Here is a 56,703-nt window from a genome sequence, read left to right on the forward strand (position 1 = left end):
TCGAAGCCGTCGGTCCAGGCCGACCCGGATCCGGCGATCTGCTCGTAGAGGCCTTCGATGGTCTGGGCCGTCGAGATCGCCTGGTCGGGGTTCTGCGTGCCGAAGTTGCCGCTCGAGGAGATCCCGACGAGGACATACCGTCCGCCACGGGTCTCCTGGTACCACGGTGAACCCGAATCCCCGCCGAGGACGACGAGTTCGGCGTTGACGAGACGATGCTCGGGCGCGGCGTCCTGATGCAGCAGGGCGGTCACGGTGCCGACGGTCGTCCCGGTGCGTTCGCCGGTCTTGGCGACCGGTTCGCCGACCTCGGGGTCGGCCGCCGTCGCGAAGACGGGGTCCACCTCCCAGTCGTCCTCGATCGCGATGACGGTGTAACCGCGGGGATCGGCGAGCGTGATCGACCCGTCGGGGGTGCCGCCGTCGTCCTGCCAGTCCACGACCTCACCGATCGTCTCGCCGTCGGTGGTGGTGACCTCGTCGCCGACGCCCTCGGCGCAGTGCCCGGCCGTGACGGCGAGGCGATCACCGTCGGCGTTGGTCCCGAAGAAGCCGATGGAACACAGGCCGTCGCCGATCAGGATGCCCTGGCCGGCGGTGAGTGTGTCGGCGTATTCGGGCGTGATGGCGGCTGCGGGGGCGGTCGTGCCCATTGCCACGGCCAGAGCGGCCAGCAGTGTGGTCGCGGCGGCGACGTGAGGCTTGATCATCGGGGGTCCTTTGCTCCGAGAGGGTGTCTGCTCCCTTCGAGCCGAACCCGGGCCTCGCGGTGTGCCGGCCGGACTCCGAATCATTCGACCGGCCGACGGTCTTCGGAGACCCCGGGCCCGCCTAGACTCTGCAGACATGGCCGGTGACGAGAAGCCGCGGCTGACGGTGGCGCGGCGTCGGGACGCCGGCGGGATCTCGGCGGCGAGCGCCGTGGCCGAACTGCTCCGCACCGCACCGGTGATCGGCCGGGCCGACATGACCGTCCGCCAGGCGGCCGCGTTGATGACCGAGCGCGGACAGGACTACGTGGTGATCCCGCTGCCGGACCGGAGCTTCGGCGTGCTGACCGACGGCGACATCCGGGCCGAGGTGGTCGCGGCCGGCCGCAGCGTCGACACCTCGGTCGGGGAGATCGTCACGGAACCGGCGTTCGTCGTCGATGCCGGTGCGGCGTCGATGGACGTGCTGACCGAGCTCGTCGACCGCGATCTGGCGATCGTCCCCGTCCGTGGCGCCGACGGCGAGGTGATCGGTGTCGTCGGGGCGGGGGATTTCGTCGCCGACCCCGTCGGTGCGGGCATCCCGCTGCGCGAACAGATCCGACGTTCGATCGACGTCGAGGAGCTGCAGGGGCACGCGCGCAGGCTGCCGCAGTTCGTGGCCGATCAGGTTCGCCGGGACCGACCGCCGTACGAGATCTCGCGCGCGGCTTCCATGATCGTCGACGCGGTCGTCGGTCGCGCGCTCGATGTCGTCCTGACCGCACACCCCGAACTCGATCCCGCAGCGTTCACCTGGTTGTCGCTGGGCAGCAACGCCCGTCGGGAGCCGGTGCTGAGCTCGGACGTGGATTCGGCTGTCTCCTTCGACGATTCGGCCGGCGGCGAGATCGAACGCTATCGGGCAGCCTTCGGTGAGGTCGACGAGGTGGTGCGGAACGCGGGACTGCGGGTCGACGACAACGGCGCCGTCGCGTCGAAGCCGCTGTTCGCGCGGACCCACACGCAGTGGCAGACGGCGGCGCGTGCGTGGATCGATGATCCGCTCGCCGGCAAGGGCATGATCTTCACATCGCTGATGCTCGACGGCCGGCCCGTCCGTGGGCGCGACGCGGTGTCGGCGACGCCCGCGGTCGCGATGATCGCCGGGTTGCGGCGTGACCCCCGGACGATGAATCTGCTGCTGGCCGAAACCCTTTCGACGCGTGCCCGGTTGCGGTCCCGGCGGGATGTGTTGACCGGTCGGGGCAACATCGTCGACATCAAGGGGCATGCGGTGACACCGCTCGTCAACATCGCGCGGTGGGCCGCGGTCAGTGTGGGTTCGACCGACGTCGACACCCGTGGCCGTCTGCGCGCGGCGTCCGGCAGCGAGATGCTGCCGAGCGATCAGGCGTCGACGCTCATCGAGGTCTTCGATGTGCTGCAGCGCGTTCGGCTGCGATATCAGGTCGCACAGTTCGACAACGGTGATCCGCCCGGCGATCGGTTCGATGTCAGGCAGTTGTCCCCGCTGGACCGCAGCCTGCTCGGGCAGGCGGTGCGCGAGATCGCCGGAGTGCAGCGCCGCATGTCGACCATGAGCCGACTTCTTCCCGGACCCGAGCAGGTGACCTGAAACCCGATGTGCCTGATCCTTTTTGCGTGGAACGCACACCCCACTCAGCGGCTGATCGTGGCCGCCAATCGGGACGAGCAACACCGTCGCCGCACCTTCGCGCTGTCGCACTGGGACGACCTGCCGATCCTCGGCGGGCGCGACGCCGTCGCCGGCGGTACGTGGATGGCTGTCTCGGCCGAGATCCCCGACCGGGTGGCCATGGTCACCAACGTCCGTGTCGGGCCGGCTCGACGGGCCGGAATCCGTTCGCGCGGACAACTTCCCGTGGACTATCTGATCGGCGACGACGACCCGAAGGTGTACGCCCACCGGGTCCTCGACGATGCGGCCGCGTACGATCCGGTGAATCTGCTCATCGCCGATCGGGACGAGCTGTGGTGGATGACCAACTGGCCGGAACCGCGCGCCGAGCGGGTGGCCGACGGCGTGCACGGTCTGTCCAACGGCGCCCTGGCCAACGACTGGCCGAAGGTCGTCGACGGCGCGGCGGCGTTGAGTGGGCTGGTCGAGGCAGACGGTGGCGGGTCGGTTGGGTCTGCGGACGAGTCCTACTTCGCCATGCTGGCCGACCAGAATCGGCCCGACCCGACGCGTCTGCCCGACACCGGCGTCGGGCCACAGGCCGAGGCGGCGTTGTCGCCGATGTTCATCAACATCCCCGGGTACGGCACCCGGGCATCAACCCTGCTGCGCGTCGGGTACGACGGCCACGGATCGATGACCGAGCGCCGCTACGGTTGGCGGGGCCGACGTCGGGGAACCACCACGCTGACGTTCTGATCAGTTGTGCGCGAAGGGGTTCGGCGACACGTCCAGGTCGAGTGCGGCGCCGACCTCGGCGGTGAACAGTTGACCGTGCCGCGTGCTCAGTCCCGAGGCGAGTGCCGGGTCGGCTGCGCACGCCTGCTCCGGTCCCGAATCGGCCAGCCGGAGGACGTAGGGGAGGGTCGCACCGGTGAGCGCCTGTGTCGACGTACGCGCGACGTTGCCGGGCATGTTCGCGACGCAGTAGAAGACGGTGTCGTGGACGGCGAAGGTCGGGTCGTCGTGGGTGGTGGGTCGAGAGTCCTCGAAGCAGCCGCCCTGGTCGATCGCGACGTCGACGAGCACCGCGCCCGGCTTCATCTGGGCGACCGTGCTGTTCGAGACGAGGACCGGTGCCTTAGCACCCGGCACGAGGACGGCCCCGATGACGAGGTCGGCACCGACGACCGCCTCCTCGACTGCCAGGGCCGTGCTGTACCGGGTGTGGACGCGGCCGCCGAAGCGGGCGTCGATCGAGCGGAGTTTGGCGATGTCGATGTCGAAGACGGTGACCTGGGCGCCCATGCCGAGCGCGATCTGCGCCGCGTTCACGCCGCTGACGCCACCGCCGAGAACGACCACGTCGGCGGGCTCGGTTCCCGGCACGCCGCCCATGAGTACGCCCCGACCGCCCGCCGAACGCATCAGGTGATAGGCACCCACCTGCGGTGCGAGGCGTCCGGCGACCTCGCTCATCGGGGCCAGCAACGGGAGCGCGCCGTCGGCGGTCCGGACCATCTCGTAGGCGATGGAGGTGATGCCCGACGCCAGCAACGCGTCGGTGCAGGCCCTGCCGGCGGCCAGGTGCAGGTAGGTGAACAGCGTCTGATCCCGACGCATCAGCGCGAACTCCGAGGCGATCGGTTCCTTGACCTTCAGCACTAGTTCGGCCTGCTCCCAGACCGCGGCGGCGGTTCCCAGGATCTGTGCACCGGCGGCCTTGAAGTCGTTGTCGGCAATGGCGGATCCCTCGCCCGCGCCGGCCTGGACGATCACGTCGTGGCCGCGCTGGTGGAGTTCGGCGACGCCGGCGGGGGTGATGGCCACGCGGTATTCGTGATTCTTGATCTCGGTGGGGATGCCGATGCGCATGATGACTCCGTCGGGTTGTGGTCTCCTGAACGTTCCTCGATGAACCGGTTTTCAGCGTGAAGGAACATCGGCCATGACACAATCGTGCGGAAGAATATTCTCGTGCAGCTCGGTCTGCCGACGATCGTGTGAGGACGGAGGGCGCGATGGCCACCACACCGAAGGATGTTCGGGCCGGTGAACTCGACGCGACGGACCGGGAGCTGCTCCGCCTGCTGCAGTCCGATGCGCGGATGCCGAACAGCGAACTGGCGCAGCGCGTCGGCATCGCCGCGTCGACCTGCCACGGCCGCCTGCGTCGGCTCGTCGACCTCGGCATCATCCGCGGCTTCTTCGCCGACGTCGACCCGGCGGCGCTGGGGCGCCCGCTGCGTGCCATGGTCGCCGTCAGTCTGCAGTCCGACGCGCGCGGTCAGATCCGGCGCTTCGTCGGCGAGATCGCCACCCACGACGAGGTGATCGACGTGTTCTTCCTCGCCGGCACCGACGACTACCTGCTGCATGTCGCCGCCGCCGACACCGAGGCGCTGCGCCAGTTCGTCGAACGACTCAACGGCCGGCCGGAGGTCGCCGGAACCACCACGTCGCTGGTGTTCGAACACCGCCGCGGCGGTGCCCCGATCTTCTGAGGCGGGACGCCACTAGACTGGCCCGGCAGCGACTCGGCCGGCAGGACACGACACGAAGAGGTGGACATGAGCGGTATCAAGGTGGGCGTCCTGGGCAGCCAGGGCAAGGTCGGGCAGGCGATCGTCGCGGCGGTCGAGAATGCCGACGACCTCACCTACACCGTGGGCGTCGACAAAGGTGACTCACTCGAGTTCTTCACCGACACCGAGACCCAGGTCGTCGTCGACTTCACCCATCCCGATGTGGTCATGGACAACCTGAAGTTCCTCATCGCCAACGGAATTCACGCCGTCGTCGGGACCACCGGATTCACCGAGGAACGCCTCGACACCGTCCGCGGCTGGTTGTCGGAGAACCCCGGCGTCGGCGTCCTCATCGCACCCAACTTCGCGATCGGCGCAGTGCTGTCCATGCGTTTCGCCGCCCAGGCCGCCAAGTACTACGACTCGGTCGAGGTCATCGAGTTGCATCACCCGCACAAGGCCGACGCGCCGTCGGGAACCGCCTATCGGACGGCAGAGCTGATCGGGCGCGCGCGGGCCGAGGCCGGTGTCGGACGCAGTCCCGATGCCACGACCGAGGAACTCGACGGCGCCCGCGGCGCGGTCGTCGACGACGTGCGTGTCCACTCAGTGCGGCTCGCAGGGCTTGTTGCGCACCAAGAAGTGCTGCTCGGCACCGCCGGCGAGACGCTGACCATCCGGCACGATTCCCTCGACCGGGCGTCGTTCGCACCCGGCGTGCTCCTGGGCGTGCGGAGTATGGCCTCCCGTCCGGGGCTCACCATCGGGCTCGAAGAACTGATGGACCTCTGACGATGACCTCCTCCGGCCCGCCGAACGAACCAGCCCACGACGACGACACCGAGGGCGGCGCACCCCGACTCGGCCCGCGCAAGAAGGACTCCCGTCCGATCGTCTGGATGATCGCATTCCTCGTCGTGGCGCTCATCGTGTACTTCGTCCTGCTCGGATGGCGTGGCTTCCAGCTGATCGCCTCCGGGTCGGCCGCCGGGATCGGTCTCGGCCTGGGCGTGATCGCGCTGCCGCTGATCGGGGCGTGGCTGGTCTACGCGACGCTGCGGGCGGGCCTCGAGCACCAGAAACTCGCCGCCATCATGGCCGACGAGGGACGTGAACTCGACATCTCGAACCTGCCGCACCGCGCATCGGGCCGGATGGAGCGCGACGCGGCCGACGAACTCTTCGCCCAGGTGAAGGCCGAGTGGGAGGCCGACCCGAGCGACTGGCGCAACACCTACCGCATCGCCCGCGCCTACGACTACGCCGGCGACCGCACCCGTGCCCGCTCGATGATGAAACGGGCTGTCGCCCAGTACCACGGCCGGGAGCAGTAGTCCGATGAGCCGGCTGCTCATCGTCCACCACACCCCGTCACCGGCATGCCAGGAGATGTTCGAGGCAGTCGTGTCCGGTGCGACCGACCCCGAGATCGAAGGCGTCGAGGTGATCCGACGCGCGGCGCTCGCCGTCACCGCCTCCGACTTCCTCGACGCCGACGGTTACCTCCTCGGCACGCCCGCCAACCTCGGATACATCAGCGGCGCACTGAAACACGCGTTCGACGTGAGCTACTACCAGATCCTCGACTCGACTCAGGGTCGGCCGTTCGGGCTGTACATGCACGGCAACCAGGGCACCGAAGGAGCTGTGCGAGCGGTCGATTCGATCACCTCCGGCCTCGGCTGGACCAAGGCCGCCGAGTACGTCATCGTCTCCGGCGCCCCGGGCAAGGACGACCGCGAAGCGTGCTGGGAGTTGGGTGCGACGGTGGCAGCGGGGTTGATGGAGGGGTGAGCGAGTGGGGAGCGGCCGCTGGTGCGCTTATTGTGTCGACTAAGAGCGCCTGGATCTCCCTCGAGCGGCCTGAATGACAACGCATTCTTCGATAGGATTGATTGTGGCGCAGCATCATTCATTCGGTCCGTGTCGATCGACCCCCGGTGCACTGTTCTCGGCGTGCTCGGTGTCGGCGTTGATGACATGCCCAATCTCGTCGGAGTCGATCAACCCTGCGTCGATGAGTGCCTGGTGAATTGATTGCCACTGGGTGGAGTCGAGATCCTGTGACGGGTCGCTGGGCATCGGCGGTGGTTTTCCGTCCTCGCCCGCGGGAGCCGTGTAGACCTTTGCTTCACGGTCCACGCTTGTCTTAGTGACCACCACCTTTTCGGCGAACACTTGCGGATCGACCGCGAGTTTCCCTGTCGATCAAGCTCATGATCATGAGGTGGGTGGTAATAACCAGATGACAGATCCGCGCGATCCCGGGGCGGCTGCGTGGTAGCGGTCGTCGATGCTGAGCTCTTTGATCACTGGGATCGCGGCGTGGTGGCGTGAACCAAGTCGCCGTAGATCCAGGCGTACATGAGCTTGCGGTCGGTGATTTGGCCGCTGGCGGTGCCGACTAGGTACGCCTGTGCCTCGCCGCTGCCGTCGATGATCGTTCTCCAGCTGTCGCGCCACCAGTCTGGGTCGATCTCCTCATCGAGCGCGTCGGTGCCCACCACTTCCTCGAGGGCGTCGAGCACCTTGACGCAATAGATCGGCTCCCTGGCTAGAACCAGCGGACGTACCCGGCTCGCCAGGGATTCCATCGCCTCCTCGGGGGGATACTCGATCTTGATCCGGTGGGATTCGTCCCCCGTCTTCACATTCCGGGTGACCGAAATCTGCACAGTGCCGTCATGAAGTCGGGCCATGAGGTCAGCCTGTTCACGGATCAGCGAGTGGGCCATGATGCGACGCACCCTCAGCAAGAACCCCTCGATGACCGCCTGAGGCGTTGATTGTGGCATGGCTCGAACTCTGGGACCAAGGTCCGACACCCGCCGTAGGTAAGGTTGCCTCGAACCCGCGACCTCCGTGGCTTGATAGTGGACGACTCCGGCGCGCTGCCGGATTGGATGACTGCGAGGGCGTGATGGCGTGAGTCTTGGTCGTCTCGGATGAGCCGAAGAGCGCGGTCTAGGTCGGCGTTGGTTGCCGCTCGTCGATCAGCGCTCTCTCGGCCACCTGTGAAAGTACAGAGATGCGGCGGAGATGGACACGGGATCGACGTCATCGCGACGATTCGTTTGAGCTTCTGGAGTAGCTCGCGAGTGTTCCGCGGAACACTCTGAACCTTGGGTTGAGGCTCGAGGAATTGTCGGTGCCTGGCGATACCTTGTTGCTGTACTTCTCGTTCGGTTCTGGGGGTTGCGGTGCGGGTCAGTGCTTTTCGTTCCGGTGGAGATGTGTCGTCGATGTTCGACGGTGCGGATCCGGAGTCGCTGTCGGATGAGGTGCTCGAGGCTCGGGTGCTGGGTTATGCCGCTCAGATCACGGCTCTGACAGCGAACTTCCTTGACCTGGTGGCGGAATTGGATGAGCGGGAGTCGTGGCGGGGGCCGGGGATTCATTCGCTGGCGCACTGGTTGTCGTGGAAGGCCGGCATTGCACCGCGAACGGCGCATGAGCAGTTGAGGGTCGCCAAGGCGATACGAGAATTGCCGGTGATCCGCACGGCGTTTCGCGAGGGTCGGCTGACGTATTCGAAGGTCCGCGCGTTGACACGGGTGGCTACGCCGGAGCGGGAGGCGGAGTTGGTGAATCTGGCGTTGTCGTGCACGGCGAGTCAGTTGGATCGGGCGGTGCGGGCGATGGCCCAGATCGACCGCAACCGTGGCGTCGAGGAGAACAGCCGGCCACCGGTGGAGTCGACCGGCCGGTGGAAGTGGAACGATGACGGGTCGTTGTCGGTGTCGCTGCGGTTGAGTCCGTTGGATGGGGCGCGGTTCCTTGCTGGGACGGTGCGGGCGGAATATGAACGCACCCGGACGTGTGATGACCCGGATCTGCCGTCGGTCGAGCGTGTTCCGCGGAACACTGAATCCGGTTCAGAATCAGAGGATTCGGAGGTGGTTCCGTCTCGGCGTCGGGATCTGTGGCGGCAGGTGCCGTCGAATGTGGCGCCGGCGGTGGTGGCGATGGCCGACATGGTGCATGACGGGATTTCGATGCCTGATCTTGCTCCGGGTGCGGAGATCCTGATCCATGCGGGTGAGGGGGTGGAGTCGGCTCATCTCGATGATGGACCCGGGTTGTCGGAGGCTGAGGTGGACGAGGCCCGGTGTGGGGCGTCGACGCGGGAGGTGGTGAGCCGCCGGGTTCCCGGTCAGCCGGGGAAGTTGGCGTTGTTGGGGGTGGGTCGTCGGAAGCGGGCGCCGAACAAGGCGTTGGTGCGGGCGTTGTTCGTGCGGGATCGGTGTTGTCAGGTGCCGGGGTGTGGTCGGACGCGTCATCTGCATGCCCATCATGTGGTGTTCTGGTCGGCGGGTGGGCGGACGGATCCGGACAATCTGATCTTGTTGTGTGGGTCGTGTCATCGGTCGTTGCATCGGGGCGAGTTTGCGATCACCGCGCATGGGTTGCAGCGGTTCACGTTTCATCGCCCGGACGGCACTGAGATCGAGGCGGCGCCACCTACGTCGAAACCGGGCGGGTGGCGACCCGATCAACGGATCGGCGTAGATGCGACGGTGCCGGTCGGCGGTGGTCGAATGGACCTGGGATACACCACCGAGGTGCTCTTCGCGGTGTGGGAATGGAAGCAGCGCAACACAACTCACCTAGAGCCCGCCGTGCACAGGGCCGCGTAGGCGCCTAGCTGTTAGACTGACACGCGGTGTGCCGGGAAGTCTGGTCGGCTGCGCGTTGACGGTGAGCCCTGCACGATGGGGCGGCCACGACGCGTACGTAGCCCACCCGACGAAGGACTCCGTACGCACCATGACTGACACCGACTCACGTCGGGCCACCCCGACGCTCTTCTCGCGCGGCTCTTGGCCCGAAGCTTCCCGCATCGCCGACATCTTCCGGCGCGAAACCATCGGCGGCATGCTGCTGCTCGTCGCCGCGGTCGTAGCCCTTGTATGGGCCAACTCGCCGTGGTCGGCCGCCTACTTCGGCCTCGGCGACATCCATGTGGGGTCCGACGCGCTCGGTCTGCACCTCGACCTGTCCCTCGCGACCTGGGCTGCCGACGGTCTCCTTGCCATCTTCTTCTTCGTCGTCGGTCTGGAGCTGAAGCGCGAGTTCGTCGCCGGCGACCTCCGCGACCCCGCGCGGGCCGCGCTGCCCATTGCCGCGGCGGTCGGTGGAATGGCTGTTCCCGCACTCATCTTCGTTGCGGTCACCATGCGGGCGGGGGATCGAGCCGTGCAGGGCTGGGCCATTCCCACCGCCACCGACATCGCGTTCGCGGTCGCGGTGCTGGCCGTGATCTCGACGCATCTGCCCGCCGCACTGCGTACCTTCCTGCTCACCCTGGCCGTCGTGGACGACCTGCTGGCCATCACCGTGATCGCGGTCTTCTACACCGACTCCATCAACGGCGCAGCGCTGGCCCTGGCCCTGATCCCACTCGCGGCGTTCGCCTTTCTCGTGCAGCGGCGGGTCACCTCGTGGTGGCTCCTGCTCCCATTGGCGGCCCTCACGTGGACATTCGTCCACGAGTCCGGGGTCCACGCCACCGTCGCCGGCGTCGTCCTCGGCTTCACGGTCCCAGTGCTCCGTCGGGCCGGGGGCGACGAGACGGACACCCGGCATTGCCTGGCAGAACACTTCGAACACCGAATCCGGCCCATCTCGGCCGGCTTCGCCATCCCGGTGTTCGCCTTCTTTGCCGCCGGCGTCACCATCGGTGGTCTCAGCGGCCTCCGCGAGGCGCTCACGAATCCCGTTGCGCTGGGCATCATCTTCGGTCTGGTGGTCGGCAAGACGGTGGGCATCGTCGGCACCACCGCACTTCTCGCCCGGTTCACGCGCGCCACCCTCGACGCCAGCATCCGATGGATCGACGTGACCGGTGTGGCCATGCTCGCCGGCATCGGCTTCACGGTCTCGCTGCTCATCGGCGACCTCGCGTACGACCCGGAATCCGACCGCGCGGAGTACGTCAAGATCGGTGTCCTGGTCGGTTCGCTGACGGCCGCCTCGGCCGCGGCGGTCATCTTGCGGATGCGCAACCGCCACTATCGCCGGGTCGCCGAAGACGAGTCCCGGGACGACGATCACGACGGCATCCCGGATGTCTATCAGCGGGACAGCTGATCGGTGGGACTCGAGGTCGTCGCCATCGCGGCTGCCGCCAGGCCTGTGACGTAGTCGGCGATGGTCGTCGGCCCGGTGAGCACCGTGGTCCCCGGACGTCGGCCGACGACCCGGCCGTCGTTGATGGCCCGTGTCATGCCCACATGATGGCCTGCGACATCGGGACTGAATGCGGCCTCGTCGACGAGCGTCGCGACCATGTCGTCGTCGGACAAGCGCTCATACCGCAGCTTCGGAAGGCCGAAGGCACGTCCCAACGCGGCCGTCACGGTGGCCTGGTCGACGTTCACCGGACCCAGGATCTCCCGGCTCAGATGTCCACCGCCCCAGCCTGTTCCGGTCAGCGCATCCACCGCTGCCGCGGCGATGTCCCGCGTGGCGACCATCGGAACGGCGACATGCGGATCCAGCGAGTCCGCGACGATGCCCGCATTCTGCATGAGCGGGAGGTAGGAGCGGGCGTTGTCGTAGAACCAGCCGGCACGCAGAGCGAGCACCTCGACGCCGGACAACTCCGCCAGCCGCTGCTCCAGGATGTGCAGACCGGCCAGAAATCCGGTGCCGGAGCTGATCTCGGCGCCGACGCTGCTGAGCGCGACCACACGCGGCACACCGGACTCGCGGATGGCGCGGACGATCGCGTCGGTCATCGTCCGCTGCGAGGTGAGGTGGTCGGCGGCGGTGTGATCCACGGGTTGCATCACGAACACCGCGTCCGAGTCGCGCATGGCGGTGGCGAGCGCGGACGAATCGGTGGTGTCGGCTACCGCGGTGTCGGCACCGAGCCGAGCGAGGGCGTCGAGCCGCTCAGAAGAACGCCCGACCGCCCGAACCCGGTGTCCGGCGTCGAGCAGGCCGGTGGTGACCTGTGCGCCGACGGTGCCTGTTGCCCCGAGAACTGTGTACATGAGGACCTCCTGAATCGTTCGATGTCGTATGTCCAGAGTGGAGCGAGGTTGCCGGACGAAACAGCGCTCACAGTCCGCAATGCATGCTCAATCGTCCGAAACGGCAGACGATCGGATCACGATGACCGATCATGGACGGGTGCGCAGACCCGACGGCAGTCACCCGGACCCGTTCCACAGCCCCGACCCCCTCGGGGAGGCCCTGCACTTCTTCCGGTTGAACGGTGCCTTCTACTGCCGGTCGGAGCTCACCGAGCCCTGGGCGCTGACCATGCCGGTCTGGGAGGACTGTCTGTGCGTGCACCTCGTCGTGTCGGGGTCGCTGCGGTTGTCCGCGCCGGACGGTGAGTCGCTGCGATTCGCGCCGGGAGATCTCGTCGTCGTGCCGCACGGCCGATCGCACGTCGTCCGCGGCGACGGCGAGGCGATGTTCGCCCCGGTCGTCACGGATCTGCCGCACGACTACCTGAGCGATCGGTATGCCATCCTGCGACATGGCGGCGACGGGCCCGAACGCTCGGTCCTGATCTGTGCCGTCGTCCGTTTCGACCATCCCTCGGCACGGTCGCTGACGTCGATGCTGCCGCCGATCCTCGCCATCCGCGCCGCTGATCCCCGTGCGGGTGCAAGCAGCTCGTGGCTGCGCGACCTCATGCGCATCGTGATCGACGAGGCCGGCGAACTCCGACCCGGTGGGGAGGCGGTCATCACCCGGTTGTCCGACATCATCGTCATCCACGCGATCCGATCGTGGTTGCAGGACGCGGAGGGCACCCGCACCGGCTGGCTCGGGGCTCTCGCCGATCCGCAACTCGGGCGTGCGGTCGCCGCGGTCCATCGCGATCCAGCGGCGGAGTGGAGCGTCGAACGACTGGCCCGTGAATGCGCGATGTCGCGGTCGACGTTCGCAGCCCGGTTCACCGCCGTCGTCGGCGAGCCGGCAATGCAGTACGTCACCCGGTGGCGGATGTATGTGGCGGCGGATCGCCTCCGAGACCCGGATGCGTCTGTCGCGTCGGTGGCGGGCGCGCTCGGTTACTCGTCCGAGGCGGCGTTCAGCCGGGCGTTCAAGCGGGTCAACGGGTCCACACCCGGCCGAGTGCGACGCGTGGCGCGGGCCGGCTGATCACTCGTCCTGGCCGGCGGCCGGGTCAACGGCGGCGGCGAGCGCGCGGCTCACCTCGAATTGCCGGACCAGGAACGCCTTCTCATCCAGCTTCTTACGCCGCATCCACGTCGTGACCTCGGAATTGCACTTGCTCGCATTGCACGAACCGCAGCACGGCACGACGTTGGCGACGGTGTACCGGCCGCCGCGGGAGATGGCCAACATGCAGTCACGCTGGAGGGCGACGCCCACCGCGCCGCAGTACGCGCACCCACCCCAGGCCTCCTGCAGCGCGAGCCACTGGGCGTCGGTGAGGTCGTTGTCGCGGGCCGCGACACGCTTGCGACGACGCTTGGCGTACCGATTGGCGCGGGTGGTGCTGCGGGTGGCCACGGGGAGGAGCCTACCGCTCGGATCACACGAGTCACAGCCGTCACAGGCCCCGTCGGGGTCGTGTCGTGCGCCCGGCAGTGCGACTGGTGCTTTGCCTAGACTGGCACCCGTGAGCACGGCCATCCGCGACATGTCATCGACCGGGACCATCCCGACTCCGTACGAGGACCTGCTGAGCCTCGTCATGGAGACCGGGACACCGAAGGCCGACCGCACCGGCACCGGGACGCGCAGCCTCTTCGGCAGGCAGTTGCGCTACGACCTCGCCGAGGGTTTCCCGCTGATCACCACCAAGAAGGTGCATCTGAAGTCGATCGTCTACGAGTTGCTGTGGTTTCTGCGCGGCGACTCGAATGTGCGGTGGCTGCAGGAGCGCGGGGTGAGCATCTGGGACGAGTGGGCCGACGAGAACGGTGAACTCGGACCCGTCTACGGCGTGCAGTGGCGGAGCTGGCCGACCCCGTCCGGCGAGCACATCGACCAGATCGCGGCCGCCCTCGACCTGCTCAGGACCAACCCCGATTCGCGCCGGAACATCGTGTCCGCATGGAACGTGGGGGACATCCCGCAGATGGCACTGCCACCCTGCCACGCGTTCTTCCAGTTCTATGTCGCCGACGGCAAACTGTCGTGCCAGCTGTACCAGCGCAGCGCCGACCTGTTCCTCGGCGTGCCGTTCAACATCGCGTCGTATGCGCTGCTGACGCACATGATGGCCCAGCAGGCGGGCCTCGAGGTCGGCGAGTTCGTGTGGACCGGCGGCGACTGCCACATCTACGACAACCACGTCGAGCAGGTGACGCTGCAACTGTCACGCGACCCGTATCCGTACCCGAAACTCGAACTGCGCAAGCGGGATTCGATCTTCGACTACGAGTACGACGACATCGCCATCGTCGACTACCGGTCCCATCAAGGGATCAAAGCCCCGGTGGCGGTGTGACGTCGGGCCCCGCGGGGGAGGGCTCGCGTGAGGTGCGCCTGGTCTGGGCGCAGGGACGCGGCGGGGCGATCGGCCGGGACAACACGATCCCGTGGCGGGTCCCCGAAGATGTGGCGCGGTTCAAGGAACTGACGGTCGGGCACCCGGTTGTCATGGGCCGCAAGACATGGGATTCGCTGCCGCCGCGATTTCGGCCGCTGCCCGGTCGCGCCAATGTGGTCGTCACCCGCGACGCGAGCTGGTCGGCCGACGGCGCGTCGGTCGCGGGATCGGTCGCCGAGGCGCTCGAGCTGGCCGGTGGCGAACGGGTCGGAATCATCGGCGGCGGCGAGATCTACCGCTTGGCAATGGAATTCGCCACCGAACTGTGTGTCACGGAGATCGACGTCGAGGTCGACGGCGCCGACGCGTTCGCCCCGGAGATCACCGACGAGTGGGCTTTGGCACATCGCGGTGAGTGGCAGACCTCGACGAGCGGCATCGGGTACCGCTTCGTCGACTATCGGCGCGCTCGGCAGGGCTGATGGCGCCGGATCGTCTCTCGATCGCGCAGGCGCGTCGAATCGCGCTCGCCGCACAGGGTTTCACCGACCGCCGGCCCGCCGCCGCGCCCACCATGGCACACCTGAAGCGCGTCGTCGGCCGGACGCGGCTGCTGCAGATGGACTCGGTCAACATCGCCGCGCGTGCGCACTTCATGCCGCTGTTCTCTCGCTTGGGTGCCTACGATCCCGACCTGTTGCACCGCGCCGCGTGGCAGCCCGGGCGCGGTCGGCGGCTACTCGTCGAGTACTGGGCCCACGAAGCGGCGCTGATCCCGGTACCCGACTGGCCCCTCTTCCGATGGCGGATGGACGACTTCGCCGACGGTCGGTATCGGCACACGCGAGACGTGATGCGTCGCAACCGTTCTCTGGTCGGCGACATCCGGGCCGTGATCGAGGCAGTCGGCGCGACCACGCCCCGTGCCATCGAAGCGGAACTGGGCATCGAACGTGAACCCGGTGCAGCCGGGAGCTGGTGGCAGCGCGGTGAGGTCAAGCACCTGTGCGAGGCCATGTTCGCCGCCGGTGACCTGTCGGCGGTCCGCAACGGGAACTTCGTGCGGCACTACGACCTCACCGAACGGATCGTCGGCGCGGACATCGTCGCGCTGCGACCCGACCGTGGGCAGGCGCACCGTGAACTCGTCAGCCGTGCCGCCCAGGCGCTCGGTGTCGCCACCGTGGCCGATCTGGCCGACTACTACCGGCTCCGGCCGGCCGACGCGCGGCCGGCGGTCGCCGAACTCGTCGAGGACGGTGGGCTGCAGGAGATCTCCGTGGACGGCTGGCGCGACCCGGCCTACCTGGCCGCCGGCGCAGTGATTCCGCGGCGCGTCGACGCCTCGGCGATCCTGTCGCCGTTCGACCCGCTCGTGTTCTTCCGCCCCCGCGCCGAACGACTCTTCGACTTCCACTACCGCATCGAGATCTATGTGCCCGAACACAAACGCGTGCACGGCTATTACGTGCTGCCGTATCTGCTGGGCACCGACATCGCCGCGCGCGTGGACCTGAAGGCCGACCGCAAGAACCGCACCCTGCAGGTGCTCGGGGCCTACTGCGAGCCGGGTCGTTCCCGAGGCCTCGTCGCCGAACGGCTGTCCGCGGATCTGCGGAGCTTCGCCGGCTGGCAGGACCTCGACGATGTCGTCGTGTCCGGACGCGGCGACCTGGCGCCCGACCTGCAACGGGTGCTGCACGTCGCGTGACTCACCCCGAGTGATGCGATGCTGAGGATCGAAAGTTCACGACAGCGATGGGAGACGAAGCGATGACCGTGTCGTATGAGGGCAACGACTACCGATTGGTGATGTTCGATCTCGACGACACCCTGGCCCCGTCGAAGAGCCCGCTCGACGACCAGATGGTCGATCTGTTGCGGCGGATGCTCGACGTGAGCCTGGGCTGCATCATCTCCGGCGGCAACTTCACCCAGTTCGAGAAGCAGGTTCTCGCGCGGCTCGGCAACTTCGACAGCGTCGCCAACCTCCACCTCATGCCGACGTGCGGAACGCAGTACGTGCGGTGGTCCGGGAACGACTGGGAGACGGTCTACGCGGAGTTCCTCACCGACGACGAGAAGCAGCGCACGCTCGACGTGCTCGAGACCGGCGCCAAAGAACTGGGTCTGTGGGAGAGCGAGACGTGGGGTGACATCCTCGAGGACCGCGGCAGCCAGATCACCTTCAGCGCGCTGGGGCAGAAGGCGCCCGTCGACGCGAAGGCGGCCTGGGACCCCGACGGAGCTAAGAAGGAGTCCCTGCGGGCCTACGCCGCCGAGCGACTTCCCGACCTCGAGGTGCGCAGCGGCGGTTCGACGTCGGTGGACGTCACCAAGAAGGGCATCGACAAAGCTTACGGCGCACTGAAGTTGATGGACATCCTCGGCCTCAGCACCAGCGACATCCTGTTCTTCGGTGACCGGCTCGACGAGGGCGGCAACGACTACCCGGTCAAGGCTCTGGGCATCACGTCGATCGCCGTCCACGGCTGGCCCGACACCCACGCGAAGCTGTCGGCGCTGCTGGATCAGGTCGAGACGGGCAGCTAGTCGACCGGCCCACCCGCCGGGACGACCCGCTGGGTGCCGTTCGCGACCCGGTAGGACTTCGCGTAATACTGGCCGGAGCGCGGATTCGTCTTGTCGTGCACGAAGTACCAGTCCATCTGCGTCGCCGCCGGCGTCACGGTCAGGACCGAATACCCGTGCGCGTCGAACTCGCTCCAGCGCACGTGGTGGTTCGTGGCAGCGAAGGCCGAGGACACCGCGACCCCGGCGGTGTTGGCGGGCACGTTCAGCATGTCGTCGATGTTGGTCGACGTGATCGAGGTGCCGACCAATTCCGTTGCGACACTCCCGCCGCCGGGATAGTTCGCCGGGTCGGCCGGGATGTCGCACGCCCACGACGAGTGGATGTCACCGGTGATGAAGACGACGTTGTCGACGCGATTGCGGCGCAGCGATTCGAGGAGACGTCGACGATCGGCGGCGTAACCGTCCCACTGGTCGGCGTTGTACGGGATGCCCTCGCGCGGGATGCCGAGCAGTGCGGTGACCGCGCCGGTTGTCTGCGGATCCAGCGGGGGGATCAGCACCGGGGCGATCATCACCGGGTTGCCGACGATCTTCCAGCGGGTCTCCGACGACGTGAGTCCATTGGTCAGCCACGACATCTGTGCCCGGCCGAGGATCGTGCGGGCGGGATCGTCGATGGCCGCCGACCGGGCGCTGACCTGCAGGTCGCGGTAGGAGCGCAGATCCAGCATGGACAACTCGAGCAGACGGCCGAAGCGGAGCCTGCGGAACAGGTGCCGGCCCGCGGTGTCGACGGCGGGGCGGATCGGCATCCACTCGGCGTACGCGCGAAGCGCGGCGGTGCGCCGCGCGGCCCAGGAGCCCTCGCCCGCCTGATGGTTCTCCGCCCCGCCCGACCACGAGTCGTTCGACGACTCGTGGTCGTCCCAGATGCAGATGAACGGCAGGTCCCGGTGCAGCCGGGCGAGGTCGGGGTCGGTCTTGTACTGCGCGTGGCGTGTCCGGTAGTCGCGCAGGGTGACGATCTCGTGGCGGGGGTCGTGCGGCCGGACGGTTCCGGTCTTGCCGGTGTATCGCCCGGTCTCGTACTCGTAGAAATAGTCGCCCAGGTGGACCACCGCGTCGAGTGCCGGCTGCGCGGCCAGATGCCGGTAGGCGGCGAAGTATCCGGCCTCCCAGTTGGCACACGACACGACGCCGAATCGGATCTTCGCGACGTCGGCACCGGTCGCGGGGGCGGTGCACGTGCGACCGACGGGCGACACCGCGCCGGTGGCGGGTCCGGACAGCACCGTGAAGCGGTAGTGGTACCAGGTGCGCGGCGCCAGACCCGACGCGTCGATCTTCACCGTATGGTCGGAGTCGGCGGACGTCCGCACCTCGCCCGCGGCCACGACGGCGCCGAAGCCGGGGTCCCGGGCGATCTCCCAGCGGACGAGGCTCTGCGGCCCCAGGCCGGAACCGGGTGTCGCAGCCGGGGTCGGGGTGATGCGGGTCCAGAGGACGACGGCGTCGGGGAGCGGGTCGCCGGACGCGACGCCGTGGCGGAACACTGCCGCCGACGGGGGCCCGGGCGACCGCGGCGCGCCCTGGGCGACGACGGCGGGGGAGGCGAGCGCCGCACCGGTCACGACCGCACCCGTGCGCAGGAAGTCGCGTCGCGTCGTCATCGCATCCACCCCCGGGTACTCGCCCACGCCTGCAGGGACTCTACCGCGGGCGGAGCCCGACGGTGCGGTACTCACGTGGTGGGGGAGAATCGGATACCGCGCGGCACGCGGACGTGTGGCCGCGACGGACGACAGGAGACATGCGTGTCCGAATTGGTGCCGCTGAAGGTGCAGATGGTGGCGATGACCCAGTTCACCCCGCCGGGAGACGTGCCGTGGAGCACCGACGCCGAGGGCGGTGAGGCGTTGGTCGAGTTCGCCGGCCGGGCGTGCTACCAGAGCTGGGACAAGCCGAACCCGCGTACCGCCACCAATGCCGGCTACCTGCGGCACATCCTCGAGGTCGGGCACCTGTCGCTGCTCGAACACGCATCGGTGACGTTCTACATCAGCGGCATCTCCCGCTCGTGCACCCACGAACTGATCCGGCACCGCCACTTCTCGTACTCGCAACTGTCCCAGCGGTTCGTGCCCGAGCACGACTCCAACGTCGTGGCGCCGCCGGCGATCGTGGGCGACCCGGAGCTCGAGGACCTCTTCACCGCGGCGACCGACGCGAGCCGGGCGGCCTACACCGAGCTCCTCGCGGCGCTGGAGGCGAAGTTCGCCGACGTCCCCAACGCCATCCTGCGTCGGAAACAGGCACGTCAGGCCGCTCGCTCCGTACTGCCGAACGCCACCGAGACAAAGATCGTCGTCACCGGCAACCATCGCGCCTGGCGGCACTTCGTCGGCATGCGCGCCACCGAGCACGCCGACGTCGAGATCCGCCAGCTCGCGGTGGAGTGTCTACGCCAGTTGATGCGGGTGGCGCCCACCGTGTTCGGCGATTTCGAGATCGGCACCCTGGCCGACGGGACCGAGGTCGCCACCTCACCATTCGTGCTGGAAGGGTGAGGATCGTCACCAACAGGGAGGCGGTAGCCTTGAGCACCATGAACGCAGTCCAGGAACCGCTGCACGAGCATCCCTTCGGGACGAACGTGGTTGCGATGGTCACCCCCTTCCGCCCGGACGGAAGCCTCGATCTGGACAAGGCCGCCGTCCTCGCCGACCATCTGGTCGCCAAGGGATGTGACGGGCTGGTCGTGTCCGGCACCACCGGTGAATCGCCGACCACCACCGTGCCGGAGAAGCTCGAGTTGCTGCGGGTGGTCCTCGACGCGGTGGGCGACCGGGCCCGGATCACCCAGGGCGCAGGCAGTTACGACACCGCCGAGAGCGTCCGGTTCGCGATCGAGTCCGAGAAGATCGGTGCGCACGCGCTCCTCGTGGTGACCCCGTACTACTCGAAGCCGCCGCAGGCCGGGCTCCTCGCGCACTTTCGGACCGTCGCCGACGCCACCGCGCTGCCGGTGCTGCTCTACGACATCCCGCCGCGATCGGTGGTCCCGATCATGAACGAGACGATGCTCGCCCTGGCCGAACACCCCAACATCCGCGGGGTGAAGGACGCCAAGGGCGACCTGCACTCGGCGGCCGGCCTGATCGCCAGCACCAGCCTGGAGTACCTGTCCGGCGAGGACGCACTCAACCTGCCGTGGCTGTCGATCGGCGCGACCGGTTATGTCAGCGTTATCGGCCACCTCGTCCCGGATCGCCTGCGCGACATGCAGATCGCTGTCGAGAAGGGCGATCTGCCGACCGCCCGCGCGATCAACACCTCGATGCTGCCGCTGGTCAACGCCATGGGGCGCCTCGGCGGGGTCACGATGGTGAAGGCGGCACTGCGCATCCTCGGGCTGGAGGTCGGCGACCCGCGCCTGCCGCAGGTGCCCGCGAACCCGGCGCAGATCGAGGAACTGATCGTGGATCTGCGCGCGGCGGGTGTGCTGATCTGATGACCGACAACGACACCACCGGCAACGACACCGCCGGCACCGTCCGCCCCCGGACCCGACGCCGGGCTGCCGCCCGCAAGGCCGGCCCGCCGGGTCCGCCCCCCGCCGAGCCGACCCCGCCCGCCGAGCCCACCCCGTCCGCCGAGCCCGTCGAGGTGACCTCGAAGGCACGGGAACCCCGGCGCGCGCGAGCCGAGCGGACCGGATCATCGGAGCCGAAGTCCGACGCGAACTCGCCGAAGCATGCGGCCAAGCGTCCGGCGAGTCCCGCGTCGAACACCCGTCGCCCCCGCCACGAGCGCGGCGACGCCCGCGGCGGCCGCCGGCCCGAACCGGCGACCCCGGCCCCCGTGGACCGACTGGGCACACCCCGCCGACTGCCCAAGGGCGGTCTGCGCGTGGTGGCGCTCGGCGGCATCGGCGAGATCGGCCGCAACATGACCGTCTTCGAGTACAACGGCCGTCTGCTGATCGTCGACTGCGGTGTGCTCTTCCCCGAGGACGCCCAACCGGGCGTCGACCTGATCCTGCCGGACTTCCGCTACATCGAAGACCGCATGGACGACGTCGACGCGGTGATCCTGACCCACGGCCACGAGGACCACATCGGCGCTCTGCCGTTCCTGCTCCGGCTACGCAGCGACATCCCGGTGATCGGCGCGAAGTTCACGCTCGCCCTGGTCGAGGCCAAGTGTCGCGAGCATCGCCTGCGGCCCAAGCTCGTCGAGGTCGTCGAAGGTCAGAAGACCTCGCACGGGCCGTTCGAGTGCGAGTACTTCGCCGTCAACCACTCGATCCCGGACGCCCTGGCCGTCGCGATCCGGACCTCCGCCGGCGTTGTGCTGCACACCGGCGACATCAAGCTCGACCAGCTGCCCCTCGACGGTCGCCTCACCGACCTCGCCGGGTTCAGCCGCCTCGGCGACGAGGGCGTCGACCTGTTCCTGGTGGACTCGACCAACGCCGAGGTGCCCGGTTTCGTGACCCCGGAACGCCAGATCGGCGGGGTGCTCGACCAGGTCATCGGCAAGGCCACACAGCGGGTCATCGTGGCGTCGTTCGCGAGCCACGTCCATCGCATCCAGCAGATCATCGACGTGGCGCACACCCACAATCGGCGGGTCACCTTCGTCGGCCGTTCGATGGTGCGCAACATGCAGATCGCGCAGGATCTCGGCTACCTCTCGGTACCCGACGGCGTCGTCGTCGATCTCGACACCGCGGCAACCCTGCCCGACCACCGCGTCGTGCTGATCTCCACCGGCTCGCAGGGCGAGCCGCTGTCCGCGCTCTCCCGGATGGCGCGCGGGGAGCACCGGCAGATCAACATCCGGGCCGACGACCTCGTCGTGCTGGCGTCCTCGCTCATCCCCGGCAACGAGAACTCGGTGTTCGCCGTCGTCAACGGGCTGGCCAAGCGCGGCGCGACCGTCATCACCCAGCAGAGCGCGAAGGTCCATGTCTCGGGCCACGCCTCGGCCGGTGAGCTGCTCTACCTCTACAACGCGGTGCGCCCCTCGAATGCGATGCCCGTGCACGGCGAATGGCGGCACCTGCGCGCCAACGCCGCGCTCGCGGTCGCGACCGGTGTGCCCGAGGACCGGGTCGTCCTCGCCGAGGACGGCGTGGTGGTCGACCTCGTCGACGGTCGCGCCGACATCGTCGGACGGGTTCCGGTCGGGCACGTCTACGTCGACGGCCTCTCGGTCGGCGACGTGGGGGAGTCGACGCTCTCCGAACGGCTCGTGCTGGGGGAGGGTGGCTTCATCGCCATCACCGTCGCCGTGGACGTGACCACCGGCCGTGCGGTGAGCACACCCGAGGTCTCCGGACGCGGCTTCTCCGACGACCCGGACGCGCTCAAGGAAGCGGCGGACATCGTCAACCAGACGCTGGATTCGCTGGCGGCCGAGGGTGTCTCCGACACGCACCGGATCGCCCAGGGGATTCGCCGTGCGGTCGGACGCTGGGTGTCGACCGCCTATCGTCGCCGTCCGATGATCGTGCCGACGGTCATCGCGGTCGGGGACTGACCGGCGCCGAGGAACGAGACCACGGTTTTGTCGCTACCGTGGTCGTGTGACCGGAGCGCAGAAGGAAAGAGCAGCCCTCGTCGAGACCCTTCGAAAGGTGGGCCCCGACGCGCCCACCTTGTGTGAGGGCTGGACCACCCGCGATCTGTTGGCGCATCTGGTGGTCCGGGAACGACGCCCCGACACCGGGCCGGGCATCGTCATCCCGGCTTTCGCCGGCCACACCGAGAAGGTGCGGACCCAGGCGACGTCGAAGGACTGGGATGCCCAACTCGCGTTGCTCGCCTCCGGACCGCCGGTCTACTCGCCGTTCAAGCTGATCGACCGATTCGCCAACCTCGCCGAGATGTTCGTCCACCACGAAGACGTCCTGCGTGGCGGCGCCGACCCCGACGGGCCGTGGACGCCCCGGTCGCTGGCCCCCGAACTCGAGGCGGAGTTGCGAACGCCGGCCAAGTCGATGGGCCGGATGACGCTCAAGAAGGTCCCGGCCCGCGTGACCCTGCGCACCCCGGACGGCGAGGATCTGGTGACGGCGGGATCGGGTGACGACGTCATCGTGACCGGTCGCGTCGGTGAGCTGGTGCTGTTCGCGTTCGGCCGTACACCGGTCGACGTCACATTCGCCGGCGACGCCGCCGCGATCACGGGCGTCCGCGAGAGTTCGCGCGGCCTCTGAGCGATCACAACTTCGACACGCATTCGTTGTCTGTGTTGCCCGTGTGACTGATGTGACCGCTGCCCACTAGTCTGTCGGTATGGCTTCGAAGGCAAGCACGGGTACACGCGCGTCCTCCGCGCGCGGCGCTGCTGGTTCCACGCGCGGTGGATCCGCACGCGGTGGTTCGGGGCGGGCGAGTTCGGCTCGAGGGAGTTCGACCGCCGCTCGCCGCTCGACGGGTGACGGTTCGAAGAGCGGCGGTTCGAAGAGCGGTGGTTCGCGTCGTCAGACGGGCGCCGGTGCCTCGACGAGGTCGAAGGCCGGGGCATCGCGGAAGAGTTCCCGGTCCGCTGCACCAGCGGAGTCGGTGGACCTGCATCGTCGTTCCGTCGCCGCGGCCGGGGCGTCCGCGGTGGGCAAGGGCATCGGTGCCGGATGGTCGTTGTTCGCGCGGGGCGTCGGCAGCGCCGCCCGGGCGGGCTCGGGCGTCGGCCGCGGACCGCGCACCGAAGTCGTCGGAGAGTTCGACGACATCGACGACACCGACCCGGACTTCGAGGAGTTCGACGACGGGTCCGACGGCAACGGTCGACCCCGGCCCGGCGGTCACAGCCATCGGCGGGACGGGACAGCACTCGGTCTCCTCGCCTTCGGTCTGCTCGTCGGCGCCAGTGTGTGGTTCGGTGCGGCGGGTCCGGTGGGCGCCTTCATCGAGGCCCTCATCCGCGCGGTCATCGGGTCGGCAGCCGTGCTCGTGCCGGTCGGTCTCCTCGCGCTGGCAGTGGTCCTGATGCGACGGCCGGCCGCCCCGGAGCGACGCGGCCGCTACCTGTCGGGTGGGTTCCTGGTGATCCTTCCGCTGCTCGGTCTGATGCACCTCGTCGCCGGTGCGCCGGTCGACCTCCCCGGACGGTCCGGCGCGGCCGGGTTCGTCGGCTTCGCGGTGGGCACACCGTTGACCGCGGGCGTCACCGCGTGGGTCTCGGTGCCGATCCTGTTGTTGTGCATGGCATTCGGCGTACTCATCCTCAGCGGCCGAACCGTCCGCGAGGTCGTGGACGCCGCCGCCGGTTACCTCGGGCTGGGTGTCGGACGAGGCGACGACGCGCCCTGGGACGACGACGAGTGGGATGCCGACGCCGAGAACTACGACGATCCGGATTTCGACGACCCCGATACCGAGACCGACAGCGCCGAGTCGGATCCCTGGGACTCCGGTGCGCTCGAGTCGCGGTCCCGGCGTCGGCCGTACTCGTCGAACCCGTACGACAACTACCCGCCGGATTCGGCGCCGGCGCGGACCTCGGGACGGACGTCGCGGCGCAAGCCCGCCGACGTCGCCGACGTCGCCCCGCTCGAGGAGGCCGTCACCGAGAACTTCGCGGATGCCGACCAGCAGGTCACCGAGGTGATCGCGCCGAGCTCCCGTACCCGCGCCACCCCGGCCCGGCGGGCCACCGCGCGATCCGCGCCGCGTCCCGCACCCGAACCGGAGCCCCGGCACGAACCCGATCTCGACGATGAGATGACGGACGAGGGGATGTCGGACGACGAGGCGTTCATCCCGTCCGATCCCACCGCGGACGGGGACTATCGCCTGCCGCCCGCCGACCTTCTCCTCGAGGGCGATCCGCCGAAGATGGGCAGCAGCGCCAACGACGACATGATCGACCGGATGACCGGCGTGCTGGAGCAGTTCAAGATCGACGCCGCGGTCACCGGATACACCCGCGGGCCGACCGTCACGCGATACGAGATCGAACTCGGCCCGGGCGTGAAGGTCGAGAAGATCACCGCGCTGCAACGCAACATCGCCTACGCCGCGGCAACGGACAACGTGCGCCTGCTCGCGCCGATCCCCGGCAAGTCCGCGGTCGGTATCGAGGTCCCCAATTCCGACCGTGAGATGGTTCGCCTGGCCGACGTGCTGAATTCGCCGTCGACCCGGAAGGACAAGCATCCGTTGGTGATCGGGCTCGGCAAGGACATCGAGGGAGATTTCGTCAGCGCCAACCTGGCGAAGATGCCGCACCTGCTGGTCGCGGGGTCGACCGGCTCGGGCAAGTCGAGCTTCGTCAACTCGATGCTCGTGTCGCTGCTCAGCCGTGCGACACCGGAGCAGGTGCGGATGATCCTGATCGACCCGAAGATGGTCGAGCTCACCCCGTACGAGGGGATCCCGCACCTCATCACGCCGATCATCACGCAACCGAAGAAGGCCGCCGCCGCACTCGCCTGGCTCGTCGAGGAGATGGAGCAGCGCTATCAGGACATGAAGGCGTCGCGGGTGCGCCACATCGACGACTTCAACTCGAAGGTCCGGTCGGGAGACATCACCGCCCCGCTGGGCAGCGAACGCGTCTACAAGCCGTATCCGTACATCTTGGCCATCGTCGACGAGCTCGCCGACCTGATGATGACCGCGCCCCGCGACGTCGAGGACGCGATCGTGCGGATCACCCAGAAGGCGCGCGCCGCCGGCATCCATCTGGTGCTCGCGACGCAGCGTCCGTCGGTCGATGTCGTCACCGGTCTGATCAAGACCAACGTGCCGTCGCGGCTGGCGTTCGCGACGTCGTCGCTGACCGACTCACGCGTCATCCTGGATCAGCCGGGTGCCGAGAAGCTGATCGGCATGGGCGACGGCCTGTTCCTCCCGATGGGCGCCAACAAGCCGATCCGCATGCAGGGTGCCTACATCACCGACGAGGAGATCGCCGCGGTCGTCGATTTCTCCAAGGAGCAGGCCGAGCCGGAGTACACCGAGGGTGTCACCGCGGCGAAGGCGGGCGACAAGAAGGACATCGACAGCGACATCGGCAACGACCTCGACGATCTCCTGCAGGCGATCGAACTGGTCGTGTCGAGCCAGTTCGGGTCGACGTCGATGCTGCAGCGCAAGCTGCGGGTCGGGTTCGCCAAGGCCGGCCGTCTCATGGACCTGATGGAGACGCGCGGAGTGGTCGGCCCCAGCGAGGGCTCCAAGGCGCGTGAGGTGCTCGTGAAGCCCGACGATCTGGCGGGGGTGATCGCCTCGATCACCGGCGGCGGCGACGAAACGGACAGTTCCGGCACCTGACTCGGGTCGCTGACCTGCGGTTTCTGCAGATTTCCTGCAGTTTGTATAAGGTAGCCGGAGATCCATGAGGGGAGTATCCCCAAAGCGGCGTCTCCGTCAATACGGTCACGATTCGCAACGATGCCGATCATCGTCGCGGCCCTGACCCGGAGCGTCGGCCCCCGTTCGGTGGGAGAGACCTCTGGCTCGTCAGCTCATGCTGCCTGCTGGAGGTTACAAGTGGATGTTTCGCTGTCCGTATGGCTGATCACCTGTGCGGTGATCCTCGCCCTGTTCGCGTTCGACTTCTTCACCCACGTGCGCGTGCCCCACGCGCCGTCGCTCAAAGAGTCGGGCATCTGGTCGGCGATCTACATCGGATTCGCCGTCATCTTCGGTCTGTTCGTCTGGTGGAACTGGGGTTCGACCTTCGGCGGTGAGTACTTCGCCGGTTACGTCACCGAGAAGGCGCTGTCGGTGGACAACCTGTTCGTCTTCGTCATCATCATGGCGAAGTTCGCGGTGCCCAAGGAGTACCAGCAGAAGGTCCTGCTGCTCGGCATCCTGATGGCCCTCATCATGCGCGGCATCTTCATCGCCGTCGGTGCGGCCGCGATCAACGCCTACAGCTGGGTCTTCTACTTGTTCGGCGCGTTCCTGATCTTCACCGCCGTCAAGCTGCTCCGCGAGAGCGACGACCCGGTCGAGCACGAGGAGGAGCGCGAGACGCGCCTCGAGCGCTTCGTCAAGCGCTACCTGCGCACGCACGACTCCTACGACCGCGACAAGCTGTTCACCCGCGTCAACGGCAAGCGCCTCGCGACCCCGATGCTGATGGTTCTCATCGTCATCGGCTTTACCGACGTACTGTTCGCGCTCGACTCGATCCCGGCCATCTACGGCCTCACGTCCGAGCCCTACCTGGTCTTCACCGCCAACGCGTTCGCCCTGATGGGTCTGCGTCAGCTGTTCTTCCTCATCGGCGGACTGCTCGACCGCCTGGTGTACCTGTCCATCGGCCTGTCGATCATCTTGGCCTTCATCGGCGTCAAGCTGGTCCTCCACGCCCTGCACGAGAACACCCTGGCGTTCATCAACGGTGGCGAGCACGTCGCCGTCCCCGAGATCTCCACCGGACTGTCGCTGTCGGTGATCCTCGGTGTCCTGGTGATCACCACGGTGGCCAGCCTGATCAAGAGTCGCGGGATGGCGAAGTCGCCGGAGGTCGAATCCGCCGGCGACACGACCGACGCCCCGGCGCCGAAGTCCGAGGATTCCTGACCCGTCCACGTCCCCCCGGCGCCGACGGGTGGACGTGGCATCAGCCAGGGAACGGCCCGAACACCTGCGTCCACTCGTCGATGCGGATGGCGTCGACGGCCTGATGCGCCTGGAACGGGTCGTCGGCGAGGAATGCCTCGGCCGCCTCGAGGTCGGCTGCGCGAATGACGATGAGCGCGCCCGACCCGTCGGGATAGGGGCCGGCGATCAGCACGTTGCCCGCCGAATGTTCTTCCGCGAGCCACTCCCGGTGCAATGGCCGGTGCTGATCCCGCAGGGCGGCCTTGGCGGGGCGGTAGGTGTACTGCACGGCGAAGAACGGCATGGTCACTCCTGCTCGATGGTTGCCAGCATCCGGGTGTTGCCCAGGGTGTTGGGTTTGACGTAACTGAGGTCGAGAAACTCTGCGACGCCGGTGTCATAGGACCGGCACATCTCCTCGAACACCTCGCGCGTGACCGGGGTGCCCTGGATCTCGGCGAAACCGTGCCGCGCGAAGAAGGCCGTCTCGAACGTGAGCACGAAGACGCGCGAGAGCTGCAGTTCGCGGGCGACCGCCATGAGCCGGTCGACGAGGAGGTGGCCGATGCCGCGCCCGGCGTGGGCGTTGTCGACGGCGACCGTGCGGACCTCGCCGAGATCGGCCCAGAGCACATGCAGCGCACCACAACCGACGACCAGGCCGTCGACGTCGGCGACCCAGAACTCCTGGACGGACTCGTAGAGCGTGACGAGGTTCTTCTCGAGGAGGATTTTCCCGGCGTACTGGTCGATCAGTTCTTTGATCCGCGGGACGTCGGAGGTGCGCGCACGACGGATGACGACGTGATCGGCGGGGGACATGGGAATTCAGCTTAGTCTCTGCGATGGGGCGACCTGTGCACGTCGTTCGCCGGGACTGCCGATACCCTGATGGGCGTGTACTTGAGGACTGCCCTGAACTGCGGCACGACGCCGCGGTCAGGAGCGAGCTCATGACCGACCGGATCCGGCGCGCCGTCGAAGAGAACGGCATCGCCAATGTGGGCCGCGGGCCCGACCACATCACCGACCCGGTGGACCCGGTGCCGGTGGTCAACATCGCCAATGCGCTCACGGTGTTCCGGATCGTCCTGGTGCCGGTGTTCCTGGTCGCGCTGTTCATGGAGTCGGGCGAGTCGACGCTGTGGCGCACGATCGCCACGATCGTCTTCGGGGTCGCGGCGCTGACCGACCGGTACGACGGGATGATCGCCCGGCAGCGCGGCCTGATCACCGACTTCGGGAAGCTGGCCGACCCCATCGCGGACAAGGCCCTCATCGGCGGTGCCCTCGTCGGGCTGTCGATCCTCGGCATCCTGCCGTGGTGGGTCACCGTGGTGATCGTCGCCCGCGAGGTGTGGGTGACGGCGCTGCGTTTCTGGGTGTTGCGGCACAAGGTCATCCCGGCCAGCCGCGGCGGCAAGCTCAAGACGCTGCTGCAGGCGCTCGCCATCGGTCTGTACCTCCTCCCGCTCGGCGGACCGTGGCAGCTCGCCGCCGACATCCTGATGGGACTGGCGGTGGTGGTGACGATCTACACGGGTCTGGACTACACCTGGCAGGCGGTCAAGGTCCGGTCCGATCGCGATGAGACCGCACCCCGGCCGGTGGCACCGCGCGGACGTGCTGTGGGAGGAACCGGCGGCGGTCACTGACTTCGACTATCGTCGATCAGACGGTGCTGCCCCGACCGTGGGTGCCGACGCCGCCGGTGCCGCGGGGAACCCGTCGGGACCGCGAAGCGTTGGGTAGGGCAGCAGGCGCGCCGCCGGTTCGGTGGGCGCCGAGCAGTTCAGTTGGGCCGAGACGTTCAGTAGGGAGGAGACTCGATGGCGATGCTCTTACGCGAGGCGCTCGGCGACAGCCTGCGTCGGGTCCGGACGCAGCAGGGCCGGACCCTGCGCGAGGTGTCCACCGGTGCGCGGGTGAGTCTGGGCTACCTCTCGGAAGTCGAACGCGGTCAGAAGGAGGCGTCGAGCGAACTGCTCGCCGCGATCTGCGACGCGCTCGACGTCGAGATCGCCGACCTGCTCCTCGAAGTCGGCAGCGCAATGCGTCCGGCCGGTGCCGAACCCGTCGTGGTCGGCGCCGAGCCGATGGGCGACGGCGTGGAGGCCACCGAGGCCGGACTGACCGCGACCAAGGTCGTGATCCCGGCTCCCGCCGGCCGCCGGGAGGCCACGGCTCTCGCGGCTGCCTGACCCGCACCGTCTGAACGACACCGACTCAACACCGGACTCGCAGACGCTAGATTGGTCACCAGAGTTCTCAGACCCCTGAATGGAGTACGACGAGCATGGCGAACCCGTTCGTGAAGTTGTGGCGCTACCTCACAGCACTCGGCAACGCGAAGATCGACGAGCACGCTGACCCGAAGGTCCAGATCCAGCAGGCGATCGAGGACGCCCAGCGCCAGCACCAGGCGCTCTCGCAGCAGGCGGCCTCGGTGATCGGCAACCAGCGTCAGCTCGAGATGAAGCTGAACCGGCAACTCGAGGACGTCGAGCGGCTGCAGGCGAACACCCGCCAGGCGCTGACGCTGGCCGATCAGGCCGCCGCGGCCGGTGACACCCAGAAGGCGACCGAATACACCAACGCTGCCGAGGCGTTCGCGGCCCAGCTGGTGACCGCCGAGCAGAGCGTGGAGGACCTCAAGTCCTTGCACGACCAGTCGCTCCAGGCGGCCGATCAGGCCAAGAAGGCCGTCGAGCGCAACGCGATGATCCTGCAGCAGAAGCTGTCCGAGCGTTCGAAGCTGCTCAGTCAACTCGAGCAGGCGAAGATGCAGGAGCAGGTCTCGGCGTCGCTCAACCAGATGAGCGAGCTGTCGGTGCCCGGCAACACGCCGAGCCTCGACCAGGTCCGCGACAAGATCGAACGACGCTACGCGAACGCGCTCGGTTCGGCGGAGCTGGCCAAGAACTCCGTGCAGGGCCGCATGCAGGAGGTCGAGCAGGCCGGCGTGCAGATGGCCGGACATTCTCGTCTCGAACAGATCCGCGCGAGCATGCGCGGTGACGCGCTGCCCGCCGCCGGGACGACCGCACCGGGTCTGCAGAAGCCGGCGACCCAGTCCGCGCCGCCGACCACCGAGCCGCCCCAGCAGAACTGACAGATCGCGCACGCGTGCACGACGAACCCGTGCGCGTCGCGATCGTCGCGGGCTCCGACGCCGGGCATGCCTTCCCGGCATTCGCGCTGGCCGAGCGGTTCCGCTCCGCCGGTGACACACCGGTCGTGTTCACCTCTCTCGCATGGTCGGAGGCCGCGCGTCGCCGGGGGATCGACATCGCCGATCTCCCGGGGCTTCGCGCCGAGGACTCCGACGACGATTCCGACGCCGGAGCCAAGCTGAGTGCCCGCGCCGCGCGCATGGCCCAGCAGCTCGTCGGGCCGCTGCGTGCGGCCGGGACCCAACTCGTCATCTCCGACGTCATCACGGTGGGCGGCGGCTGGGCGGCTCAACTGTGTGGGCTGCCCTGGATCGAGCTGTCGCCGCATCCGCTGTACCGGCCGTCCCGGGGACTACCGCCGATCGGGTCCGGGCTCGAACCGGGTCGCGGCGTCGGGGGTCGGCTGCGCGACACGCTGATGCGCGCCGCCACCGCGTCGTCGATCCGCCAGGGCGTGCGGCAGCGGGACGCTGCGCGGCGGACGATCGGGCTGGGTGACGTCGACGCGGAACCGGCGGCGCGACTCATCGCCACCCTTCCCGGCCTCGAGGTCCCGCGCCCCGACTGGCCGACCGACGCGCATCTCGTCGGACCTCTGGGGTGGGAGCCCACCGACGATCACTTCACCGTGCCTACCGGCGATCACCCCCTCGCCGTCGTCGCCCCGTCGACCGCGCAGACCGGCGCCGCCGACATGCTCGGCGCGGCTCTCGAAGCCCTGTCGCCGGACACACTGGGCCGGACCGTGCGGGTGGTGGTCTCGGGGCTCCGCGACCCCGACGGGGCTGATCTCGCCCGCTTCCGCGGGGAACTGATCACGGCGGGGCCGGGCCGGCAGGACGAGGTGCTCGCGCACGCCGACCTGCTGATCTGTGGCTCGGGGCACGGGATCCTCGCCAAGGCGATGCTCGCGTCGGTGCCGGTCGTCGCGGTGCCCGGCGGGGGTGACCAGTGGGAGCTCGCCGCCCGGATCCGACGAGCCGGCGCGGGGCAGGTGGTGCGTCCGGTCACCGCGGACGCCGTTGCCGACGCCGTGCGGGCCGTCCTGGACAATCCGGCACATGCACGCGCGGCGGGTGCGATCGGGGAGTCGGTGGCCGACGTCGTCGACCCGGTGGCGGTCGCGCGTCGCGTCCTGGCGTCGTCACCTAGGCTGGACCCGTGCGTCTGACCGAGTTCACCGAGTTGATGACCACCGAATTCGGTGTGCCCTCGGCGGATTCGATCCTGTCCGATCACATCCTGATCGAGGTCGGCGGTCGCACGGGTGCCCAGGCGATCGACGACGGGGTCGACCCGCGCGATGTCTGGATCGCGATCTGTCGCGACTTCGACGTACCGCGCCATCGCTGGTGACACGCCACCGCGTGTCACACTTGCCATCGAACAGGTGTTCGTTCATCCTGGTGCCCAGAGGTGAAATCAGACGGAACCACACGGGCCGAGTCTGCGTCTGAAGAGTTGTCGGACCCACCGGCTACTTTCATCACATGAACGCCCGGACCGCACAGACCGCCCGCCGGAAATCCGGCTCACAACCGAGGAGAACTCCCATGGCACCTGCGCCCCAAGACCGCGAGAAGGCTCTCGACCTCGCCCTCGCGCAGATCGACAAGAACTTCGGCAAGGGTTCGGTGATGCGGCTCGGCGAGGAGACCCGTCAGCCGATCGAGATCATCCCCACCGGGTCCATCGCGCTCGACGTCGCCCTCGGTATCGGCGGACTGCCCCGCGGCCGCGTCGTGGAGATCTACGGTCCGGAGTCCTCGGGTAAGACGACCGTCGCCCTGCACGCCGTCGCCAACGCCCAGGCGCAGGGCGGCATCGCCGCGTTCATCGACGCCGAGCACGCACTCGATCCCGACTACGCCGCCAAACTCGGCGTCGACACCGACGCGCTGCTGGTGTCCCAGCCCGACACCGGTGAGCAGGCGCTCGAGATCGCGGACATGCTGATCCGATCGGGCGCGCTCGACATCCTGGTCATCGACTCGGTGGCCGCGCTGGTCCCCAAGGCCGAGATCGAGGGCGAGATGGGCGACAGCCACGTCGGTCTGCAGGCCCGCCTGATGAGCCAGGCCCTGCGGAAGATGACCTCCGCGCTGAACCAGTCGAAGACCACCGCGATCTTCATCAACCAGCTGCGCGAGAAGATCGGCGTCATGTTCGGATCGCCCGAGACCACCACGGGCGGAAAGGCGCTGAAGTTCTACTCGTCGGTGCGCCTCGACGTCCGCCGGATCGAGACCCTCAAGGACGGGACCGACGCGGTCGGTAACCGCACACGCGTCAAGGTCGTCAAGAACAAGGTCGCACCGCCGTTCAAGCAGGCCGAGTTCGACATCCTCTACGGCCAGGGCATCAGCAAGGAGGGCTCGCTGATCGACATGGGTGTCGCGGAGGGCTTCATCCGCAAGTCCGGTTCGTGGTTCACCTACGAGGGCGATCAACTCGGCCAGGGCAAGGAGAACGCGCGCAAGTTCCTGCTCGAGAACGTCGACATCCGCGACGAGATCGAGAAGAAGATCAAAGAGAAGCTGGGCATCGGCGCCACCGTCGACGCCGACGACATCGCCCCCGCCCCAGTCGAATTCTGACATCGAAGGCGAGTTCAGGTAGACCGTGAGCGAGGCAACGGACCCCGGGCAGACGCGCACACGGCGGGACAACGATCCCGACCGTAAGGGACCCAGTGCATGGGACTCGGCGCTCCGACTGCTCGGGGTTCGTGCGCGTTCACGCCAGGAGATGCGAGAGCGATTGACGCGCAAGGGTTTCGAACCCGACGCGGTCGACGACGTGATGGCGCGCCTGGAGCAACACAACCTCCTCGACGACGAGGAGTTCGCCTCCGAGTGGGTACGCTCCCGCCACCTCAACTCCGGTAAGGGACGCGTCGCGTTACGACACGAGCTCCGCACCAAGGGCATCGACGAGTCGATCATCGCCGAGGCCCTCGCCGACATCGACCCCGACGACGAACGTGAGATCGCGTCGGGTCTGGTCGTGCGCAAACTCACGCCCTCGGTCGTCGACCGGATAGCCGAGGATCGCGCCGAACGCGACAAGGCGATGCGACGTCTCGTCGGAATGCTGGTGCGGCGCGGCTATTCCCAGTCCCTGGCGTTCGACGTCGTGGGGGAGGCGCTCAGCGAGCTGCGTAGCGGCTGAGCGCCCCCACACGACGATCGTGCGGGTGTCACCTGCCGGTCGGCAGGTTCTCCGACGCAGCGAGTTCGGTCTCTTCCGGATCCGCGGGCGGTGCGGACGACCGGCGCCCCTGCCGGAGCCGGCGTTCGAGGCTGGTGGCGAAGGTCGAGAGCCCGAAGTTGATCAGGATCATGATGATGGCCACGACGATCAGCGCCGGGATGTAGTTGCCGTAGCGCGACGCCGAGAGCAGGCCGCTGCGGACCACCTCGGAGTAACCGATGATGTAGCCCAGCGCACTGTCCTTCAGTGCCACGACCATCTGCGAGATCAACGCGGGCATCATCGCCGTGATCGCCTGTGGCAGAAGGATGATGCGCATCATCTGGCTCTTGCGCAGACCCAGTGCCATCGACGCCTCGGTCTGTCCCTTGGGCAGTGAGTTGATACCGGATCGCAGGATCTCGGCCATGACCGACCCGTTGTACAGGGTGAGTCCGGTGACCACCGCCGCGAACGCCAGGAAGGACGACGGGAAGATCCCGTAGATCGCGAACAGGAACCAGGTGAACACCATCAGGATCAGCACCGGGATGGCGCGGAACACCTCGACGAACAGGCCCGCGATGGTGCGTACCCACAGGTGATCGGAGAGTCGGCCGATACCGAGGACCGCACCGAGCAACAGCGACAGCACGATCGAGACCGCCGCGGCCGCGAGGGTCCGCCACAGGCCCGGCAGGATGTAGCCGGTCCACGTGCTCCACGTGACGAACGGCGACCACTTCTCGGCGGTGAACTGTTCGTTGGCGGCGAGGACGGCGATCACGTAGATCGCGATCGCGGCCAGGACCGCGATGAACGCGATCGCCAGCAAGCGGTTCCGGGTGCGGGCGCGTGGTCCCGGGGCGTCGTAGAGGACGGTCGAGTCAGCGCTCATCGTTTCACCGCCAGTCGCTTGGCGAGGTAGCCGAAGACGGCACCCTCGCTGAGTGTGATGATCATGAATCCCGCCGCGATGACGCCGAAGATGACGAACAGCTGGTCGGAGTAGGTCTCGATCTCGGTCTTCATCAGAGCCGCCGCCTCGGCGACGCCGATCACCGAGGCGACCGTCGTGTTCTTGGTGAGCGCGATCAGGACGCTGCCCAGCGGACCGATCACCGACCGGATCGCCTGCGGCAGCACGATGACCCCGAAGACCTGCGTGAACGAGAGGCCGAGGGAGCGAGCGGCTTCGGCCTGCCCGAGCGGGACCGTGTTGAAGCCGGAGCGCAGCGTCTCACAGACGAACGTCGAGGTGTACAGCACGAAGGCGAGGACGGCGAGCCAGAAGTTGTTCGACTCGATCGTCGGCGCGAAGGTCAGGCCCAGGTTCTGGTACAGGCCGATCGCACAGAACAGCACCACGAGTGTCAGCGGCGTGTTGCGGACGATGTTCACGTAGACCTCGGCGAAGCCGCGCATCACCGGCACCGGGGAGACCCGCATGGCCGCGAGGATCGTGCCCCACACCAGCGAGCCGATCGCCGAGTAGAAGGTCAGCTGGATGGTCACCCAGAAGGCGGGCCACAGCTCTGGACCCATGCTCTCCCACAGAGAGACGTCATTCATCGGTAGCTCCGTCGCTCACTGCAGCCCGGGCGGGCACGGTGTGGAGGGCGAGTCGAGGAAGTCGAGGTCGCCGGGATCGGGCAGGTAGGGGAACTTCGAGTCCGGACGGTCGGCGCGGGCGATGATCTCGTCCACGTAGGGATTGCCGAGCGCCTCGCGCAGCGCGGCGTTCCAGGCCGACTCGCCGTCGACGGAAGGCGCGAGCATCGCGTCGAGTGCCGTGTTGACGGCGTTCTGCGACGCCGTGTCGTCCAGAGCCAGCCCCACGCCGTAGCGCTCGGTGGAGAACGGACTGCCCGCGGTCTTCAGGGCATCCTTCACGCAGGCGTCCTTGAGGTAGGTCATCTCGACGAGCTTGAACTCGCCCTCCCAGAAGTTGGAGTAGCCGGCGAGGATCGCCTCGTCGGTGGTCACCGCGTCGACCTTGTCGCGACGCAGCGCCTCGACGCAGGCCGAGTAGGAGTCGTACTCCTGCAACTGGACCGCGGGCAGCTGTGCCTTGACGTTCTGCGCCGGTGTCGAGCCGGTCACCGAGCAGAGCTTCTTGCCCTTGTCGAGGTCGGCGAGTTCGTCGATCGTGTTGTCGTCGGCACGCACCATCAGACCCTGGTACGTGACGAGATAGGGACCGCCGAAGGACACCTTCTTCGAGCGCGCCGCGTTGATCGAGTACGTGGCCGCGATCAGGTCGACCTCACCGTTGTCGATCATCGCCTCGCGGCGCGCCGAGGGGGTCTCGCGCCAGGTGACCTCGGGATGGGGGACACCGAGGTCGTCGGCGATGTGGTTGACGACATAGCGCGACACCGAGGCGTCGAAACCCTCGACATTGCCGTCGGGTTCGTACAGACCGAGACCCGGCTGGTCGAACTTGACGCCCAGCACGACCGATCCCTCGCGGATGGAGTCGAGCAGATTGCGCGGTTCGGTGCTGCCGCAGGCGGACAACACGGTGGCGAGCAGGGCGCCGACCGCGAGGACCAGGCCCGCGGTCCGCATCGGGCGGGTGGTTCGCTGTGTCATGTCAGTGCCCCAGGATCTTGCCGAGGAAGTCCCGGGCGCGATCGGTCGACGGGTTGCTGAAGAACGTCTCCGGATCGGAGTCCTCGATGATCGCCCCGTCGGCCATGAAGATGATGCGGTCGGCGGCCTTGCGCGCGAAGCCCATCTCGTGGGTGACGACCACCATCGTCATGCCCTCTTTCGCGAGGGACACCATCACGTCGAGCACCTCGTTGACCATCTCCGGGTCGAGGGCCGAGGTCGGTTCGTCGAACAACATGATCTTCGGGTTCATCGCCAGCGACCGGGCGATGGCCACGCGCTGCTGCTGGCCGCCGGAGAGCTGGGCGGGGTACTTGTCCTTCTGGCTGGCGATGCCGACGCGCTCGAGCAGTTCGAGGGCGCGCTTGCCGGCCTCGTCCTTGCTCTTCTTGCGCACCTTGATCGGCGCGAGCGTGACATTCTCGAGGATCGTCTTGTGCGAGAACAGGTTGAAGGACTGGAAGACCATTCCGACGTCGGCGCGGAGCCGGGCGAGGTCCTTGCCCTCGGCGGGCAGCACCTGCCCCTCGACCAGGATCTCGCCGCCGTCGATCGGCTCGAGGCGATTGATCGTGCGGCAGAGGGTGGACTTGCCCGAGCCCGACGGTCCGAGGACCACCACGACCTGACCGGCGGGGACCTCGAGATCGATGTCCTTGAGGACGTGCAACGACCCGAAGTGTTTCTGCACCCCGCGCATCGCGATCATCGGCTGGGACCCTGGGTCCGCGGACTTACTCGGCGAAACGGTCATTGGGGCACCCTATCGGCCGACGTGGAACACGGTGTCCTGTGGGAGTCGATTTGCGTGCGCCCCGTACCCTCGTAGGGGTGAGTATCGAGTTGTCGGATCGGCCTGAGCAGGCAGCACCCGCCGCGCGCAGTTATCAGGTCCGTACCTACGGCTGCCAGATGAACGTCCACGATTCCGAGCGCATCGCCGGTCTGCTCGAGGACGCCGGGTACGTGCGCGCGGGTGATGACGACCCCGCCGATCTCGTCGTCTTCAACACTTGCGCGATCCGGGAGAACGCCGACAACAAGCTGTACGGCAACCTGTCGCACCTCGCCCCGGTCAAGTCCGATCGGCCCGGCATGCAGATCGCCGTCGGCGGCTGCCTCGCGCAGAAGGACAAGGACACGGTGCTGTCCCGAGCACCGTGGGTCGACGTCGTCTTCGGCACACACAACATAGGGTCGCTGCCCGCGTTGCTCGATCGTGCCCGCCACAACGACGCCGCCCAGGTGGAGATCCTCGACGCGCTCGAGCGGTTCCCGTCGACCCTGCCGGCCAAGCGCGACTCCGCCTACTCGGGCTGGGTGTCGGTGTCGGTGGGGTGCAACAACACCTGCACGTTCTGCATCGTGCCGTCGCTGCGCGGCAAGGAGGTCGACCGCCGGCCGGGCGAGGTGCTCGCCGAGGTACAGGCCCTCGTCGACCAGGGTGTCGTCGAGGTGACTCTGCTGGGCCAGAACGTGAACGCCTACGGGATGTCCTTCGCCGATCCCGATCAGCCCCGCAACCGGGGCGCCTTCGCCGAACTGCTGCGCGCCTGCGGTGACATCGAGGGGCTCGAACGCGTCCGGTTCACCTCACCGCACCCCGCCGAGTTCACCGACGACGTGATCGAGGCGATGGCCCAGACGCCGAATGTGTGTCCGCAACTGCACATGCCGCTGCAGTCGGGGTCCGATCGCATCCTGCGCGCGATGCGCCGCAGCTACCGGCAGACCAAGTTCCTGGGCATCCTCGACAAGGTCCGCGAGGCCATGCCGCATGCGGCGATCACCACCGACATCATCGTCGGCTTCCCCGGCGAGACCGAGGAGGACTTCCAGGCCACCCTGGACGTCGTCGAGCGCGCCCGCTTCTCGAGCGCGTTCACCTTCCAGTATTCGCCCCGCCCCGGCACGCCCGCCGCGACGATGGCCGATCAGGTGCCGCCCGAGGTCGTGGCCGATCGCTACCGGCGTCTCATCGCGCTGCAGGAGCGGATCTGCCTGGCCGAGAACGAGGCGCTGGTCGGGACCGAGGTGGAGTTGCTCGTGGTCGCCGACGAGGGGCGCAAGTCGGCGAAGACCAAGCGCATGACCGGCCGCGCCCGGGACGGCCGCCTGGTGCACTTCGCGCCCGGAACGGCGTCGGGGATCCGCCCGGGTGACGTCGTGCACACGCAGCTCACCGCAGCTGCACCACACCATCTGATCGCCGATTCCGGCGTTCTCGCGCACCGTCGCACCCGCGCCGGCGACGCGCACGAACAGAGCCGTACCCCCACCACCGCGCCCGTCGGCGTCGGGCTCGGGCTGCCGGGGTTCGGTGCCCCCGCCGCCGTCCCGGCCGACGCCGGCTGCGGCAGTGGCTGCGGCAGCTGACCACCATCACGAAGTGAGGCGATGACCATGTCCGAGAATTCGGCGTCCGACAACGAGGCGTCCGGCAGCTCTGCGTCCGAGAAGGCCGCCCTCGAGCAGTACGAGAACGACCTGCGCAAGGCGGAACGGCGGGTGGCCGGCGAGATCGACCCGGGTGCGCGCGCGGTCGTCGTCGCCGTGGCCGTCGTCCTCGCCATGGTGTCGATGGTGTTGCCGCACACGGGATCCGTCACCGGGCTCGAGGTCCTCACCTTCACGCCCGAGGCGGCCGCCGAGCGCGTCACGATCGTGTCGAGGATCTTCGTCTACCTGGTGACGATCTTCGGCATCGTCGTCTCCATGCTCGCGCTGCTCACCCGCCGGTGGTTCCTGGCGTGGATCGCGCTGTGCGGGTGCGCCATCGCGTGCGTCGCCGGGATGCTGGCGTGGTGGTCGCGGAACACGCCGGGCGTCGGTGGCGTCGAGCCGCCGTCGGGCGTTGGCATCGGCCTCGTGCTGGGCTGGATCGCGGTCTTCGTGCTCACGTTCCACTGGTCCCGCGTCGTGTGGGCGCGGAGCTCCTATCAGCTCGCGCTCGAGGACGAGCGGCGCCGGCAGGCCGCCGAGCAGGAGGCCTACGCCGCAGCGCTGTACCGCAAGAACCCGCACGAGGACTGATCCGGCCGGCCCCGACCGGACTCAGCGGTCGGTGACGGCACTCTCCGCGGCGGCGGCCCACTCGCGCCACTGCGCAGCCTGATCGCGCAACTTCGCGGCGTCGCGGTCCTTTCCGCGTTCGGCCGCCTTGCGTGCCTGGTCCTCGAGTTGCGCTGCGCGACCGGCGAATTGCGCCGCCCGCGCCAGTGCCTCGGGATCGGTCCGTTGCCACTGAGCGTCCTCGGCGTCGCGGATGCGCTTCTCCAGGGCCCGCGCGCGGGCCTCCAGGCTGTGCATCTGATCGCGCGGGACCTTGCCCAGCTCGTCCCACTGATCGCGGAACGACCGGAACTCGCGGCGGGCCGCGTCGAGATCGGCGGCCGGGTCGATGGCCTTCTCGGCGGCATCGAGCAGGGCGACCTTGGCGGTCGCGTTCGCGGAGAATTCCGCGTCGCGCTCCGACGACGCCGCGTTGCGGGCGCCGAAGAAGACGTCCTGTGCGGCCTTGAACCGCTGCCAGAGGGCCTCGTCGGTGTCCCGCGGGGCGCGGCCGGCCGCCTTCCACTCACCGAGCAGTTCCCGGAACTTGGCCGACGTCGGACCCCAGTCGGTGGAGCCGGACAGCTCCTCGGCGCGGGCGATGAGTGCTTCCTTGCGTTCCTTCGCACCGGCGCGCTCGCGGTCGAGTTCGGCGAAGTGCGCACCTCGCCGGCGATTGAAGGCGTCGCGCGCTTTGGCGTACCGCTTCCACAGCGCGTCGTCGGTCTTGCGGTCGACGCCCTTGATGGACTTCCACTCGTCGAGGATCTCGCGCAGCCGGTCGCCCGCGCTCTTCCAGTTGGTCGCGTCGGCGCCGATCTGCTCGGCCTCGGCGGCGAGGACCTCCTTGCGCGCGATGGCCTCCGACCGGGTCTTCTCGCGCTCGGCGCGGATGGTCTCGGCGACCTCGTCGGCGCTGCCGACGATCGCCTCGAGGCGGCGCTGCAGCGCGGCGACGTCACCGATCACATGCGCGTTGGGCAACTCGTCGAGCAGGTGCTTGGCGGCTTGCTGGGCCTTACGCGGGTCTCCCGAGCGGGCGGTGAGCCGTTCCTCGAGGATCTCGACCTCGGTGGCGAGGTCGTCGAACCGGCGTCCGAAGTGCGCAAGCCCCTCCTCGACCGTGCCGGCCTGCCACGAACCGATCTCGCGTTCGCCCTCGTCGGTCTTGAGCCACACGACACCCGACTCGTCGATACGACCGAAGCGGTGCGGATCGCCGGTGACGAGATGCGTGACGACCGGTTCGGACGCGATGCCGGGGCGGGGTCCGGGCTTGGGCCGGGGTCCCGGCTTGGGTCCCGGCTTCGGTGTGTCCGGCCCGGCGGGTGCCTGCTGGGGTTCGGAAGCCGATTCGGTCGGGTTGCTCATGTGCACGTGTCCTGCCGCTCAGTGGTGCCGCGCGTCACGGCTGCCGGTCGCTGGAGTCGGTTCTCGCCGGGCATCCTACGCCCGCGATCGCCGACAAGTACCGTTCCATTCAAGCAGTTCAGGCCCGTCGATGTGGCGTCCGTGCCGAGTTGGTGGGTCGCGGCGCGGGGTAACCGGCGCCGGGAGCGGAGCGAGCGGGCCGAATGTGACCGGCGCCGGGAGCGGAGCGAGCGGGGCGGATCCTGTCGACTAGCGTCGTGGTGTGCTTGCGGCCGTCGTCTTCGTTCCGAGTGCCCCGCTGCTCGTCCCCGAGTTGGCCGGACCGGCCGCCTTCGACACCGAGCCGGTGCGGCGGGCAGCTCTCGAGGCGGTCGCGGGCGCGCTCGGCATCGACCGCTGGGTGGCGATCGGAACCGCCGACGAGGCGATCGCGGGCCTGGTGGGCGAGCCCCTGCGCGGAACCTTCGCGCGCTTCGGCGTGGATGTCCCGGTCACGATCGACTCAGCGATCACCGATGTCGCCGCCACCGATGTCGCCGCCACCGATGTCGCGGTCACCGACCCGCTGCCCCGGATGAGTCTGTCGGCGCTGATCGCCGGGTGGATCGCCGAGCGGATGGCGCTGGGTCCGCTGAGCGTGTGCAGCGTCGGTTCCGCCACGCCGCCCGCGGAGTGCGTCGCGGTGGGTACCCGGCTGGCCGCCCGTCTCGACGAGGGCTCGGACGCCGTCGGGGTCCTGGTGGTGGGCGACGGGTCGACGGCGCTGACCGACAAGGCCCCCGGCGGGGGGCGTCGGGAATCGGCGGTGGCGCTGAACGACGCGATCGTGGCTGCGCTCGGATCGGCGGACACGGACACGCTGATGGCACTCGACCCTGCGAAGTGCGATGCCGAGGGCGTCGGCGGCCGGGTCGCGTGGCAGGTGGCGGCCGGTCTCGTCGGCGACCGGTCGGTCCGGGCGGTACCCGACTTCGCCGACGCGCCCTTCGGCGTGGGTTACGTGGTCGTGACCTGGACCGTCGACGACGGCGAGCACGCCCGATGACCGCGCCGCCCACCCCGATCGCTGTTGTCGGACCCACTGCCGGCGGCAAGTCCGATCTGGCCCTCGACCTCGCCGAACGGCTCGGCGGCGAGATCGTCAACATCGACGCGATGCAGCAGTACCGCGGCATGGACGTCGGGACGGCCAAGCTCCCGCCCGACGAACGCCGTGGCATCCCGCACCACCAGTTGGACGTGCTCGACGTGACCGAGGTGGCGACCGTCGCGCGCTATCAGCAGGCCGCGCGGGCCGACGTCGATCGGTTGCGCGCCGCGGGTCGGGTCCCGGTGATCGTCGGCGGATCGATGATGTACGTCCAGGGACTCCTCGACGACTGGCAGTTCCCGGCCACCGACCCGGAGGTCCGCCGGCGTTACGAGGACCTGCTCGACGAGCGCGGAGTGGGCGAGATGCACCGGTTGCTCGCGGAGGTCGACCCGGCCGCGGCGTCGACCATCCTGGCCACCGACGGTCGCCGCATCGTGCGGGCGCTGGAGGTGGTCGAGCTGACCGGTGCACCCTTCGCCGCGTCGCAGCCCACCATCGGCGAACCGCGCTGGGGCACGATCATCCTCGCCCTCGACCGGGACACCGATGAACTCGACGATCGGATCCGCCGTCGTACGAGAGCGATGTTCGAGCAGGGCCTCGTCGAGGAGGTGGAGGACCTCTGTTCCCGCGGCCTGCGAGAGGGACGCACCGCGTCGCAGGCGATCGGTTACAAACAGGTCCTCGCGGCCCTCGACGACGAGTACGACCTCGCGCAGGCCGAGGAGCTGACCTTCATCGGCACCCGGCGTTATGTGCGTCGGCAGCGCTCGTGGTTCCGCCGCGATCACCGGGCGCAGTGGCTCGACGCCGCCGCACCCGATCTGCTCGACCGAGCGCTGCGCATCGTCGACGCGCCTTCCCCGTAGGCTGTGATCCGTGACTTCCGCCCCGCAGAGCAGTGCGAGCGACGGCCTGCACTTCGTCAAGGGTCATGGCACCCAGAACGACTTCGTGGTCCTCGCCGACCCCGACGCCGAGATCGCGCTCGACGCCGCGACGGTCGCGGCGCTGTGCGACCGGCAACGGGGGATCGGCGCCGACGGATTGCTGCGCGTCGCCCGCTCGGGTGCCCTCGTCTCGGCCGGTGTCCTCGACGCCCTGCCCGACGGGGTGTCGGCCGACGACTGGTTCATGGACTACCGCAACGGCGACGGTTCGGTCGCGGAGATGTGCGGCAACGGGGTACGCGTCTTCGCCCACTACGTCCGGGCGTCGGGACTCGTCGACACCGACACGTTCTCCGTCGGTTCCCGCGCGGGTGCCCGCGGCGTCACCATCCACTCCTTCGACGCCGTGCACGCCGAGGTCACGGTGGAGATGGGTCCGGCGCGGCTCGACGGGTCGTCGGTGGTCCGCATCGGTGACGACATCTACCCCGGTGCGATGGTCGACGTGGGAAACCCCCACCTGGCGTGCGTCGTCGCGGACATGACCGCGGCCGACCTCGACGCGGTCGACTTCTCCGCCGGCGTGATCATCGAGGCCGCCGACTTCCCGCACGGCGCGAACGTCGAGCTGCTGACCCCACCCGTGGAAGGCCCCGACGGCGGCCTGACCGCGCGGATGCGGGTGTTCGAGCGGGGCGTCGGGGAGACGCGCAGCTGCGGAACCGGCCTGGTCGCGGCGGCGCGCGCCGCTCTCGACGCCCGCGGCGCGGACACCGGCGAGCTGCGCATCGGCATCCCCGGCGGTGAGGTCACCGTGACGATCCGTCCCGACGGCTCGACCCTGCGCGGGCCGTCGATGCTGGTCGCCGACGGGGTGCTGCGGCCCGGCTGGGAGCGCTGAGCTCGATATTCGCGTGCTCGGCCCGGGCCGGTCGTGAGACCATGGTTCCCGTATGACCGAATCAGAAGCACAGATCATGTCCGCGGCCGATCTCGGGATCCGCGACACCGCGGATCCCACCACCGGCGAACTCCAACTGTCCGAGCGCGCCTCACTGCAGCGCATCGTGGGACTCTCCACCGAACTCACCGACGTCACCGAGGTCGAGTACCGGCAGCTACGACTCGAACGCGTGGTCCTGGTCGGCGTGTGGACCGAGGGCAGCGCGGCTGCCGCGAAGGCCAACATGACCGAGCTGGCCGCCCTCGCCGAGACGGCCGGTTCACAGATCCTGGACGCGGTGATCCAGCGTCGCTCCAAACCCGATCCCGCCACCTACATCGGCAGTGGCAAGGCCGAGGAATTGCGCGAGATCGTCCTCGCGACCGGCGCCGACACCGTCGTGTGCGACGGTGAGCTCACCCCCGCCCAGCTCAATGCGCTGGAGAAGGTGGTGAAGGTGAAGGTCATCGACCGCACCGCGCTGATCCTCGACATCTTCGCCCAGCACGCGACCTCGCGGGAGGGCAAGGCGCAGGTGTCCCTCGCCCAGATGGAGTACATGCTCCCGCGTCTGCGCGGTTGGGGTGAATCGATGTCCCGTCAGGCCGGTGGCCGGGCGGGCAGCAACGGCGGTGTGGGCCTGCGCGGTCCCGGTGAGACCAAGATCGAGACCGACCGTCGCCGCATTCGGGAGCGGATCGCCAAGCTGCGGCGCGAGATCCGTGGCATGAAGAAGGCGCGGAACACCAAACGTGCTGCGCGCAAGAGCGGTTCGATCCCGACGATCACCGTCGCCGGCTACACCAACGCGGGCAAGTCCAGCCTGGTCAACGCGATGACCGGCGCCGGTGTCCTCGTGCAGGACGCGTTGTTCGCGACCCTGGATCCCACCACGAGACGGGCGACGCTCGACGACGGCCGCGCGGTCGTCTTCACCGACACGGTCGGGTTCGTCCGGCATCTGCCGACCCAACTCGTCGAGGCGTTCCGCTCGACGCTCGAGGAGGTCGTCGACGCCGATCTGCTGCTGCACGTCGTGGACGGTGCGGACGCCTTCCCGATGGAACAGATCTCGGCCGTCCGTCAGGTCATCAACGAGATCGTCGCCGAAGAGGGCGTCACCGCGCCGCCGGAGTTGTTGGTCATCAACAAGATCGACGCCATCGACGGCAACCGACTCACCGAGTTGCGCGGCGCGCTCGGTCCGGATGCGGTGTTCATCTCCGCCCGGACCGGCGAGGGACTGCCCGAACTCTTCGGGCGGGTGCGCGAGTTCGTCGGCCGCGAGGACGTCGAGATGACCATCGAGGTGCCGTTCGACCGGGGTGATGTCGTGTCTCGCGTCCACAGCGAGGGCGAGGTCATCTCGTCGGAGCACACCGAGACCGGTACCACGATGAAGGTCCGCGTCCCGGCCGCTTTCGCGGGCGAGATCGCGGACCTCCGGATCTGAGCGCCACGCCGGCTGTACGGACCCAGTCGGCTGTACGGACCTAGTCGGCGTCGAGATCCTTCTCGACGAGACCGACGATGGTGTCGAGCGCAGCCTGGTCGTCGGCCGTCACGACCACGCGGGTGCCCTTCTCGGCCCCGAGCGTCATGATCATCAGCGCCGACCCCGCGTCCACCGGGTCACCGCCCTCGAGGCCCAGCGTCACCGGGCTGCCGGTCTCGGCGACCGCCTCGGCGATGATCGTGGCGGGGCGGGCGTGCAGTCCGACTGCGGAGCCGACGGTGGCGGTGGTGCTGGGCATGGGAACTCCTTCGAGTGTTGTCGTGTGTTCTGTGGTGGTTGTCGGGCGATTCGGTGCCGGGGAGCGCCCCGGATGTCAGGTGGTCGTGTGATCGGGTGTCAGACGGCGACCGCCTCGAGCTCGTCGAAGGCGACGGCGTCGCGACTGCGGTGCACCTGCTTGGCCGCGACCACCAGGACGGCGGACAGCACCGTACCGGCGACCAGCGCGACGAGGAACAGGACCCAGTTGTTCATGGCGAAGAAGACGAAGATGCCGCCGTGCGGGGCGCGCAGTTCGACACCGAAGGCCATGATCAGCGCACCGCTCAGGGCACCACCGGCCATCATCGACGGGATGACCCGGAAGGGGTCGACCGCGGCGAACGGGATGGCACCTTCGGAGATGAACGACGCGCCGAGGAGCCATGCGGCCTTGCCGTTCTCGCGCTCCGGTTCGGTGAACAGGCCCGGTCGGACGACGGTGGCGAGAGCCAGGGCGAGCGGGGGCACCATGCCGGCACACATGACCGCCGCCATGATCTGGAACTGCGCGGGTCCGGCAGTCGCCGCGTCGGCGATCCCGGCGGTGGCGAACAGGTACGCGCTCTTGTTGACCGGTCCGCCGAGGTCGAAGCACATCATCAGGCCGAGCACGATGCCGAGGGCGATGGCCGATCCGCCGGACATGCTCTCGAGGCCGCTGTTCATCTGCTCGGTCAGCCAGGCTAGCGGTTTGCCGAGGACCATGTAGAGCAGTCCGCCGACGATCATGCTGCCGAACAGCGGGATGACCACGACCGGCATGAGACCACGAGCCCACTGGGGCACCGGGGTCCGCGCGATCCACAGGCACACCACGCCGGCGATGAGACCGCCGATCAGTGCGCCGATGAAGCTGGCGCCCACGGCGAGCGAGACGATGCCGGCCACGAAACCGGGTGCGATACCGGGGCGGTCGGCGATCGCGAACGAGATGTAGCCCGCGAGGACCGGTACGGCCAAGCCCATCACGCCCGAGCCGATCGCGAAGCTCACCGCGCCCAGGTACTGCAACAACCCGCCCGCCGGCAGATCCCAGAGGCTGTTGTTCAGGGCGATGAACGCGCCGTCGCTGAGGGTGCCGCCGTCGTCGAGGTTCGTGTTGGCGACTTCGTAGCCGGCGAGCAGGAAGCCGAGCGCGATGAGCAGTCCGCCCGCCGCGACGAACGGGATCATGTAGCTCACACCGGTCATGAGTGCCTGGCGGGTACGGCCGGCGAGACCGATGCCCGACTTCGACGAGTCGGCCGCGTCCGCGTCCGCGCCGTCGCCGGTGACGCGCGCCGCGTTCGGGTCGCGCCCCGCCGCGACCGCCTCGGCGATCATGGCGTCGGGTTCGTTGATGGCGCGCTTCACCCCGGATGCGATGACGGGTTTGCCGCGGAACCGGTTGCGGTCCTTGACCCCGACGTCCGTGGCGAAGATGACGGCGTCGGCCGACGCGATCACATCCGGATCGAAGGCCGTGGTCGCCGAGGACCCCTGGGTCTCCACCGCGAACTCGACGCCGGCCCGTTCGGCGGCGTACTTCAGGGCGTCGGCCGCCATGTAGGTGTGGGCGATGCCGGTCGGGCACGCGGTGATCGCGACGATGCGCGGCTTGGCCGGTCCCGGGTCCGGGGTCGGGTCCGAGTCCGGGTGGGCCGGCGCACCTTCGGATTTCGTGGTCGACGTCACTGGTGCTGTCGCGGTGGCCGGGGCAGTGGTCGACGGGGCAGTGGTCGACGGGGTGGCGGTCGGCGCGGCTGTGCTCGCGGCCGGCGGCGCGGGGTCGATGGCCTCGTTGACCAATTCGATGACCCGCTCCTCGTTCTCGGCCGCGCGGAGCGAGGCCACGAAGTCGGGCCGGACGAGTGAGCGCGCCAGCGAGCTGAGGAGCTTCATGTGCGCACTGGCACCCCCCTCGGGGGCGGCGATGAGGAAGACCAGGTCGGCCGGCCCGTCCGGTGCGCCGAAGTCGACCTTGCGGGACAGCCGCGCCATGGCGAGACTGGCCGCGGTCACCGACGCGGTACGGGCGTGCGGGATGGCGATGCCGCCGGGAAGTCCGGTGGCGGACTTGGCTTCTCGGTCCAGTGCGGCCCGCGCGAGGTCGGCGGGATCGGTGGTCCGGCCGGCCGCGGCGAGGGCGTCGGCGAGCGTGGTGATGACGGCGGCGGGATCGCCGCCGGCGTCGACGTCGAGACTCACCGTCTGCGCGGTGATGATCTGCTCGGTCATGGCATGTCCTTCGGTGGAAAGGGTGGGGTCGGTGCTGGGTGGGTCGATGGTGGATGGAGTCGGTGCTGGATGGGTGCGGTGTTGGATGGATGTGGGGACCCGCCGGGACGGTGCCGTCAGGTCATGCGCGCGGCTCCCGACAGTTCGGTCACCCGCACGCCGGGGAGGTCGAGGTGGTCGGGCGTGGGGGCCTGGGTGCCGGCGAGCGATGCGGCCGCCGCGCCGTACGCCACGGCCGACCGGAGGCAGTCGGCGGGCGCGGCCCCGGTGCTCTGCGCGATGAGGTAGCCGGCCAGTGACGAGTCGCCGGCGCCGACGGTGCTGCGCGGGACGATCGGCGGCGGGGTCGCCGACCACACGCCGGACGCGGTGACCAACACGGCCCCGACGGCGCCGAGGGTGGCGAGGACGTTGCCCCCGATCTGCTCGGCGATGGTCGCAGCGGCGTCGATGACCGGTCCGAGATCGTTGCGCGCGAGCGCTTCTCGGAGCTGTCCGGGGTCGGCGCCGGTCAGTTCGGCGAGCTCGTCCTCGTTGGGCTTGATCAGGTCGACGCGACCGGTGACGCTGGCACGGAGGGGTGCGCCCGAGGTGTCCACCGCGACCCGGCAGCCGGCGAGGACGAGGTCGTCGGCGATCGAGCGGTACCAGTCGTCGGGGACGCCGGGAGGCAGCGAACCGCAGAGGGTGACCCACTGCGCGGAGCCGGCGTGCTCACGGATCAGCCCGACGAGCGCCTCGCGATCCGCGCCCGTCAAGGTGACGCCCGGTGCGTTGATCTTGGTGGTCGTCCCGTCGGATTCGGCGATGGTGATGTTGGACCGGACCTCGCCGTCGACCGGCACGGCGTCGTAGGGGAGTGCGAGGTCGTCGAGTGCGGCCCGCAGCGGGTCGCCCGGTCGCGCCGGGAGCAGTGCGCGGGTGGCCAGGCCGGCGGCCGCGACGACCCGGGCCACGTTGACGCCCTTGCCGCCCGGCTCGGTGCGGACCACGCCGGCGCGCTGCACCTCGCCGCGGGCGAGCGGTGCGCCGAGTTCGAGGGTGCGGTCGAGGCTCGGGTTGGCGGTGACGGTGACGATCATGCGATCACGACCTCGACGCCGCGCGCGGACAGGGCCGCCGAATAGGCCGGGTCGATCCCGGAGTCGGTGATGAGGACGTCGACGTCGTCGAGTCCGGCGAAGGAGGTGAGGTCCTCCCGGTCCATCTTCGAGCTGTCGGCGAGGACCACGACGCGTTGTGCGGCCGCGACCATCGCCGCCTTGACTGCGGCCTCGTCGGGGTCGGGTGTCGACAACCCGTGGGCCTCGCTCAGCCCGTTCGTCCCGATGAAAGCGGTGGTCACGCGCAGTCGGCGAAGCGCGTCCACGGTCTCGACGCCCACGGTCGCCTGGGTGAGACCGCGTACGCGTCCGCCGAGGGCGTGCAGACCGTCGGGATGGGTGCCCGCGAGCAGGCCGGCGATGGGCAGGCTGTTGGTGAACAGGGTGAGCCTCCGATCGGGTGCGGTCGCCTCGGCCGCACGGTAGGTGGTGGTGCCGGCGTCGAAGAGCACCGAACCGCCGTCGGGCGGCAGGAACCGGATGGCCGCGCGGCCGATCGCGGTCTTCTGCTCGATCTGGCTCGACTCCCGTTCGTCGATCCCGAGCTCGCCGAGGGTGCGCATGATCTCGGCGCGTACGGCGCCGCCGTGGACCCGCTGGAGATGTCCGGCGCGTTCCAGTACCGCGAGATCGCGTCGGACGGTCTCGCTGGTGACGTCGAATTTCTCGGCGAGCGCGGCCACGGATGCCCGCCCCGCGAGGCGCACCTCGTCGACGATCGCCTGTTGTCTCTCCTCGGCGTACACACGGCTCCGATCTCCGGTTTCGACCACCCCGCTTGTTGAGGCGTGTGGGATTGGATGTTGTAGTAATTGTGTTTACGCCTGTTTGTGTTGACAAGTCAAGCACTTTTTGTAACGGTGGTCACATCGATAGTCGAGTGAGAGGCAAGACGATGGCGCAGATCCTGACGGGAACCCCGGTGGTCGGCGGGTTGGCCCACGGTCCCGCGCTGTGGCCGGGCGAGCGACCCGACCACTCGCCGGAGAAGCTCGGCGTCGGTGTGGAGATCGCCGAGGAACGGCGCGCCGACGAGGTCACGCGCTTCGCCACCGCGGCCGGCGCCGTCGCCGCGCGGCTGCGCACGCGCGCGTCGCAGAACACCGGGGTGACGGCCGAGGTGCTCGCCGCGACGGCGGGCCTGGCCGAGGACCGCGGCTGGATCGGTGCCGCGACCGCGCTCATCGGCAAGGGCGCCCCCGCCGAGGCCGCTGCCGTCGCGGCCACTGAACAGTTCGCGGCGGTGTTCACCAAGCTCGGCGGACTGATGGCCGAGCGGGTCACCGATCTCAACGACGTGCGCGACCGGGTCCTCGCCGAACTGCTCGGCCTACCCGAACCCGGTGTGCCCACTCCGGAGGTGCCGTCGGTCCTGCTCGCCGACGACCTCGCGCCCGCCGACACCGCGGGCCTCGACCCCACGAGCACCATCGCCCTCGTCACCCGGCTCGGCGGACCGACCAGCCACACCGCGATCATCGCGCGCCAGCTGGGGATCCCGTGCGTGGTGGCGGTGGCCGACCTGGATGAGATCGAGCCCGGCACAACCATTCTCGTCGACGGCAGCACCGGGCGGATCGAGGTGGAGCCCGATGTCGAGGCGGCCCGGGCTCGCGTCGACGAGGATCGGCGTCATGCCGCACTCGTCGCCGGCTGGACCGGTCCGGGGCAGACCGCCGACGGGGTGGCCGTGGCGGTGCTCGCCAACGTCGCCGACGGGTCGTCGGCACGCGCCGCGGCCGGGTACCCCGTCGAGGGCGTCGGGCTCTTCCGCACCGAACTCGCGTTCCTCGAGCGTGCCGACGAACCGTCGGTGGACGAGCAGGCCGCGATCTACCGGGAGGTGCTCGATGCGTTCGACGGGCAGAAGGTGGTCATCCGCACCCTCGACGCCGGGTCCGACAAACCGCTCCGGTTCGTGACCCATCCCGATGAATCGAACCCAGCGCTCGGCGTGCGGGGCGATCGGATCGCGCTGGCGCACCCCGAGATCCGCGCGCATCAGCTCGACGCGATCGCGCAGGCCGCGTCGGGGTCGGCCGTCGCGCCGTGGGTCATGGCGCCGATGATCGCCTCGCCGGCGGAGGCGCGCACCTTCGCCGCCGAGGTCCGCGGCCGTGGTCTGGTCGCCGGGGTGATGATCGAGGTGCCCGCGGCGGCGATCCTGGCCGAAGCCGTCCTCGCCGAGGTGGACTTCGTGTCCATCGGCACCAACGATCTGACCCAGTACACGATGGCGGCCGACCGGATGTCGGCCGATCTCGCCGGACTGACCGACCCGTGGCAACCGGCCGTGTTGAGCCTCATCGCGGGTGTCGCGGAAGCGGGCGCACGTCAGGGAAAGCCGGTCGGGGTGTGCGGCGAGGCCGCCGCCGATCCGAACCTCGCCTGCGTGCTCGTCGGTCTCGGGGTCACCTCGCTGTCCAGCGCGCCTGCTGCTGCCGCGGCCGTGGGGGCCCGGCTCGGCGAGGTGTCCGCACCGGACTGCCGGGCCGCCGCCGAGGCCGCCCTGGCCACCTCGGATCCCGCCGCGGCGCGCGCGGCTGCCGCGGCGGTGCTCGACGGTTCGGTCGGTGGAGAGGTCAGACTCGCCGCATCACGGTGACGACCTTGCCGAGGATGACGGCGTCGTTGCCCGGGATCGGATCGAACAGTTCGTTGTGCGGCATGAGCCAGACGTTGGGGCCCTGACGCTTGAAGGTCTTCACGGTGGCCTCGCCGTCGATCATGGCCGCGACGATGTCGCCGTTGTCGGCGACGTTCTGCTGACGGACCACGACCCAGTCGCCGTCGCAGATCGCGGCATCGATCATCGACTCGCCGACGACGCGCAACAGGAAGAGCGATCCCTCGCCGACCAGCTCACGGGGCAGCGGGAAGACGTCCTCGACGGCCTCCTCGGCCAGGATCGGACCGCCGGCCGCGATACGGCCGAGCACCGGCACGAAGGTCGGCTCGGGCAGCTGACCGGCCGACGGGGTGTCCGGCGACGGTGTGTCACTCGGGGCGATGTTGACCGCACGGGGACGGTTCGCGTCGCGCTTGAGCAGCCCCTTGCGTTCCAGCGTCCGCAACTGATGGGCCACCGACGACGTCGAGGCCAGGCCGACCTCGTCGCCGATCTCCCGGATGCTCGGCGGATAACCGCGCTCGCGCACCGAGCGGCGGATCACCTCCAGGACCCCGGCCTGTCGCGGGGTGAGTGAGGCCTCGGCGGCGGCGGCGTCGAACGGGGCCTCGTCGTCGGCGCCCCGCGCTCGGCCGCGCCTATCGCCGGTGTCACTCATGTTCGGTTCCTCTCGTCTTCGGAACGTGCTGGTAGATGGCTTGCGCCGGGTCCGAGCCTAGCGGAGTGCGACCGGCACCTCAAACATTTGTTCGATGTGTCGCGAGACTTTGTCGGGATGTCGTGCTACAAATTCGAACATCAGTGCATCGAACATCTGATCGATGTTCGAACACCGACTGCCACACCCCGCACGATCCCAGACACTCGAACACCGGAGGGCACCATGCGCACCGCCACTCTCGTCGCTCCCGTCCGCACCGACCGTCCCGATGCCGTCCGGGCGCGCACCGACCGCGCCGATCGCGTCCGGACCCGCGCCCCGCTGTCCGACGGCGGCCGCCCGGTAGACAACCGGCCGGCCGGCACCCGACCGCGGGGTGCGTCGCCGGTGACCCCGCGGGTGGGCGGCACCCACTGTGGCTCTCCGGTCGGGGTGCGCGGGCGTGGCCCGGTCGGACCCGACGCGGCGGTGTTCCGTCGCCGCCGCCGCACCGCGGTCGCGCTCCTCGCCGGCGTCGGGCTGGCGTTCGTCGTGTGGGTGTTCGGTGTCGTGGGCCAGAACTACTCGGACTCGCTGACCCCGTCCGCCGTGAGTGCCGAGGTCGTCCACGTGCGCTCGGGGGACTCGCTCAGCTCGATCGCCGGCCGGGTGGCACCCGAGATGCCGCGCGAGGTCGTGATCGACGAGATCGTCGCGATGAACGATCTCGGCTCGAGCGCGCTGCAGGTGGGCCAGCCCCTGCTCACCCCCCGGTACCGCTGAGGCCGGGCGGTATCCTCGATGTCACAGGGGCCGGCCGACAAGCGGCGGGGCGCACGCTTCGGGTGCGTTCCAGCGTCCCGCGACCTGCGTGAGGACACGATGCGCTGCCCCTTCTGCAAGAACGACGACACCAAGGTCATCGACTCGCGTGTCGCAGATGAAGGGCAGGCCATCCGCCGCCGTCGCTCCTGTGTGGAGTGCGGTCGCCGGTTCTCGACCGTGGAGAGCGCCGTGCTCGCGGTGGTCAAACGCAACGGCGTGACCGAACCGTTCAGCCGGGAGAAGGTCATGCGCGGCGTGCGGCGAGCCTGTCAGGGCCGCCACGTCGCCGAGGACGCGCTCGCGCAACTCGCCCAGCAGGTCGAGGACACGGTGCGCGCCAGTGGATCGGCCGAGATCCCCAGCAACGAGGTCGGACTCGCCATCCTGGGTCCGCTCCGCGATCTCGACGAGGTGGCGTATCTGCGCTTCGCCTCGGTGTACCGGTCGTTCGACTCGGTGGAGGACTTCCAGCGCGAGATCGACGACCTGAAGGCGGCATCGGGATCCGGGAGCGCGCTCGCCGAACCCGTGTCAGCCGAGTCGGTCCAGAGCTCGTAGGACCCGTTTCTCCGACACCGGGAACGCGGTGCCGAGACGCTGGGCGAACAGCCCCACGCGCAACTCCTCGACGAGCCACTGCGCTTCGTCGTCGACCACCGCCCGCCGGTGCTCGGGTACCTGTTCGAGGCGTTGGGCCCACCGTTCGACGACGCGATCGACGGCGGCCACCCCGGCCTGGTCGCGTGCTGCGGACGCGGGTAGTGCCTCCAGACGTGCTTGCGCGCCGTCGAGATAGCGCGGCAGATTCTCCAGGTGGCGTCGCGCGGTAGCCGCCACGAATCCGTCGAACACGAGGTGGGCGACCTGTTCGGCGACGTCGTCGGCAGCCAGCGAACCGGCGTGCCGGTCGATCGCCGCCCGCAGCGGGGACATCCGTTCGAGGGCTGCGACGGCCAGCGAGAAGTAGTCCGGTGCGGCCGCGGCGACCCGTGGCCGGATCCGTTCGAGCAGCGCCGAGAAGGATTGTGGTGAGCGAACCGCGGCGAGCTCTGCGTCGTCGATGTCGGCGACCGTGTCCCGAATGGCCCGTCGGGTGCAGTCGGCGAGCAGTGCCTCGGTGGTCGAGTACGGGCTCTGGCTCAGGGCGAGTCGTTCGACCGGACTCAGCGAGCCGGCGATCCGCTTGTGCAGCGGAGGTATCGCGAGGTCGAGGAGGGCGACGATCCCGCGTCGCAGGAGGCGGTCCCGTGTCTCCGGGCTAGCCGCATCGACGACGACAACGCCGCGCGCGTGGCCCTTCGCGTCGGAGACCACGTCGATCGTCGGGTACCGGGTCAGCCGCTGCCCCGCGACATCGACCGTCGTCTGCTCGGCGAGCGAGCCGATCCCATCGGCGGTCCAGGTCTTATACAGGTTGCGCGACACCGTCTTCGGCGCCGCGGGCGTTCCGGTCTGCTGGAGTTCGGGCAACGAGTCGGCGCGGGCGACGATCCGTCCGGAGTCGTCGGCCACCGCGAAATGCATGCGCAGGTGCGGCGGTACCCGGTCGGTGTCGAAATCGCCCGCGGTCACCCGCATCCCGGTGATCGCCGAGAGCTCGCGGGCCAGCCCGGTGGTGAGCGGCTCCTTGCGCGGGGTGAGCCGGCCGAGCGCGAGTTCGGCGAATCGCTGCGCGGGCGACATGCTCTTGCGGAGCTGTTTCGGCAGCGACTTGACCAGTGCGGTGGCCAGTTCGGCGCGCATGCCCGGGACCGACCAGTCGAAGCCGGCCGGTCGGACATGGGGGAGCAGTGCCTGCGGGATCACGACGGTGACGCCGTCGTCGGGTGCGCCCGGTTCGAACCGGTAGCGCAGTTCGAGTCGGGTGTCGCCCTGCTGCCAGGCGCCGGGATAGTCCGTGGGGGCGACGTCGGTGCCTCCCGTGACGTCCTCGGGGCGCAGATCCAGCAGATCCGGTTCGGCCCGGCGGGCCTTCTTCCACCAGGTGTCGAAGTGCCGGGCCGAGGTGACGTCGGACGGTAGCCGCTGGTCGTAGAACTCGAAGAGCTGGTCCTCGGTGATCACGAGACCCCGGGTGCGCGTGCGGTTCTCGACGTCCGAGGCGGCCTCGAGAAGCGTGCGATTGCGGTCGAAGAAGGCGTGCTGCGTCCGCCAATCGCCCTCGACGAGAGCGTGCCGGATGAACAGCTCCCGGGAGACCACCGGGTCGATGGGGCCGTAGTCGACGCGCCGGCGGGCGACGAGCGGGACCCCGTAGAGGGTCACGCGTTCGTAGGCCATCGCCGCTCCGCGTTTCGCCGACCAATGCGGCTCGCTGTGGGTGCGCTTCACGAGATCCCCGGCGAGTTTCTCGGCCCACAGCGGATCGATCCCGGCGACGGTGTGGGCGAACAGGCGCGACGTCTCGAGGACCTCGGCCGCCATGATGAAGGCGGGCGGCTTCTTGGCGAGCGGAGAAGCGGGGAAGATCATCAGCGTGGTGTTGCGCGCACCGGTGAACTCGCGGCCCTCGGTGTTGCGGGCGGCGATGTTGCTGAGCAACCCGGACAGGATGGATCGGTGGACGGCGTCGGCGTCGAGTTCGGTGGGCGCGACCGACCAGTCGAGGTTCTTGACGATCTCGGTCAGCTGCCGGTGGAGGTCCTGCCACTCCCGGATGCGCAGGAAGTGGAGGTACTCGCGCTCACACATGCGCCGAAAGCGGCTGCCGGACAACTCCTTGCGCTGTTCGCCGAGGTACCGCCACAGCTCCACGTAGGACAGGAAGTCCGACTGCGGGACGACGAAGCGCCGGTGCTGGGCGTCGGCGGCCTCCCGGTGCTCGGCCGGCCGTTCCCGTGGATCGGGGAGCGACATCGCGGCGGCGATCACGAGAAGGTGGTCGAGACAACCCAGTTCGTGTCCGGCGATGAGCATCCGGGCGACCCGGGGATCGACCGGGATCCGCGACATCGACCGGCCGATCGGGGTCAGTCGCGGGGGCCCGCCCTCGCGCGGGACGGTGATGGCGCCGAGTTCGGTGAGAACACCCATACCGTCGCGGATCGCGCGGTCGTCGGGCGGCTGGACGAACGGGAACTCGGCGATCTCACCCAGTTTCAGCGAGGTCATCTGGAGGATGACCGCCGCGAGGTTGGTGCGCAGGATCTCCGGGTCGGTGAAGGCCGGCCGGGAGTCGAAGTCGTTCTCGCTGTAGAGACGGATGCAGACGCCCGGGGCGACACGACCGCATCGACCGGCCCGCTGCCGGGCACTGGCCTGTGAGACCGGTTCGATGGGAAGACGATTGACCTTGGTCCTGGTCGAGTACCGACTGATACGGGCGGTGCCGGTGTCGATGACGTAGCGGATGCCGGGCACGGTCACCGACGTTTCGGCGACGTTGGTCGCCAGCACGATCCGGCGTCCGTCGGAGGGGGAGAACACCTTCTGCTGCTCGGCGATCGAAAGTCGCGCATAGAGCGGCACGATCTCGGCACCGGGACCCTTGCTGCCGCCGGTTCGTCGACGGAGCGCCTCGGCGGTCTCTCGGATGTCCCGTTCGGTGGGCAGGAACACGAGGATGTCGCCGCGGCCACCGGCCCACAGTTCGTCGACGGCGGCGTCGATGCCCTGGATCTGGTCGAGATCCGCATGTTCGCCGCCGCCGGCGTCGTCCCCGTCGTCGGGGCGTTCCTGCAGGCTCAGCGGTCGATACCGGATCTCGACCGGATAGG

The 56,703-nt window shown here is 68.9% G+C and carries 55 protein-coding genes (1 of these 55 only partly in view); 35 read left to right on the plus strand and 20 right to left on the minus strand.

Annotated features, from left to right (window positions below; genetic code table 11):
• On the minus strand, positions 1-710 hold a 710-nt coding region (locus M4D77_RS07555; RefSeq protein WP_259935933.1), incomplete at its 3' end, for a S1 family peptidase.
• 136 nt (positions 711-846) lie between these two features.
• Between M4D77_RS07555 and M4D77_RS07560 the strand changes: the two genes are divergently transcribed.
• Together M4D77_RS07560 and M4D77_RS07565 are read left to right on the plus strand one after the other, a co-directional pair.
• Positions 847-2,328: a putative nucleotidyltransferase substrate binding domain-containing protein gene (locus tag M4D77_RS07560; RefSeq protein ID WP_259935934.1), complete on the plus strand. Its 1,482-nt coding sequence runs from the start codon at positions 847-849 to the stop codon at positions 2,326-2,328.
• A 6-nt stretch (positions 2,329-2,334) separates the two neighbouring features.
• Positions 2,335-3,111 (plus strand): NRDE family protein, encoded by a 777-nt coding sequence (locus tag M4D77_RS07565; protein ID WP_068969794.1) that lies wholly within the window; start codon positions 2,335-2,337, stop codon positions 3,109-3,111.
• Here M4D77_RS07565 and ald read toward each other — a convergent pair whose 3' ends face one another.
• Positions 3,112-4,227, minus strand: a complete 1,116-nt coding sequence (gene ald, locus M4D77_RS07570) for an alanine dehydrogenase (protein WP_068969793.1) — start codon at positions 4,225-4,227, stop codon at positions 3,112-3,114.
• Positions 4,228-4,373: 146 nt separating this feature from the next.
• Between ald and M4D77_RS07575 the strand changes: the two genes are divergently transcribed.
• The 4 genes from M4D77_RS07575 (at position 4,374) to M4D77_RS07590 (ending at position 6,674) form a co-directional block, all read left to right on the plus strand.
• Positions 4,374-4,856: an Lrp/AsnC family transcriptional regulator gene (locus tag M4D77_RS07575; RefSeq protein WP_058250145.1), complete on the plus strand. Its 483-nt coding sequence runs from the start codon at positions 4,374-4,376 to the stop codon at positions 4,854-4,856.
• Positions 4,857-4,922: 66 nt separating this feature from the next.
• The gene (dapB, locus tag M4D77_RS07580) at positions 4,923-5,672 is read left to right on the plus strand and encodes a 4-hydroxy-tetrahydrodipicolinate reductase (protein WP_068969802.1); all 750 of its coding nucleotides are present in this window, start codon (positions 4,923-4,925) and stop codon (positions 5,670-5,672) included.
• A gap of 2 nt (positions 5,673-5,674) precedes the next feature.
• Positions 5,675-6,214: a hypothetical protein gene (locus tag M4D77_RS07585; protein ID WP_065628941.1), complete on the plus strand. Its 540-nt coding sequence runs from the start codon at positions 5,675-5,677 to the stop codon at positions 6,212-6,214.
• Positions 6,215-6,218: 4 nt separating this feature from the next.
• Positions 6,219-6,674 (plus strand): flavodoxin family protein, encoded by a 456-nt coding sequence (locus M4D77_RS07590; protein WP_068969792.1) that lies wholly within the window; start codon positions 6,219-6,221, stop codon positions 6,672-6,674.
• A gap of 114 nt (positions 6,675-6,788) precedes the next feature.
• Here M4D77_RS07590 and M4D77_RS07595 read toward each other — a convergent pair whose 3' ends face one another.
• Together M4D77_RS07595 and M4D77_RS07600 are read right to left on the minus strand one after the other, a co-directional pair.
• Positions 6,789-7,058: a hypothetical protein gene (locus tag M4D77_RS07595; RefSeq protein ID WP_068969791.1), complete on the minus strand. Its 270-nt coding sequence runs from the start codon at positions 7,056-7,058 to the stop codon at positions 6,789-6,791.
• Between the two features lie 131 nt (positions 7,059-7,189).
• Complete coding sequence (locus tag M4D77_RS07600) at positions 7,190-7,675, minus strand: hypothetical protein (protein WP_065628939.1); 486 nt, start codon at positions 7,673-7,675, stop codon at positions 7,190-7,192.
• 447 nt (positions 7,676-8,122) lie between these two features.
• On the opposite strand from M4D77_RS07600, the gene M4D77_RS07605 reads away from it, so the two are divergent.
• Entirely contained in the window at positions 8,123-9,517 is a 1,395-nt protein-coding gene (locus M4D77_RS07605) for an HNH endonuclease signature motif containing protein (RefSeq protein ID WP_259935935.1), read from the plus strand.
• A 130-nt stretch (positions 9,518-9,647) separates the two neighbouring features.
• The gene (gene nhaA, locus M4D77_RS07610; protein ID WP_159370661.1) at positions 9,648-10,970 is read left to right on the plus strand and encodes a Na+/H+ antiporter NhaA; all 1,323 of its coding nucleotides are present in this window, start codon (positions 9,648-9,650) and stop codon (positions 10,968-10,970) included.
• On the opposite strand, the gene M4D77_RS07615 is transcribed toward nhaA, so the two are convergent.
• A complete protein-coding gene (locus M4D77_RS07615) occupies positions 10,955-11,878 on the minus strand; it encodes an NAD(P)H-binding protein (RefSeq protein WP_259935936.1) in 924 nt (307 codons plus the stop codon). The genes nhaA and M4D77_RS07615 overlap by 16 nt on opposite strands.
• A 121-nt stretch (positions 11,879-11,999) precedes the next feature.
• On the opposite strand from M4D77_RS07615, the gene M4D77_RS07620 reads away from it, so the two are divergent.
• Entirely contained in the window at positions 12,000-13,004 is a 1,005-nt protein-coding gene (locus tag M4D77_RS07620; protein WP_083229280.1) for an AraC family transcriptional regulator, read from the plus strand.
• Here the strand turns inward: M4D77_RS07620 and M4D77_RS07625 are convergent, their stop codons facing one another.
• Positions 13,005-13,379 carry an HNH endonuclease gene (locus M4D77_RS07625; RefSeq protein ID WP_058250166.1) on the minus strand — a complete coding sequence of 125 codons (375 nt, stop codon included), beginning with the start codon at positions 13,377-13,379 and terminating at the stop codon, positions 13,005-13,007.
• 109 nt (positions 13,380-13,488) lie between these two features.
• Between M4D77_RS07625 and M4D77_RS07630 the strand changes: the two genes are divergently transcribed.
• The 4 genes from M4D77_RS07630 (at position 13,489) to M4D77_RS07645 (ending at position 16,917) form a co-directional block, all read left to right on the plus strand.
• Complete coding sequence (locus tag M4D77_RS07630) at positions 13,489-14,322, plus strand: thymidylate synthase (protein ID WP_311199304.1); 834 nt, start codon at positions 13,489-13,491, stop codon at positions 14,320-14,322.
• Entirely contained in the window at positions 14,319-14,846 is a 528-nt protein-coding gene (locus M4D77_RS07635; protein ID WP_137808702.1) for a dihydrofolate reductase, read from the plus strand. The genes M4D77_RS07630 and M4D77_RS07635 overlap by 4 nt, the downstream gene beginning before the upstream one ends.
• Positions 14,846-16,075 (plus strand): winged helix-turn-helix domain-containing protein, encoded by a 1,230-nt coding sequence (locus M4D77_RS07640; RefSeq protein ID WP_137808703.1) that lies wholly within the window; start codon positions 14,846-14,848, stop codon positions 16,073-16,075. Before M4D77_RS07635 ends, M4D77_RS07640 begins: the two co-directional genes overlap by 1 nt.
• 62 nt (positions 16,076-16,137) lie before the next feature.
• Entirely contained in the window at positions 16,138-16,917 is a 780-nt protein-coding gene (locus tag M4D77_RS07645; protein ID WP_137808704.1) for an HAD-IIB family hydrolase, read from the plus strand.
• Here M4D77_RS07645 and M4D77_RS07650 read toward each other — a convergent pair.
• Positions 16,914-18,572, minus strand: a complete 1,659-nt coding sequence (locus M4D77_RS07650; RefSeq protein ID WP_165630178.1) for an alkaline phosphatase — start codon at positions 18,570-18,572, stop codon at positions 16,914-16,916. The two genes, M4D77_RS07645 and M4D77_RS07650, sit on opposite strands and share 4 nt — an antisense overlap.
• Positions 18,573-18,716: 144 nt before the next feature.
• Here M4D77_RS07650 and thyX point away from each other — a divergent pair, with 144 nt between their 5' ends.
• The 6 genes from thyX to M4D77_RS07680 all read left to right on the plus strand — a co-directional run bounded on the left by thyX (position 18,717) and on the right by M4D77_RS07680 (position 27,446).
• Positions 18,717-19,469, plus strand: coding sequence for an FAD-dependent thymidylate synthase (gene thyX / locus M4D77_RS07655; RefSeq protein WP_065628932.1), 753 nt, complete (start codon positions 18,717-18,719; stop codon positions 19,467-19,469).
• A 38-nt stretch (positions 19,470-19,507) separates the two neighbouring features.
• Positions 19,508-20,413 (plus strand): 4-hydroxy-tetrahydrodipicolinate synthase, encoded by a 906-nt coding sequence (dapA, locus tag M4D77_RS07660; protein WP_159370667.1) that lies wholly within the window; start codon positions 19,508-19,510, stop codon positions 20,411-20,413.
• Positions 20,413-22,446: a ribonuclease J gene (locus tag M4D77_RS07665; RefSeq protein ID WP_259935937.1), complete on the plus strand. Its 2,034-nt coding sequence runs from the start codon at positions 20,413-20,415 to the stop codon at positions 22,444-22,446. The genes dapA and M4D77_RS07665 overlap by 1 nt, the downstream gene beginning before the upstream one ends.
• A 46-nt stretch (positions 22,447-22,492) precedes the next feature.
• Entirely contained in the window at positions 22,493-23,125 is a 633-nt protein-coding gene (locus M4D77_RS07670; protein WP_259935938.1) for a TIGR03085 family metal-binding protein, read from the plus strand.
• 79 nt (positions 23,126-23,204) lie between these two features.
• A complete protein-coding gene (locus tag M4D77_RS07675) occupies positions 23,205-26,186 on the plus strand; it encodes a DNA translocase FtsK (RefSeq protein ID WP_254661138.1) in 2,982 nt (993 codons plus the stop codon).
• Positions 26,187-26,405: 219 nt separating this feature from the next.
• Positions 26,406-27,446: a TerC family protein gene (locus M4D77_RS07680; RefSeq protein WP_065628928.1), complete on the plus strand. Its 1,041-nt coding sequence runs from the start codon at positions 26,406-26,408 to the stop codon at positions 27,444-27,446.
• A gap of 40 nt (positions 27,447-27,486) precedes the next feature.
• Here the strand turns inward: M4D77_RS07680 and M4D77_RS07685 are convergent, their stop codons facing one another.
• Both M4D77_RS07685 and M4D77_RS07690 read right to left on the minus strand, forming a co-directional pair.
• A complete protein-coding gene (locus tag M4D77_RS07685; RefSeq protein WP_065628927.1) occupies positions 27,487-27,771 on the minus strand; it encodes a YciI family protein in 285 nt (94 codons plus the stop codon).
• A gap of 2 nt (positions 27,772-27,773) precedes the next feature.
• Complete coding sequence (locus tag M4D77_RS07690; protein WP_058250177.1) at positions 27,774-28,289, minus strand: amino-acid N-acetyltransferase; 516 nt, start codon at positions 28,287-28,289, stop codon at positions 27,774-27,776.
• 131 nt (positions 28,290-28,420) lie between these two features.
• On the opposite strand from M4D77_RS07690, the gene pgsA reads away from it, so the two are divergent.
• The 7 genes from pgsA to M4D77_RS07725 all read left to right on the plus strand — a co-directional run bounded on the left by pgsA (position 28,421) and on the right by M4D77_RS07725 (position 33,811).
• Positions 28,421-29,122, plus strand: a complete 702-nt coding sequence (gene pgsA, locus M4D77_RS07695; RefSeq protein ID WP_065628926.1) for a CDP-diacylglycerol--glycerol-3-phosphate 3-phosphatidyltransferase — start codon at positions 28,421-28,423, stop codon at positions 29,120-29,122.
• A gap of 174 nt (positions 29,123-29,296) precedes the next feature.
• Positions 29,297-29,668, plus strand: a complete 372-nt coding sequence (locus M4D77_RS07700; protein ID WP_058250179.1) for a helix-turn-helix domain-containing protein — start codon at positions 29,297-29,299, stop codon at positions 29,666-29,668.
• Between the two features lie 95 nt (positions 29,669-29,763).
• A complete protein-coding gene (gene pspA / locus M4D77_RS07705; protein WP_058250180.1) occupies positions 29,764-30,579 on the plus strand; it encodes a phage shock protein PspA in 816 nt (271 codons plus the stop codon).
• Positions 30,580-30,608: 29 nt separating this feature from the next.
• Complete coding sequence (locus M4D77_RS07710; protein WP_259935948.1) at positions 30,609-31,811, plus strand: glycosyltransferase; 1,203 nt, start codon at positions 30,609-30,611, stop codon at positions 31,809-31,811.
• On the plus strand, positions 31,802-31,996 hold the full coding sequence (locus M4D77_RS07715; protein ID WP_058250181.1) for a DUF3046 domain-containing protein: 195 nt from the start codon (positions 31,802-31,804) through the stop codon (positions 31,994-31,996). Before M4D77_RS07710 ends, M4D77_RS07715 begins: the two co-directional genes overlap by 10 nt.
• 197 nt (positions 31,997-32,193) lie before the next feature.
• Entirely contained in the window at positions 32,194-33,237 is a 1,044-nt protein-coding gene (recA, locus tag M4D77_RS07720; RefSeq protein WP_006866461.1) for a recombinase RecA, read from the plus strand.
• 25 nt (positions 33,238-33,262) lie between these two features.
• Positions 33,263-33,811 carry a regulatory protein RecX gene (locus M4D77_RS07725; RefSeq protein ID WP_259935939.1) on the plus strand — a complete coding sequence of 183 codons (549 nt, stop codon included), beginning with the start codon at positions 33,263-33,265 and terminating at the stop codon, positions 33,809-33,811.
• 28 nt (positions 33,812-33,839) lie between these two features.
• Here the strand turns inward: M4D77_RS07725 and M4D77_RS07730 are convergent, their stop codons facing one another.
• Genes M4D77_RS07730 through M4D77_RS07745 form a run of 4 tightly spaced genes read right to left on the minus strand, consistent with a single transcriptional unit; the run spans position 33,840 to position 37,157 of the window.
• On the minus strand, positions 33,840-34,730 hold the full coding sequence (locus tag M4D77_RS07730) for an amino acid ABC transporter permease (protein WP_137808711.1): 891 nt from the start codon (positions 34,728-34,730) through the stop codon (positions 33,840-33,842).
• Positions 34,727-35,404: an amino acid ABC transporter permease gene (locus M4D77_RS07735; protein ID WP_058250184.1), complete on the minus strand. Its 678-nt coding sequence runs from the start codon at positions 35,402-35,404 to the stop codon at positions 34,727-34,729. The genes M4D77_RS07730 and M4D77_RS07735 overlap by 4 nt, the downstream gene beginning before the upstream one ends.
• Before the next feature lie 15 nt (positions 35,405-35,419).
• Positions 35,420-36,427, minus strand: coding sequence for a glutamate ABC transporter substrate-binding protein (locus M4D77_RS07740; protein WP_065628923.1), 1,008 nt, complete (start codon positions 36,425-36,427; stop codon positions 35,420-35,422).
• A 1-nt stretch (position 36,428) separates the two neighbouring features.
• Entirely contained in the window at positions 36,429-37,157 is a 729-nt protein-coding gene (locus tag M4D77_RS07745; RefSeq protein ID WP_171011537.1) for an amino acid ABC transporter ATP-binding protein, read from the minus strand.
• Positions 37,158-37,291: 134 nt separating this feature from the next.
• Between M4D77_RS07745 and miaB the strand changes: the two genes are divergently transcribed.
• Both miaB and M4D77_RS07755 read left to right on the plus strand, forming a co-directional pair.
• Positions 37,292-38,824 carry a tRNA (N6-isopentenyl adenosine(37)-C2)-methylthiotransferase MiaB gene (miaB, locus tag M4D77_RS07750; protein ID WP_065629071.1) on the plus strand — a complete coding sequence of 511 codons (1,533 nt, stop codon included), beginning with the start codon at positions 37,292-37,294 and terminating at the stop codon, positions 38,822-38,824.
• 27 nt (positions 38,825-38,851) lie between these two features.
• Complete coding sequence (locus M4D77_RS07755; protein ID WP_139104500.1) at positions 38,852-39,481, plus strand: hypothetical protein; 630 nt, start codon at positions 38,852-38,854, stop codon at positions 39,479-39,481.
• 21 nt (positions 39,482-39,502) lie between these two features.
• Here M4D77_RS07755 and M4D77_RS07760 read toward each other — a convergent pair whose 3' ends face one another.
• Positions 39,503-40,870, minus strand: coding sequence for a DUF349 domain-containing protein (locus M4D77_RS07760; RefSeq protein ID WP_175401037.1), 1,368 nt, complete (start codon positions 40,868-40,870; stop codon positions 39,503-39,505).
• A gap of 262 nt (positions 40,871-41,132) precedes the next feature.
• Between M4D77_RS07760 and M4D77_RS07765 the strand changes: the two genes are divergently transcribed.
• The 4 genes from M4D77_RS07765 to hflX are packed head-to-tail and all read left to right on the plus strand — an operon-like array spanning position 41,133 to position 45,249.
• Entirely contained in the window at positions 41,133-41,915 is a 783-nt protein-coding gene (locus M4D77_RS07765; protein WP_065628919.1) for a hypothetical protein, read from the plus strand.
• The gene (gene miaA, locus M4D77_RS07770) at positions 41,912-42,832 is read left to right on the plus strand and encodes a tRNA (adenosine(37)-N6)-dimethylallyltransferase MiaA (RefSeq protein ID WP_065628918.1); all 921 of its coding nucleotides are present in this window, start codon (positions 41,912-41,914) and stop codon (positions 42,830-42,832) included. The genes M4D77_RS07765 and miaA overlap by 4 nt, the downstream gene beginning before the upstream one ends.
• A 10-nt stretch (positions 42,833-42,842) precedes the next feature.
• A complete protein-coding gene (dapF, locus tag M4D77_RS07775) occupies positions 42,843-43,754 on the plus strand; it encodes a diaminopimelate epimerase (RefSeq protein WP_259935940.1) in 912 nt (303 codons plus the stop codon).
• A gap of 52 nt (positions 43,755-43,806) precedes the next feature.
• Positions 43,807-45,249: a GTPase HflX gene (hflX, locus tag M4D77_RS07780; protein WP_259935941.1), complete on the plus strand. Its 1,443-nt coding sequence runs from the start codon at positions 43,807-43,809 to the stop codon at positions 45,247-45,249.
• Positions 45,250-45,289: 40 nt separating this feature from the next.
• Here the strand turns inward: hflX and M4D77_RS07785 are convergent, their stop codons facing one another.
• From M4D77_RS07785 to M4D77_RS07800, 4 genes are all read right to left on the minus strand, one after another.
• Positions 45,290-45,550 carry an HPr family phosphocarrier protein gene (locus tag M4D77_RS07785; protein WP_058250193.1) on the minus strand — a complete coding sequence of 87 codons (261 nt, stop codon included), beginning with the start codon at positions 45,548-45,550 and terminating at the stop codon, positions 45,290-45,292.
• A 98-nt stretch (positions 45,551-45,648) separates the two neighbouring features.
• Complete coding sequence (locus M4D77_RS07790) at positions 45,649-47,790, minus strand: fructose-specific PTS transporter subunit EIIC (protein ID WP_259935942.1); 2,142 nt, start codon at positions 47,788-47,790, stop codon at positions 45,649-45,651.
• A gap of 116 nt (positions 47,791-47,906) precedes the next feature.
• Entirely contained in the window at positions 47,907-48,872 is a 966-nt protein-coding gene (locus M4D77_RS07795; RefSeq protein ID WP_068969891.1) for a 1-phosphofructokinase family hexose kinase, read from the minus strand.
• On the minus strand, positions 48,869-49,639 hold the full coding sequence (locus M4D77_RS07800) for a DeoR/GlpR family DNA-binding transcription regulator (protein ID WP_068969892.1): 771 nt from the start codon (positions 49,637-49,639) through the stop codon (positions 48,869-48,871). The genes M4D77_RS07795 and M4D77_RS07800 overlap by 4 nt, the downstream gene beginning before the upstream one ends.
• Before the next feature lie 149 nt (positions 49,640-49,788).
• On the opposite strand from M4D77_RS07800, the gene M4D77_RS07805 reads away from it, so the two are divergent.
• Positions 49,789-51,498, plus strand: coding sequence for a phosphoenolpyruvate--protein phosphotransferase (locus tag M4D77_RS07805; RefSeq protein ID WP_259935943.1), 1,710 nt, complete (start codon positions 49,789-49,791; stop codon positions 51,496-51,498).
• Here M4D77_RS07805 and lexA read toward each other — a convergent pair.
• A complete protein-coding gene (gene lexA / locus M4D77_RS07810) occupies positions 51,476-52,180 on the minus strand; it encodes a transcriptional repressor LexA (RefSeq protein ID WP_137808722.1) in 705 nt (234 codons plus the stop codon). The two genes, M4D77_RS07805 and lexA, sit on opposite strands and share 23 nt — an antisense overlap.
• 225 nt (positions 52,181-52,405) lie before the next feature.
• Here lexA and M4D77_RS07815 point away from each other — a divergent pair, with 225 nt between their 5' ends.
• On the plus strand, positions 52,406-52,945 hold the full coding sequence (locus M4D77_RS07815; RefSeq protein WP_259935944.1) for a LysM peptidoglycan-binding domain-containing protein: 540 nt from the start codon (positions 52,406-52,408) through the stop codon (positions 52,943-52,945).
• Positions 52,946-53,044: 99 nt separating this feature from the next.
• The gene (gene nrdR / locus M4D77_RS07820) at positions 53,045-53,545 is read left to right on the plus strand and encodes a transcriptional regulator NrdR (protein ID WP_058250310.1); all 501 of its coding nucleotides are present in this window, start codon (positions 53,045-53,047) and stop codon (positions 53,543-53,545) included.
• Here nrdR and hrpA read toward each other — a convergent pair.
• A protein-coding gene (gene hrpA / locus M4D77_RS07825; RefSeq protein ID WP_259935945.1) for an ATP-dependent RNA helicase HrpA crosses the window boundary here: on the minus strand, positions 53,519-56,703 show its 3' portion. Its footprint extends 802 nt past the window's final position; the window shows 3,185 of its 3,987 coding nt (coding positions 803-3,987); its start codon lies off the right edge, out of view; it ends in the stop codon at positions 53,519-53,521. The two genes, nrdR and hrpA, sit on opposite strands and share 27 nt — an antisense overlap.

This window comes from Gordonia sp. p3-SID1431 (assembly GCF_025143765.1).
GTDB classification, from domain to species: domain Bacteria; phylum Actinomycetota; class Actinomycetes; order Mycobacteriales; family Mycobacteriaceae; genus Gordonia; species Gordonia hongkongensis.

Coding starts and splice junctions, on each gene's coding strand:
- M4D77_RS07560 (WP_259935934.1), top strand. CDS start 847: ATGGCCGGTGACGAGAAGCCGCGGCTGACGGTGGCGCGGCGTCGGGAC.
- M4D77_RS07565 (WP_068969794.1), top strand. CDS start 2,335: ATGTGCCTGATCCTTTTTGCGTGGAACGCACACCCCACTCAGCGGCTG.
- ald (WP_068969793.1), bottom strand. CDS start 4,227: ATGCGCATCGGCATCCCCACCGAGATCAAGAATCACGAATACCGCGTG.
- M4D77_RS07575 (WP_058250145.1), top strand. CDS start 4,374: ATGGCCACCACACCGAAGGATGTTCGGGCCGGTGAACTCGACGCGACG.
- dapB (WP_068969802.1), top strand. CDS start 4,923: ATGAGCGGTATCAAGGTGGGCGTCCTGGGCAGCCAGGGCAAGGTCGGG.
- M4D77_RS07585 (WP_065628941.1), top strand. CDS start 5,675: ATGACCTCCTCCGGCCCGCCGAACGAACCAGCCCACGACGACGACACC.
- M4D77_RS07590 (WP_068969792.1), top strand. CDS start 6,219: ATGAGCCGGCTGCTCATCGTCCACCACACCCCGTCACCGGCATGCCAG.
- M4D77_RS07600 (WP_065628939.1), bottom strand. CDS start 7,675: ATGCCACAATCAACGCCTCAGGCGGTCATCGAGGGGTTCTTGCTGAGG.
- M4D77_RS07605 (WP_259935935.1), top strand. CDS start 8,123: ATGTTCGACGGTGCGGATCCGGAGTCGCTGTCGGATGAGGTGCTCGAG.
- nhaA (WP_159370661.1), top strand. CDS start 9,648: ATGACTGACACCGACTCACGTCGGGCCACCCCGACGCTCTTCTCGCGC.
- M4D77_RS07615 (WP_259935936.1), bottom strand. CDS start 11,878: ATGTACACAGTTCTCGGGGCAACAGGCACCGTCGGCGCACAGGTCACC.
- M4D77_RS07620 (WP_083229280.1), top strand. CDS start 12,000: ATGACCGATCATGGACGGGTGCGCAGACCCGACGGCAGTCACCCGGAC.
- M4D77_RS07640 (WP_137808703.1), top strand. CDS start 14,846: ATGGCGCCGGATCGTCTCTCGATCGCGCAGGCGCGTCGAATCGCGCTC.
- M4D77_RS07645 (WP_137808704.1), top strand. CDS start 16,138: ATGACCGTGTCGTATGAGGGCAACGACTACCGATTGGTGATGTTCGAT.
- M4D77_RS07650 (WP_165630178.1), bottom strand. CDS start 18,572: ATGACGACGCGACGCGACTTCCTGCGCACGGGTGCGGTCGTGACCGGT.
- dapA (WP_159370667.1), top strand. CDS start 19,508: ATGAACGCAGTCCAGGAACCGCTGCACGAGCATCCCTTCGGGACGAAC.
- M4D77_RS07665 (WP_259935937.1), top strand. CDS start 20,413: ATGACCGACAACGACACCACCGGCAACGACACCGCCGGCACCGTCCGC.
- M4D77_RS07675 (WP_254661138.1), top strand. CDS start 23,205: ATGGCTTCGAAGGCAAGCACGGGTACACGCGCGTCCTCCGCGCGCGGC.
- M4D77_RS07685 (WP_065628927.1), bottom strand. CDS start 27,771: ATGCCGTTCTTCGCCGTGCAGTACACCTACCGCCCCGCCAAGGCCGCC.
- M4D77_RS07690 (WP_058250177.1), bottom strand. CDS start 28,289: ATGTCCCCCGCCGATCACGTCGTCATCCGTCGTGCGCGCACCTCCGAC.
- pgsA (WP_065628926.1), top strand. CDS start 28,421: ATGACCGACCGGATCCGGCGCGCCGTCGAAGAGAACGGCATCGCCAAT.
- M4D77_RS07700 (WP_058250179.1), top strand. CDS start 29,297: ATGGCGATGCTCTTACGCGAGGCGCTCGGCGACAGCCTGCGTCGGGTC.
- pspA (WP_058250180.1), top strand. CDS start 29,764: ATGGCGAACCCGTTCGTGAAGTTGTGGCGCTACCTCACAGCACTCGGC.
- recA (WP_006866461.1), top strand. CDS start 32,194: ATGGCACCTGCGCCCCAAGACCGCGAGAAGGCTCTCGACCTCGCCCTC.
- M4D77_RS07730 (WP_137808711.1), bottom strand. CDS start 34,730: ATGAGCGCTGACTCGACCGTCCTCTACGACGCCCCGGGACCACGCGCC.
- M4D77_RS07735 (WP_058250184.1), bottom strand. CDS start 35,404: ATGAATGACGTCTCTCTGTGGGAGAGCATGGGTCCAGAGCTGTGGCCC.
- M4D77_RS07740 (WP_065628923.1), bottom strand. CDS start 36,427: ATGACACAGCGAACCACCCGCCCGATGCGGACCGCGGGCCTGGTCCTC.
- M4D77_RS07745 (WP_171011537.1), bottom strand. CDS start 37,157: ATGATCGCGATGCGCGGGGTGCAGAAACACTTCGGGTCGTTGCACGTC.
- M4D77_RS07755 (WP_139104500.1), top strand. CDS start 38,852: ATGTCCGAGAATTCGGCGTCCGACAACGAGGCGTCCGGCAGCTCTGCG.
- M4D77_RS07760 (WP_175401037.1), bottom strand. CDS start 40,870: ATGAGCAACCCGACCGAATCGGCTTCCGAACCCCAGCAGGCACCCGCC.
- miaA (WP_065628918.1), top strand. CDS start 41,912: ATGACCGCGCCGCCCACCCCGATCGCTGTTGTCGGACCCACTGCCGGC.
- hflX (WP_259935941.1), top strand. CDS start 43,807: ATGACCGAATCAGAAGCACAGATCATGTCCGCGGCCGATCTCGGGATC.
- M4D77_RS07785 (WP_058250193.1), bottom strand. CDS start 45,550: ATGCCCAGCACCACCGCCACCGTCGGCTCCGCAGTCGGACTGCACGCC.
- M4D77_RS07790 (WP_259935942.1), bottom strand. CDS start 47,790: ATGACCGAGCAGATCATCACCGCGCAGACGGTGAGTCTCGACGTCGAC.
- M4D77_RS07795 (WP_068969891.1), bottom strand. CDS start 48,872: ATGATCGTCACCGTCACCGCCAACCCGAGCCTCGACCGCACCCTCGAA.
- M4D77_RS07805 (WP_259935943.1), top strand. CDS start 49,789: ATGGCGCAGATCCTGACGGGAACCCCGGTGGTCGGCGGGTTGGCCCAC.
- lexA (WP_137808722.1), bottom strand. CDS start 52,180: ATGAGTGACACCGGCGATAGGCGCGGCCGAGCGCGGGGCGCCGACGAC.
- M4D77_RS07815 (WP_259935944.1), top strand. CDS start 52,406: ATGCGCACCGCCACTCTCGTCGCTCCCGTCCGCACCGACCGTCCCGAT.
- nrdR (WP_058250310.1), top strand. CDS start 53,045: ATGCGCTGCCCCTTCTGCAAGAACGACGACACCAAGGTCATCGACTCG.